This is a genomic window from Pseudomonas sp. KBN10P06128, from assembly GCF_037574945.1.
In the GTDB taxonomy this organism is placed as follows: domain Bacteria; phylum Pseudomonadota; class Gammaproteobacteria; order Pseudomonadales; family Pseudomonadaceae; genus Pseudomonas; species Pseudomonas aeruginosa.
Genome location: NZ_JBBELR010000001.1, coordinates 1,590,834 through 1,645,238, shown reverse-complemented (window position 1 = coordinate 1,645,238; position 54,405 = coordinate 1,590,834). Strand labels below are relative to the sequence as shown.

The window sequence follows — 54,405 nt, the reverse complement described above, 5'->3', positions numbered from 1 at the left end:
AGCCCGGCGATGCTCCTCGAACCCGGCCAGCGCAGCGGCAAGTTCCGCCTCGGCGGCGACCAGGTCCTGTTCGACGCCAAGGGCGAGAGCCGGATTTCCCTGGAAGACCTGGCGGTAGCCATGCTCGACGAGGCCGAGCAGCCCCGTCATCATCGCCAGCGCTTCACCGTGGCCTACTGAAAAGACCAGGCGCCCCTCTCGGGCGCCTTCGTCGTCAGCCTTCGGACTTCGCCGCCGGCGTGACGATATCGAACCAGAAGTCGAAGTCGCCGAGCATGCCGAACAGTTGCCCCAGCAACAGCGGATTGCCGGAACTCTTCAGTTTGCCCTCGAAGACCAGGCGTACCGCCGATACCTCCTTGAGCAGCAGCCGGTTGAGATCGGCGCGGTCGATGCTCACGGTCTGCCCGGCGTCCTCGCTCTGCACGCCGCGCAGGTTGTTCAGGTGCGAGTTCTTCAGTTCCAGCAGGTAGTTCTCGCCGATGTCCGGCAGGCGCAGGTTGATGCTCAGCGCCTTGCCCTCCGCAGCGCCGGCGTCCAGGCGCACGCCGAGATAGTCGAACAGCAGGCCGGTGTCCATCGCCGCCAGGGCATCGGCGCTCCCGGCCTTCATCGTCGGCTGGTCGCGCGGTACGCCGTGGCGTAGTTCGTAGGCGGCGCTGAGGTAGCTGTTGCGCCAGCCGGCGTTCTCCGCCTGGTAGCCGAGCTGCTCCAGGGCGTCGGCCTGCAGCTCGCGCGCGGCCCGGTTATCCGGCTCGGCGAAGACCAGCCTGTTGACCACCTCGACCACCCAGCGGTACTCGCCCCTGGCGTACGACGCCCGCGCTTGCTCCAGCAGGCGCTCGGCACCGCCCATGTATTCCACGTAGCGGCCCGCCGAGTCCTCCGGGCTGAGCGGGTCGAGGGTCGCCGGGTTGCCGTCGTAGTAGCCCAGGTAGCGGTTCAGCACGGCCCGTGCGTTATGGCTGACCGAGCCGTGGTAGCCGCGGTCGTACCATTCCTGGTCGAGGCTGGGCGGCAGGCGCAGGCGGTTGTGCACCTGGCCGATGGTCACGCCCTGGTTGGCCAGGTGCAGGGTCTGGTCGTGCAGGTAGCCGTACAGGTCGCGCTGCTTCTCCAGCACCTCGACGATCTCCGCGTTGCCCCAGCGCGGCCAGTTGTGCACCGCGAACATCACCTCGGCCTGCCTGCCGAAACGATGCAGCGCCTGGTTGATGTACTTGCTCCAGCCCAGCGCATCACGTACCTCGGCGCCGCGCAGGGTGTACAGGTTGTGCAGGGTACCGACCACGTTCTCGGCCATCAGCAGGGCCTTCTGCCGCGGCAGCCAGATGTTCATCTCCGCCGGCGACTCGGTGCCCGGCGTGTTCTGGAAGGTGAACGGCACGCCGTCCAGCACCAGGTCCTCGCCCTCGCCTTCGATCAGGCGGGTCGGCGCCAGCAGGCTCAGCGGTCCGCGCGCCAATCCCTTGCCGATGGCCATGTCGACCTGCCCCTGCGGCCCCTTGGGCAGTTGCGTGCCGTACTGGTAGGTGGCGCGGCGCATCATGGCGTTGCCGGCCAGGACGTTCTCCTTGATCGCCGCCTCCATGAAGCCGGCCGGAGCGATGATCTGCACCGCGCCGCTGGCGACCTGCTGCGGCTCGACCAGACCGCGCACGCCTCCAAAGTGATCGGCGTGGGCGTGGCTGTAGATCACCGTACGGATCGGCCTCTCGCCCAGCTCGCGGCTGACCAGCTCGTAGGCCGCCCTGGCGGTGGCCGGGGTGGTCAGGGTGTCGACCACGATCCAGCCGCTGTCGCCGCGGATGAAGGTGATGTTGGCCAGGTCGAAGCCGCGCACCTGGTAGATACCCTCGGCAACCTCGAACAAGCCGTACTTGAGATTGAGCAGGGCCTGGCGTTGCAGGCTGGGATTGATGCTGTCGCGAGGCTTGCCGTCGAGGAGGAAGTCGTAGCCACCGAGCTGCCAGGCGACGCTGCCGTCAGGGTTGCGGATGAGCACCCGCTCCGGGCGCCGGATCAGGCCGCGTTCGGCGCGCTCGAAGTCGGCACGGTCGGCGAACGGCAATTCCGCTTCGACCCGCCGCTGGGCCTCGACGGTGAAGGCGCTGGGCGGCTTGGACGCGGAGGGTTCGGCGGCGCCGGCGAGTAGCGGGGCGAGCGCCAGGAGTGCGAGCAGACGGCTCATCGGATGCTCCGTTTTATTGTTGTGAGGTTCGGCTGGCACTATGCCGAGCGGCACGACAATAATTCCAATGCATTCCAGGCCGATATTCGATGCGGAGTCCGCATGAGCGATCTACGCCAGTTCCGCCACTTCGTCGCCCTCGCCGAGCACGGCCACTATGCCCGCGCCGCCGAAGCGGTGAATCTCAGCCAGCCGGCGCTGTCCCGCAGCATCCAGGCGCTGGAGGGACAGTTGGGTTGCACCCTGGTGGAGCGCGGCAGCCGCGGCGTGGCCCTCACGGCCCACGGCCGGCTGGTGCTGGAACACGCTCGGCGCCTGCTGGCCGGGCATCGCGCACTGCACAACGCGGTAAGCCAACTGGGCAATCTCGACAGCGGCGAGCTACGCCTGGGCGGCGGTCCCTTCCCCGCCGCACGGCTGTTGCCCGAGGCACTGGCCGGTTTCTCCAGCGCCCACCCACGCGTGCGCGTCGCACTGCTCATCGAGGACTGGCAGACCCTGCGCCAGCGCCTGCTGGATGACGCCGTCGAACTCTTCGTCGCCGATATCCGCGAGCTGCAAGGCGATCCGCAGTTGCGCATCCACCCGCTACGCGAGCATCCCGGCGTACTCTTCTGCCGCCCCGGCCATCCGCTGCTGGGTCTGGAGCGGCCGAGCGCCGGGCAATTGGCCGATTACCCGCTGGCCGGCCCGCGTCTGCCCGCGGAAGTCCGCGGCGACCTGGCGCGCCTGCTGCAACGCGACGAACCGCTCGGCATACAGTGCGACGATGTGCTGATGCTCAAGGGCCTGGTCGGCTCCAGCGAGCTGATCAGCCTGGCGCCCTGGGACGTGGTTGCCGCCGACGTCGAGGCCGGCCGCCTGGCGCTGCTGCCCTGGCCCGCCGGCGCCGAGCCCGCCCGCGCCAAGGGCTCCGCCTACGGTCTGGTCAGCCGCGCCGGCCGCAGCCTGTCGCCGGCCGCGGCAGTGTTCGTCGAGCGGGTGCTGGAACAGGACCGGCGCTTCGCCGCCACCTGAGGCTCAGCGCCAGCGAGCGTCGTCGCGGCGCTCCTGCCAGGAACGGTTCCAGTCGCGCCCGCGGTTGTCACGGTCGCGGTCGTGATAGCGCTCGTAGCGGTAGTCGGGACGATGCCGGTGGTCGTCGCGGTCGTAGACCACGCAGGCCGACAGCGGCAGGACGAGGATCAGCAGGGAAAGCAAACGACGCATGGCGCCTCCTGTGCGGTTCCGGCCTCTCCTGCGGATGCGGGAGGATTGCCTGTTCCGGAACCTGCACATCGGACTGCGCGGCGCGCGGGCGGTGCCCGCGGCGAGAGTAAAGCCTGGGTAAATCAGCCGAGGCTACGCAGGTGCAGGACGCCGAACAGCAGCACCTGGAGGCGCTCCAGCCAAGGTGCCGGGCGCGCCTTGAGACGCCCGTTGAGCAGCAGGATCTCGGCGGCATGGACCAGCACCAGCACGCCGGACAACAGCAGGATCGGTCGATGCAACTCGCCCAGCGGGTAGGCCAGGTTGACCAGCGCGACGAGCCAGAACATCGCCAGGGCGCCCTTGGCGAACGACAGAAAATGACTCATGGGAACCTCCTCGTTTCGGTATCGGCAGAGTGTGCCGAGCAAATGCGCCAAGAGGGTCCGCACTTTCGACTGGAAAGCACGACGGCGCCCGCAGGCGCCGTCTTTGCTTGCGCACCTCAGTTGCGCCAGCGAGGCGCCCCGCCCTGCTGGCCCCGGTGCCGCGGACGATCCTGCCCACCGTGTTGCTGCCAGCGTTGCGGAGAATGCCCGCGCCATTGCGGCTGGCCACCGCGCTGCCAGTTGCCCGGATGCCGCTCGCCGCGATGGGCCGGGCGCGATTCGTGGTGGCGCTGCGGGTAGCGATATTGCTCGCGCCGGTAGTCGCGGTGGCCATCGTAGCGGCGTGGCGCCGGGTAGTAGCGTTGGTCGTAGTAGCGCGTCGAGTAGTAGCGCCGTTCGCTACGCCAGCCATCGTCGTAGACGCGATAGCGTGGCACTTCGTAGGCGTAGGGCTGGCCGCGATAGCGGCGCCAGTCGCCGTCATCGTAGTCGTAGTCATACACCGCGCAGCCACCCAGGCTGGCGAGAAGCAGAAGAAGCGGGACTCTCAGGAATGTGCGCCACATGGCAGCCTCCTGCGGCCCCGCCGCCAGCCGGACGACCGGCGACGCTACGAGGCGCGCATACGACGTGAAGACTCGGGAAAAGGGAGCGGGCTCAGCACCAGCCTTTCTTGGCCTGGCCTGGAGGACAATGGGGCGGGCCGCCGCGATGGTAGCCGTAGTAACCCTGGTCGAAGTCCAGTTCGACGCAGGCGCCCGGCCCCCCGCTGCAACCGCTCCCCAGGAAGGCCGCCGGCAGCAGCCCGATCAATCGCATGACCATCAGCATTCTCCTTCATCGCAGAACGCAGCCGAACCACGCCTGGACAAGATCCCGATGGAGCGGGAAGCCGGTTGCGGCGGTTGCAACCCGGCTGCACTAGAGACCGAAGGGAAAAACGGAAATTCCCTGAATCCGACCAACGACAGGCCCCTCCAGGGCGTGACCGCCGCCGGCGTTTCTCGGTAGAGTGCGCGGATCAAGGACTGTCGGCACCGCCGGCAAGGCTCAAGGAGCATGCATGCAACCCATCGACCGCGCCCAGGCACAGCAGCGCGCCAACGACATCCTGGTGTTCCAGCGCGAGCTGCAACGCCTCGACCAGGAGCAGGCGTTCCGCCTCGAACCGACCCAGGCCCGGCAACTCGCCGACTATCACCTGGCCCTGCTGGACAGCTACCGCGACCGTTTCGACATCGACCACGACCTGCGCAGCCAGCAACTTTCGCTGGGCATGCGGGTGGCCTCGTTCTTCGGCGCCCTGGCCTTCGCCGCCAGCGTGTTCCTGCTGTTCTATCGCTTCTGGGGCCTGTTCCCTACCGTCGCCCAGGTGGCGATCCTGGTCGGCAGCGCCTTCGTCGCGTTCTTCGCCACACTCTGGGTCCAGGCCAAGGACACCTCTGGCTACTTCAGCAAGCTGGCGGCGATGGTCGCGTTCGCCTGCTTCGTCCTCGACCTGACCATGCTCGGGCAGATATTCAACGTCACCCCCAGCGACCTGGCCCTGGTGCCCTGGGCGCTCTACGCCCTGCTCCTGGCCTACCTGTGCAACGCCCGCCTGCTGCTGGCGGCGGCGATCCTCTGCGTGATGGGTTTCATCGCCGCGCGCGTCGGCACCTGGGGCGGCGGCTACTGGCTGAGCGTAGGCGAGCGACCGGAGAACTTCTTCCCCGCCGCCGCGCTGATCTTCGCCGTGCCGCTGTGCTTCGAGCAGCGCAACTTCAGCGGCTTCGCCGTGATCTACCGGGTGTTCGCCCTGCTCGGCCTGTTCCTGCCGATGCTGGTGCTGGCCAACTGGGGCTCAGGCAGCTACCTGGCGTTACCGTCGGCGCTCATCGAGGGGCTCTACCAGGTCGCCGGCTTCGTCGCCGCCGCCCTGGTGATCTGGCTCGGCGCGCGACGCAACTGGGCCGACGTGAGCAATACCGGGATCACCTTCTTCGTCATCTTCCTCTACACCAAGTTCTTCGACTGGTGGTGGGAAGCGATGCCGAAGTACCTGTTCTTCCTGGTGCTCGGCCTCAGCGCCTTGCTGATCCTGCTGGTCCTGCGCCGCCTGCGCACGCCCCTGGGCATCGCCGCGAGGACTGACGCATGAATCGCAACCGTCGCAACGCCCTGATCGCCGGCAGCCTCCTGCTGCTGGCGGCGAACCTGGCCGCCCTCGGTGGCGTCGCCTGGAACCGGTCCGGCGAGGCCGAAAGCAAGCTGGTGCTCAGTCAGCGCGAACTCCAGCGCAACTGGTCCTACGGCTTCTGGAGCGAAGAGAACAGTGGCGTCGAACTGCGCCTGGAGCTTCGCTCGCCGAACGGCGAGCCGCCCAATGACCTCGCGCCCCCGCTGCCGCCCGAGCAGATGCGCGCCCTCGGTTTCAGCATCCCGGACGCGCTCGACGAAGAGAGCGTACGGCGCTACCGCCGCCAACAGGAAAAACAGGTGCTGCTGGTCCTGGAGCTCGACGGCCCGGCCTATCGCCGCGAAGTACGCCTGGCCGAGGAGCGCCTGGCCGAGGCCCGCGCCCGCAACAAGGCCCTGCCCAAGGACGAAATGCTGTCCAGCCAGATGGAAGCCGCTCGCCACCAACTGAAGCATGAGCAGGGAGAGGCCAGCCGACTGTTCATCGTCGACGCCGGCCTCGACCTGGCCGCCCTGCGCCAGCGCTACCCCGAGCGCCAGCGCTACGCCATCGTCAAGGGCCGGGTGCGTCCCTGGTCCGCGGTCGACGAAGGCAGGACGCTGGTCGGCGGCTACATCAGCCGTACCGACCTCGCCGCGATCAACGTGCCACGACAATGGCACGCGGTATTCGCCAAGGTCGACGGACAAAACTACCGGCTAGCGCCGCTGGAACTGCACCTCAGCTTCGGCCAGCGCCTGGAGCCCTGGATCACCAACGCCGTTCGCCGCTGAAACGCCCCGCCCGGCGCGCGATGCTTGCATCCGCGCGCCGGGCGCTGCACCCTGGGCACCCGCCAGCCATCCACCGCGCCATGAACAGCGAAATCGACCCCGGCCGCTGCCCGCTGTGCCAGCAATCCAACCGCTGCACCCTGGCCGATCCCGCTAGCGCCGCCCAGGCTTGCTGGTGCTTCACCACGGAAATCGATGCGGCCGCGCTGGAGCGGATTCCCGCCGAGCTGCGCCGCCGTGCCTGCCTCTGCCCGCGCTGCGCGCAACTATTGCCGCCCGACGCCGACGACTGATGCGCCTGGACCGCTTCCTCGCCAACCTGCCCGAACTCAGCCGCCGCGACGCCCAGATGCTGATCGCCGGTGGACGCCTGCGCGTGGACGGCCAGGTGGTGCGCGACGGCACCCACGAAGTGCGTGTCTTCAGCCGGGTGGAACTGGACGAGCAGCTGCTCCAGGCTGGCAAGCCGGCGCGCTACTACATGCTGCACAAACCGATGGGCTGCGTCAGCGCCACCCGCGACCCGCAACACCCGACCGTCCTCGATCTGTTCCCGGAAGACCAGCGCGACGACCTGCACATTGGCGGTCGTCTCGACTACAACACCACCGGCCTGATGCTGCTGACCAACGACGGCCAGTGGTCGCGCCGCCTGACCCTGCCGGGCAGCCGGCGCGACAAGGTCTACTACGTGGAAACCGAGGCGCCCATCGACCAACGCTACGTGGATGCCTTCGCCGCCGGCCTCCACTTCCGCTTCGAAGACCTGATCACCCTCCCCGCGCAGCTCGAACCGATCGGCCCACGGTGCGCCCGCCTGACCCTGCACGAAGGCCGCTATCACCAGGTCAAGCGCATGTTCGGCCACTTCGACAACAAGGTGCTGCGCCTGCACCGCGAGCGCATGGGCGATATTTGTCTCGACCCGCAGTTGCCGCCGGGTGCCTGGCGCCCCCTGAATGCTGAAGAAATCTGTTCGGTGTGAAACCCCGCCGCCCGCCGCCTGTCCACCGAAAGAGGCCGGACCGCAGGGGTTTGGCCGGCCGTCGCGAGCGACGCTAAGCTGAATGGCGTCTGTCGGAGCGACAGCCTTTCCCGCATGGAGCAAGAGAAAGCGCCGATGAAAAGATCCCTTGCCGTACTGCTGCTGGCCTTCGCCGTCGGCAGCCTCCACGCGGCGCCCGCCAGCCCAGCGAACGCGCCTTTGCCGCCGGCCGACATCAAGGCGCGGCTGAAGAGCATGAAGCCCGGCGAGTACCTCTGGTACCCGGAGGTTTCCCCGCAGGGACCGGTGACCATCGTGGTCAGCCTTACCGAACAGAAGGCCTACATCTACCGCAACGGTATCGCCATCGGGGTCAGCACCCTCAGCTCCGGCAAGAAGGGCCGGGAGACCCCGACCGGAGTGTTCTCGATCCTGCAAAAGAGCGTCGACCACAAGTCCGACCTCTACAACAGCGCGCCCATGCCCTACATGCAGCGCCTTACCTGGGACGGCATCGCCCTGCACGCCGGCAACCTGCCCGGCTATCCCGCCTCCCACGGCTGCATCCGCCTGCCCATGGCGTTCGCCAAGAAGCTCTACGGCATCACCGGATTCAGCTCCACCACGGTAATCATTTCCAACGCCAGCAGCGCGCCGAAGGAAGTCGACCACCCCGGCCTGCTGGCGCCGACGGTAGCGGACGGGCGACCGGTGACGCTGCCGGTAGAGCCCGGAGAGATCGCCTGGAACGACCCCGGCGCGGAGCGCGGTCCGTTGTCGGTGCTGATCAGCCGCGCCGACCAGCGCGCCTATGTCTACCGCGGCGGCCAGCGCATAGGCACCGCACCGGTGCAGTTGCCGGCACGCCCGCAAACCGGCATGGCAGTGTTCTCGCTGCTGGAAAAGCCGACCCTGGACGAAATCGGCGAGACCTCGCCGAACCTGCGCTGGTCGGTGGTCCAGGTGAGCAACCCGGGACAGGGCCTGACACCCTCCGAGCAACTGGGCAAGATCCGCATGGACCCGACCTTCGTCCGCGAAATGCTGAGCGCCATGGACGTCGGCAGTACCCTGGTGATCACCGACTGGGCCTCGACCCGGGACACCCACAGCGACTCCGATTTCACGGTGATCGCCACGGAAACACCGAACAATCCGACGAAATCGCTTAAAAAGTAGTCGGCAAGTTGTTCAAAAATCGAGCACAATGCCTCTCATCCGGTAAAAACCACACTGAACCGATGGGAATACTGCTCGTATGCCAACCTTCCTCCGTGCCGCCCTGCGCAGGCTGAGCCTGGCGGGCGCCACCCTTTGCGCACTGGCCAGCGGGCCGGTGTTCGCCATGCCACTTCCCTCCGCCAAGGACCTTCAGAAACTCGCTCCCCAGGCCAGCCTGCCGACCCTCGAACTGGCCCTCACCGCCTATGCCTGCGCGAGTGCGAGCCAGGGTGGCGACAACGGCCTGCTGACGGTGATCGACTACTCGCGGCCGTCGCGCGACAAGCGCCTCTGGGTATTCGACCTGAAGGCCCGCAAGCTGCTCTTCGAAGAGTGGGTGACCCACGGCAAGAACAGCGGCGATGACCTTGCCACCTCCTTCTCCAACCGGCCGAACAGCTACCAGTCGTCGATCGGGCTGTTCCAGACCGGCCAGCTCTATACCGGCAAGCACGGCCAGTCGCTGCGCCTGGTTGGCCTGGAGCCGGGTTTCAACGACAAGAGCGAAGAACGCGCCATCGTCATGCACTCCGCCGCCTACGCCGATCCCAGGGTGGTTCCCGGGCTCGGCCGCCTGGGCCGCAGCCAGGGCTGCCCTGCGGTACGCCCGGCCGTGGCCGCCCGGCTGATCAACACCCTCAAGCGCGGCAGCTACGTGTTCGCCTACTACCCACAGCCGAAGTGGCTGGAAACCTCGCGCTTCCTCGCTCCGCAGAGCTGCGCCGTGGCACGTGCGGCACGCACGCCGGAAGTCATCGCCAGCCTGCTCAAGTGAACCGCCGGGGCGGCGGCCGCGCCGCCCCTCTCCTTCCCGGCCCCCCGAAATCGCGGCATCGGCGCTTGCCCGGCGGCATTTCGTCGGATTCCTTCCCTTCTTCCCCCATCCACAAGCGAAACAGGGCTTGCAGCCCGGCACGCCGGCTGCTTAACTGACGCTCACGTTGTGACCGATCGGTCACAAACGACTTCCAAGAAAGCCCGCGTGACTGCCCGCGCTTCGGCGCCGGCCTTTCCTGCCCGGCCAATAGCTGCATCGCCAAGACCCGAAAGGGTTTCGGACGAACTCTATTTGCCTGTAAGTCGTTGAAAATTAAAAGTTTATTAAATCCATCCGAATGACATTCAACTGTCATTGGGAGGCGCTTTCATCTGCCCATGAGCATTTTGTATTCGCCGCGACAAGCAGGTCGCCGCGTTCCCATCGAACGATTCCAGGAGGAAGCGACATGAGGCCGGAAACAGCCATCATCGAGATCCACGGGCAATACAGGATTCACACCGAGTTCTACGGCAACCCCTCGGCGCAGCAGACCATCATCCTGGTCAACGGCTCGCTGTCGACCACAGCGTCCTTCGCCCAGACCGTGAAGTACCTGCAGCCGCATTACAACGTGGTGCTCTACGACCAGCCGTATGCCGGCCAGTCCAAACCCCATAACGAAAACCGCACGCCGATCAGCAAGGAATGCGAGGCCAGGATCCTGCTGGAACTGATCGAACGCTTCCGCGCCGACGTGGTGATGTCGTTCTCGTGGGGCGGCGTCGCCACCCTGCTGGCCCTGGCGCAGCGTCCCGGACGGATCCGCAGGGCGGTGGTCAACTCATTCTCGCCTCAGCTCAACCCGGCCATGCTCGACTACCTGCATCGCGGCCTCGACTACCTCGCCGCCTGCGATCGCACCCAGGTCGGCAACCTGGTCAACGAAACCATCGGCCGCTACCTGCCGCAACTGTTCAAGCGCTACAACTTCCGCCACGTCAGCAGCCTGGACGAGCACGAATACCACCAGATGCACTTCCATATCCGCGAAGTGCTGCGCCTGAACGCCGATAGCTATACCGAGAGCTTCGCCGGCATCGAGATCCCGGTGCTGTTCATGAACGGCGAGTTGGACATCTACACCACGCCCCACGAAGCCCGCCAGTTCGGCCAACTGATCCGCGGCGCGGAATTCCACACCATCCGCAATGCCGGCCACTTCATCGACGTCGAGCACAAGGCCGCCTGGCAACAGACCCAGGACGCCCTGCTGGCCTTCCTCCGCCCGCAGCGCACGCAGCCGCTCAACCCGATCTACCGCCCCCAGCCCAACGGCGCCAGCGTCCCCCTCGCCGCCCTCGCCAGCTAACCGCCACCGCCACGGGGAGCCCCGCTCCCCTGGCGGAAAAACCCAGCGAAATCAACAAAAACCCCGCCCCGGGCTTCACCTGCCGCCGCGCATCTGGTAAAAAGGCGCCCTGGCCGCAAAAGCCGTCCGAGCGGGCGTCGTATAATGGCATTACCTGAGCTTCCCAAGCTCATGACGAGGGTTCGATTCCCTTCGCCCGCTCCACTTCGACTTTCCAGGGTCTTCCGCCGAACGCCAGGGAACGTCGTAAGTCATTGTCAGGATTGAGGATTTTCACCCAATATCGATCCACTGACATCCAGCGAAATCCACTCACAGCCGGTTCCAACTGGTACGTTGAGTGGTACATTGGCAATGCGGAGGTTCCCAAAACCGTATTGTTGCTGGAGGAGCCGGGGTTCCGTCGGGAACATGGCATCCAACTCGTTTCGCAGGAGTTGGGCTCATGCTTTCAGACCTCCAGGTTCGACAGGCCAAGGTGACCGGCAAGGCGTATTCGCTTGTCGATTTCGACGGTCTCTACTTCCATATCTCAGCCACCGGCTTCAAGGCCTGGCACTTCCGCTTCACTTGGGGCGGCAAGCGCGAGCGCATGTCCTTCGGCGGCTATCCCGCGCTTTCCCTGAAAGATGCCCGTCATCTGCGCGACGAGGCCCGGGCCATGCTGGCCAAGGACATCAACCCGCATTCGGAACGCAAGCGCAAACGCCACGTGATTGTCCTGGCGGGCGAGCACACCTTCCAGGCCATCTACGACAAATGGCTGGCCCACCGCAGCCTCTCTCTGGAAAATGAGGGCCGCCAGAGCACGCCCAAACAGATCGGGCGCGTCTTCGCCAAGGATGTGTTTCCCGTATTGCGCCACCTGACCGTCTACGACGTCACTCGCGCCCACCTGCTGGACATCATCGGCAGAGTGGAAAAACGTGGCTCGCTGTCGGTCGCCGAGAAGCTGCGCACCTGGTTCAGCCAGCTATTCACCTACGCCTCGGTGGTGGTGCCCAACATGGGCGACAACCCGGCCAAGGATTTGGATGTGGTGGCGATGCCGCTGCCGCCGGTGGAGAACAACCCCTTTTTGCGCATGCCCGAACTGCCGGCCATGCTGCAGACGTTGCGCAAGTACAGCGGCCGCCTGAATACGCAACTGGGTCTACGTCTGCTGCTGCTCACGGGCGTGCGCACCGGTGAATTGCGCTACGCCACGCCCGATCAGTTCGATCTGGAGCGCGGTCTGTGGATCATCCCGGTTGTCAGGCTCAAGCAACGCAAGCAGCTCACCAAGAAGAAGCGCCAGCGTTTCGCCGACATCCCGCCGTACATCGTGCCACTGTCGTTGCAGGCACAAGAAGTCGTTCGTCATCTGCTGGGAAATCTGAAGCCAGCGCAGGTCTATCTCATCCCCGGTGATTGGTGCCTGAAAAAACCTCTCAGCGAGAACACGCTCAATGGCGCGCTCAAGCGCATGGGCTATGAAGATCAGCTCACTGGGCACGGCGTTCGCGCCACCGTATCGACCGCGCTCAATGAATTGGGCTATCCGCCCAAGTGGGTAGACGCCCAACTCTCGCATGCCGATCCGGATCGGATCAGCGCGACCTACAACCACGCCGAGTACGTCGAGCAGCGCCGCGTCATGATGCAAGACTGGGCCGACCGCCTGGACTTGTTCGAGCAGAATCAGCTCGAAGTTGCCAGCACGCACCTGACCATCACGCTGCAGGGTCTGCCCACGATTGCCGGACAGGCGGCAGCGCAGCCGCCCGCCCTGAATCCAAACGCCCCTCAGTTGATCGTTGCGCCTGCACCGGATGCGCCAGCGGTTCCAGCTTCCGTCTATCGACTTTCGGCGGTGCATCTGCCCGAGTACGCGCGACCCACGCTGTCAGAGGTGCAGCGCGAGCGCTTGCAATTGCTGGAGATGTTCGAGGCATCCCACAACCTGTCGGTGGCCGACTACGCCAAGCTGGTTGGCAAGTCCCGCCGCTGGATCACTTACGAGATTCAGGCTGGCAATCTCCTGTCGATCCATCTGGGTCACCGTGGACAGCGCGTCCCGGACTGGCAACTCGACCCCATCAAACGCAAGCTGATTCAGGCTGTCCTGAAGCTGGTGCCGCGCGGCATCGACACCTGGCACATCTATCACGCACTGCTGCGGCCATACGATGCCCTGGGCAAGTGTCCAGTCATCGAGGCAGTCGATCCGACCAACCTGCATCTTGCAGCTCGACTGGTCGCCGCACATGCCATAGAAACCGATGAGCTTGCAGAGCAATCGGAAGTATCTCCGGTGCTGGCCAGGCAGACTGTAGAGCGCCTGGTAAAAACGGCAATGTTGGTTGATACGCCCGAAGATCTGGTCGCCCGTTGAGCTGAGGCCGGACGGCAGCCCGTCCGGTCAAGGTCCAAGCAGGGAACCAATAGGTCGATCGTTGCATGACCACCCGCCAACTCGCGATTTCCAAGTATTGGCAGGCAGTGTTTAGCGTCGAATCTGCGCTTGGCAGTCACCATAGGCGACTTCTCTGTGATGCTATCTCGCTATATCAGTATCCTGATCGGATATGACGCCAGCGGATTTCCGCAGCCAATCCCAAGCCCCGATCAATAGATTCCGACCGCTCGCAGCTTTTTCAAACCGCTGCCGTATCAGACCATACCGATACGGTTTTGCGTGAACCGCCACTTCTCACGATCCTGATAGCGCAAGCGTCACTGTCGAGCCGCGACGGACGCTCGCTTTTCTTGTGCTCAATGGATTTTTGTACATCGAGCACACAACGCCTACTCGTTGCGCGAACTGATCAGAAGTAATCAAAAGCGGGCGTCATCACTCGCGTCTTGCGCGGACAACAGGCCGACCATGGGGACGGCTGCAAAAGCAGTCGGCCCTGTAGTTCTTCTCCTGGAAGGAGACGGAGCATGCACGAGAACAAAAATGATGCACCAACATCAAAGGTGTTCTACCGCCCGCTCGAAGCGTCCATCCGCTGGGCCGGACTGCTGCGATACGAGCAGGTGATTCTGGCTTCGGTCTCGTCGCCGATGAATCTGCCGCAGTCGCTGGACTGCCCACGTTTGGGCGAACTGCGGCTGTACACCGACCGCATCTATGACGGCATCCTCAACGGGGAACTGCCCTTCGGGCAGCACGGCATCACGACGCGCGACACCACGTTGATCGAATCGCCTGATCTGACGGTGCGCCATGTCGATCTGAAGTGCTGGATGCGCCAGCACTACCCCGAGCAGCGGCCCGGCTTTCTCTTCTCCCGCAGCGAGCGCATCACCCATCCCTTCATCTCTCTGGAAACAGGGCAAGCCATGCTGGTCGAACGCCAGGCTTTGAAATCCGTCCTGGAACAGACCAAACGTCAGCTTCGCGAGTTGCAGGACAAGCATGACGCGCTGCTCAAGCAGCCCACGGTGATTCCGGCATGCGCGCAGTGTCCGATCAGTGATCGAGCCGAGGCCACCTACCTGAACATCGTTGGCGGCCTGTTGGAGCTGATGCTCGGCCAGTCGCCATCGGGCACGCCGTACTCCAGCTTCAAGACGCAGGAGGCCGTGGTCAGCGCGCTGGTCGCCCATCACAGCGGCGCCATGGGCATCGCGGAGCGGACATTGAACGGTAAGTTTGCCACCGCCAGGCGCCGGCTGCGTAGCGCCTCCCGCTGAGATTTGCCAGCTTGTATGTGCAGTCGCGGAGATTGCATTTGCAATGTCTTTTCGCAGCCGTGTCTATTGAATAGAGGTCACGCCAACAAACGCCGCTGAGCGTTCAGGAGTGACTGCCATGTCGCAAACATCTGTACTGCAGCCAAACGAGCGCCGCATCCTGCGCTTGGAAGAAGTCGAAGCGAAATCAGGTTTCAAGCGCGCCCACATCTACAACCTGATGAAGAAACGCCAGTTCCCGCAGGCCCTGCGTCTGGGCGTGCGCGCCGTGGGCTGGGACTCCATCGAAATCGATCAGTGGATCGACGAGCGCGTCAACAACCGGGCCTGACCCGTTCTCCCGCGGACTTTTCATCTTGACACGGAGAACGCCATGCAGGTCGTATCCATCATTTCAACCAAAGGTGGGGTCGGCAAGACTACCACCGCTGCGAACCTCGGCGGTCTCGCTGCGGACGCCGGACTGCGCGTGCTGCTGCTCGACCTCGATGTGCAGCCCACCTTGTCCTCATACTATGAGCTGGCTCACCGCGCGCCGGGCGGTATCTATGAATTGCTGGCCTTCAACGAGCGCGACCTCGACCAGCTTGTGTCCCGCACGATCATCGCGGGCCTGGACTTGGTGCTCTCCAACGACCACCGAGGCGAACTGAACACTTTGCTGCTGCACGCGCCGGACGGGCGCTTGCGGCTGCGGCATCTGCTTCCGGCGCTCAATCCCCTCTACGACCTGGTGCTGATCGACACCCAGGGCGCGCGCTCGGTGCTGCTGGAGATGGCGGTGCTGGCCTCCGACCTCGCACTGTCACCCGTGACCCCGGAAATTCTCGCCGCCCGCGAGCTGCGGCGCGGCACCATGCAGTTGCTGGAGGACATTGCACCGTACCGGCAGCTGGGCATCGCGCCGCCGCCGCTGCATCTGCTCATCAACCGCGTCCATCCGGTGTCCGCCAACGCCCGCCTGATCCAGCAGGCGCTGCGCGATCTGTTCCAGGACCATGCTGACATCCGTGTGTTGGCTACCGACGTGCCGGCCATTGAGGCTTATCCGCGTGCTGCTACGCGCGGCCTGCCGGTGCATCGGGTCGAGTACCGCCAGCCAGTGGGCAGAGTCGCTCCCGCCGCGCTCGCCACCATGCGCGATCTTGCCGGCGAATTGCTCCCGCAGTGGCAGGATCGATTTGCCGCAGTGTCCGGCCGTCCGCCACAGCCTCTTGATACCAGGAGGCCCCATGGCCAACGCACATGAACTGGCCCGAGGTCACAGCCGGCTGCGCGCCCTGATCGAGTTCGCCGTGGGCGAAGGCTGGCACGTCAAGCGCACGGCGGGCGGTCACCTCAAGTTCACCAAGTCAGGCTGCGCCGCGATCTACACCAGTTCGACGGCCAGCGATCACCGGGCAGCCCTCAACGCCCGTGCGCAGATCCGTCGCGCCGAGCGCGAGACCCGATCCCAAGCGCAGGGGGGCGGCCATGACTGAGATCACTTCCCAGCAGATGGCCGGCAAACTGCTTGCGTCCGGGTTCGAGCGCAGCGGCCCGTCAGCAACGACCTTGAGCGACCCGATCGCCGACACGCCCATGGTCGTGACGCTCGACCAATTGCGCCCCTACGACCACGACCCGCGCAAGAAGCGCAATCCGGTGTACGAGGAAATCAAGGCATCCATCCGCGAGCGTGGTCTGGACGCGGCTCCGGCCATCACCCGGCGGCCCGGCGACGATCACTACATCATCCGTAATGGCGGCAACACGCGACTGGCAATCCTGCGCGAACTCTGGTCGGAGACCAAGGACGAACGATTTTTTCGGGTCTCATGCCTGTTCCGCCCGTGGCCCGAGCGTGGCGAGATCGTCGCGCTCACCGGGCATCTTGCGGAAAACGAACTGCGCGGTGGCCTCACCTTCATCGAGCGGGCTTTGGGCGTCGAGAAAGCGCGCGAATTCTACGAACTGGAAAGCGGCTCCACCCTGAGCCAGTCCGAGCTGGCCCGCCGCCTGGCCGCCGACGGATACCCCGTGCAGCAGTCGCACATCAGCCGGATGGCCGACGCAGTACGCTACCTGCTGCCCGCAATCCCGACCGTGCTCTACGCCGGCCTGGGGCGTCACCAGGTCGAGCGGTTGTCGGTCATGCGCAAGGCCTGCGAGCGCACCTGGGCGCATTACGCCAAAGGCCGCTCACTGGTTCAGGACTTCGACGAGTTCTTTCAGGAAGTGCTGTCGCAATTCGATGTCCAGGCCGACGAGTTCTCTGCGCAGCGCATACAGGACGAGCTGATCGGCCAGATGACCGAATTGCTGGGTGTTGATTACGACGTGCTCGCTCTGGACATGACCGAATCCGAGAGCCGCCAGCGCGCCTTGGTCAGCGAGCCGACGCCGCCCTCGACGCCGCCTGCCCTGCCAGAGCCAGAGGCCATTGCGCGCCCACCTGCCGATACTGCGCCACCTGCTGCGAGGCCGACGGCAACTCCCTCGACGGGCGAGAGCGACGCGGAAGCCAGTCATTCGGACGCGGTCAGCCCGGCGACAGATGGCGACCGGCTTCAGGAGCACATCGTCTCGCCGGCGCCGACAACGGAACGGCTTGAGTCCATCCAGCGCATGGTCGCCGACCAGTTGGGCGATGCACTGCCGCACGACTTCTCGGCGAATGTCTTGCAGTCCATCCCGGTGCAGGCTGGTGGGCTCTATCCGATCTCGGATGTCTGGTACATCGCCCCCGGCCTGGACACACCCGAGCACCTGCGCATCCACGTCGCGCAGTTTGCCCGCGAGATTGCGGGCGAGGCACACCTGGGCGAGTGCATCGATGACCGTCCAGAAGGCATCGGCTTCGCCTGCCGTGCCCATACCTCAAGCCTGGCGCCAAAGGGCCGTGCCGTCCATGCGCTGTTGGCTTGCCTGGCCGGTCAGCAGCCCGCCGACGTCGGTCTGGACAACGGGCAACTCGTCATCGACCTGCCGGCGCTGCTGCACGGCCAGGGCGACGTAACCCGACGATTGAGCGACACCGCGCTGGTCAAGCTGTTCCGCCTGCTGCGACTGGCCCGCCGCCTGCTCGATCTCGAAGCCGGCGCTGCGGACTCTGGAACCTAAGCGAGGGAGGCCAGCATGTCCACAGCACACCCGCTCAACCAGGCTGTCATCGCCCAGGCCCTCTATGACCTGCGCAATGGGCAACTGCGCCGCTGCAAACTGATGGGGTTTGGCGAGGCAGAGCTGGACGCCCTCAAGCATCCTGCGCTGATCAGCGTGCTGGCCAACGCCAACGTCTCCTGGTGCTCAGTGACGGTCAACCGCGAAGTGCTGCGGCGGCTGCTCCAGCAGGCGCAGGACGTGGAGAAGGAAATCGCCACGGTCGATCGCATGCTCAGGCTGGGCGCGAGCACGGAGATGGTCAGCAAGTTCTATGGCTTGACGCATCAGGAAGTAGCGCTTCGCCGTGAAATCCTCGGTCTGCCCAAGCGCAAGGGCCGGCACCCCGTGCTGGACGAGGAGCAGGACACGGAGCTGTGGCGGCAATGGAAGGCCGTGACCAACAGCAGAACCGTCGATCTCGAAGATGACACTTCCATCCTCGATGCCGCCATGGACTTGGCCGAAGGAATGTCGCTGCCTCTGTCGGTGGTCTGGGCCTCGATCAAGAGCTGGGTCGATCAGGGATTGGCGTGAGTCATGGCCGTGGACGACACCGCACCACGAGCCCTACGCCAAGGCCCCATCGCACTGGCAGAACTGTTCGATGCTGCGCTGAAAGACCTTGCGCCCAAGCCCGCCCCCAGCGCACCTGCGTCTACACCTGCACAGTCGCCCACGCCCACCTCCGGCGATGCTTTCCTGTTCAGTGGCAACCGGCACGAGACGGTGCCACGCAAGTTGTTCCTCGACCGCCGCCTGACGCCGCTGGAACGAAACGCCTGGCAAGTGTTCCGACTGATGCTCAACGACGATGGCGTGACCGCATTTCCCACCTACGAGCAGTTGCGCCCCTGGCTAGCGTCCATGCCCTGCGCAGGCCAGGCCTCGCATGAAACCGTGGCACGGGCGCTGACACTGATGCGCCTGACCCGCTGGCTGAGCCTGGTTCGGCGACGGCGCGACCCCAAGACCGGCCGCATCCTCGGCAATCTGTACGTGCTGCACGACGAACCCCTGACACCGTTCGAGGCCATGCAGCTCGACCCGGACTACCTGCAACTCGTCAGCCAGGCGCTCGGCCATTCTGCCAAGGCCGTGCAGATCGTGGGCCTGCACACGCTCAAGGAAATCGGCGAAGACCCATTACTGGCCGGACGCACCCTCCCGTCACGGTTGCAGGTGATGGCCGAACGTCTCGCCAACCAGAACCCCACGGCCTGCGAAAGTTATCCACAGGAAGACGCCATTCACGATTCCGAAGAAGGGGCTCCGAGCCTTCTTCGGAATCGTGAACGACCCGCTACGGATTCCGAAGCAGGGCTGAAACCCGCGCCAGACGTCTCTCTTCGGAATCCGAAGCAGGCCCGTACAGTACGTAGTAGTTGTATTAATGAAATACGTACTACTGCGCAGGCGCGCGCGCTGGGCGATCTGCAATGGCCCAAGCGCTTTGCACAACTGAAGGCGGAACAGCAGGCGGGTGCCAAGGTGGCATTGCAGCAAGTTGATCCCTCGCTGAGGCAGGACGTGCTGGACGAATGGGCCGCGCGTTGTAGCAACCCCGGCATCCGCAATCCCGCAGGGTATCTGTTCGGCATCATCCAGCGGGCCATCCACGGTGAGTTCAATGCCTGGGCAAAGAAAGACCCGCCACCGGCACCCACTCAACCAAACGAACGGCCACCACCCGCACCGCCGACCCAAACGCAGGGTAAGCCGGTGCCACCAGAAGTCGCCAGGCAGCACATCGAGCGGCTGCGAAATCTGCTCGCCAGCAAGTGAGCAGGCCGGCAAGGCGGTGAAGTGGACGCCCATGGATGCCAGTAGAGCTATCCCCTGGGGATAGTTCCACCGTTGGGGCGGATGCCGTGCAGTCGCAGGCCTCGCCTCGAACATCTGCCGCAGCATCGGCCTTGTCCGTCCTGATCCTGACGTGCAGCGTTCGCTGGCGCTCCTTGGAGCTATCCCCTGGGGATAGCTCGCGCCGCAGGCGGCCACCACGCGCTGAACCGGGGTCTGGCAGGTTTCGGTTTGTTGACTGACGGCCTTCCGCTTCCTGCCGAAGCTGACCGCTCCTTTCCCCACAACGAGCGGACACCATGGCAACCAATGAATCTCTGCAACTGAATCTCGGCTCCCTGCGCAGCGCGATGTCGCTGACGCTTCACACCCACCACGCTTCGCGCATCTGGCATGGCCGTGCCGCCGCCGAGGGGCGACCGGGCATCGTCGGCCTGAACGGCTACATCGCCCAAATGAACAAGATGCGGCGCGGTTCGGAGCAGGACGACCCGTACTCGGATTGGTGGATGCTGCGCATCGAGGTCAAGCTCGACCAGACCAAGACCACGCTGCAAGCGCTGCGCGAGCAGGTGGATCAGGCGCTGGCAAGCGTACCGCCGGCACTCAGCCTGGGCGAGAACCTCAACGTGCAACCCGTCAAGTTGCCGCTGTTCGTCAATGCGCAGCTCGGCTTTGCCGCCGTCTATCTGCTGGCCGACTACGACGACATCGCCCGCAAACTGATCCTCGCCCATCACACGGCGCTCATCGACCGCAGCACCTTGGAGCGCTGGCTCAACGAGGGCGCCCATGCACTGCGCAGCCTGTTCTCGCTGGCCCAGCAATACCGCTATTCGGGCTGTACGCGCGACGACTTCGTGTCAAAGAACGCCGCAGCACGGGCGGCGCTGGAGAAATTCGGCGAACTGCCGCAGGACGTGCTGGAAGGCACGCACCGCTCGAAGTTCGCGCCGCCCATCGTGCGCCGTGGCCTGCAACAGCGTGTCGAGAGTCCTGCTGCAGCGCCTGCCCCCAACGACGAGGCCGCCACCGGCGCGGTGCCCGAGGTCGGCGTCGGCGAGATCAAGGGCGAGCAGGCATGAGCGATCCGAACCGCGAACCCCGCTACTTCCAGGGCCTGCAACAGGCTGCCTTCGTGAAGCTGGAACACGCGGCCTCTCTAAAAGGCCTTTTAAAGCCTTTTAAGGGTAAGGGGGATCTTGAGGCCTGGGCCAGCCAGTGCTTCGCCATGCGCGACGAGTTGATTGGCTTGGCTCAGCGGCAGGTGCTGCAACAGGCAGTCGGGCATCCCTTCCACCTGCTGCCCGTGGAGTTGGCCCAACAAACCACTGGCGCAGGAACGGCGTTTTTGCGCTGGCGCAAGCACGACCGCTCAGCCATGGGCGTAGCCCTGTGGCAGGAATTGATGGCGAGCACCGGCACGCCGGTCAACTTACTGGCCGAGCTGCACGCGATCGAGCTTCAGCGCATCACGCTGAACATGCAGATCAGCCTGTTGCACACCCTGGGCAGGCAGGCCCAGGAATGCGCCAGCAAGGCGGCTGTGGCGGAAGACGCCTACCTGCGCCGGCTCAAGTCCATCCCACCTGGAATGCGTGATCGGTGATGGCACCGGACACCCCAGCACACACCCGACGCCGACGCGGCACGGGTATTTCAACCACCATGGAGATTGCAACATGAGCACGCACTTTTGGGGCGAAGGCAACATTGGCTCCCCGCCCGAATACCGGGAGTTCCCCAACGGCAACGACGAGCCGCGGCGCTTGCTGCGGCTGAACGTGTATTTCGACAACCCCGTTCCCACCAAAGGCGGCGACTTCGAGGATCGCGGCGGCTTCTGGGCGCCCGTGGAAATCTGGCACCGCGACGCCGCGCACTGGAAAAGCCTCTACCAGAAAGGCATGCGCATCCTGGTCGTCGGCCGCATGGAGCGCGAGCCCTGGACGGACAACGAAGATCAGCCGCGCGAAACCTGGCAGATCAACGCGCGCAGCGTCGGCATCCTGCCGTTTCGCATCGAGTCCGTGACCCTCAGCCCGAAGCCGCAGGATGCGGAGGCAAAGCCCCAGGCCGCCCAGGAACCGGCTGCGCCAAAAGAGCCGCGGCGTAGGAAGTGACCCGGCATGGGTCGGCCACTGTTCGCCGCTCCATGCACCCGCGAGCTATCCCCAGGGGATAGCTCCATCTACGTCCACCGGATTCCACGTGCTCCCGAAAATCGCGGCTCCCGGCCCGCACACCCCGGCTGCATACCATCTCCGCCCCAGCCATTCCATCCCGTGAAAGTGGTCGCCACCGCTTGCGACTTGTTTGCTGTTGCCCCTGGTGGGGACCGGCATCCTCGATTCCAGCAACTCAATGAACCACGGAAATCGGATGGACGGATATGCGGCTGTTCTTGTGCGAGAAGCCCTCCCAGGGCAAGGATATTGGTCGGATTCTCGGCGCGACACAGCGCGGTGAAGGCTGCCTCAACGGCTCCGGCGTCACGATTACCTGGTGCATCGGCCATCTCGTAGAAGCGGCAGCACCCGAGGTCTATGACGCGGCGCTCAAGCGCTGGTCGCTGGAGCAGTTGCCCATCATTCCCCAGCAGTGGCGGGTCGAGGTCAAACCCAAGACCGCCACGCAATTCAAGGTCGTCAAGGCGCTTCTGGCGAAGGCGACCCATCTCGTCATCGCCACCGATGCCGACCGCGAGGGCGAGCTGATCGCCCGCGAGATCATCGACCTGTGCGGCTACCGTGGCCCCATCGAGCGCTTGTGGCTGTCGGCGCTCAACGATGCGTCGATCCGCACTGCGCTCGGCAAGCTGCGACCATCATCCGATACGCTGCCGATGTACTACTCGGCGCTGGCGCGTTCGCGGGCAGACTGGCTCGTCGGCATGAACCTCAGCCGTCTGTTCACGCTGCTCGGGCGGCAGGCGGGCTACGACGGCGTGCTGTCGGTCGGACGTGTCCAGACCCCGACCCTGAAGCTGGTCGTTGATCGCGACCGCGAAATCGCGGCTTTCAAGTCGGCGCCGTTCTGGGCCATCGACGTGTCTTTGTCCACAGAGGGTCAGGCTTTCTCCGCGCAGTGGGTTGCGCCCGACGGCTGCACCGACGACGCCGGTCGTTGCCTGCAACAGCCGGTCGCCCAGCAGGCGGCGCAGCAGATTCGCGCTGCGGGCAGCGCCCAGGTGGTGTCGGTCGAGACCGAGCGCGTGCGCGAAGGCCCGCCCCTGCTGTTCGACCTGGGGACGCTTCAGGAGGTCTGTTCCAGGCAGCTCGGGCTGGACGTACAGGAGACATTGCAGATAGCCCAGGCCCTGTACGAGACGCACAAGGCCACAACCTACCCGCGCTCGGACTCCGGCTACCTGCCCGAAAGCATGTTCGCCGAGGTGCCCACCGTCCTGGACAGCCTGCTCAAGACCGACCCGTCGCTGCGCCCGATCATGGGTCAGCTCGACCGCACCCAGCGTTCGCGTGCATGGAACGACGGCAAGGTCACAGCGCACCACGGCATCATCCCGACGCTCGAACCGGCGAATCTTTCCGTCATGAGCGAGAAGGAACGGGCCGTGTACCGGCTAATCCGGGCGCATTACCTGGCCCAGTTCCTCCCTCACCACGAGTTCGACCGCACCGTGGCCGAGCTTTCCTGCGGCCAGCAGAAGCTGGTGGCTACGGGCAAGCAGGTCGTCGTCAAGGGCTGGCGCCTGGTGCTGGACGAGCCCGAACGTGAAGGCAGCGCTGATGAGGACGCCGACGCCTCTGCACGCAGCCAGGTGCTACCCGCGTTGCGCGAAGCGATGGCATGTCAGATCGCTGGGGCCGACATCAAGGCACTCAAAACGATGCCACCCAAGCCCTATACGCAGGGCGAACTGGTCAAGGCGATGAAGGGTGTTGCGCGTTTCGTGACCGACCCGCGCCTGAAGCAGAAGCTGAAGGACACGACGGGCATCGGCACCGAGGCGACGCGGGCCAACATCATCAGCGGGTTGATCACTCGCGGCTACATCGTGAAAAAGGGACGCTCCATCCGTGCATCGGATGCGGCGTTCACGCTGATCGATGCCGTGCCTGCGGCGATTGCTGACCCCGGCACCACCGCCGTGTGGGAACAGGCACTCGACATGATCGAGGCTGGTCAGCTCACGCTGGACGTGTTCATTGGCAAGCAGGCCGCCTGGATTTCGCAGTTGATCGCGCAGTACGGCAGCATGTCCCTGTCCATCAAGCTTGCCCATGGACCAGCATGCCCGCAGTGCGGCGCATCGACGCGCCAACGCACCGGCAAGAGCGGTCCATTCTGGTCGTGCAGTCGCTACCCCGACTGCAAAGGCACGCTGCCGGTCGAATCTGGTCCGCCCAAGCGTGGCGCTTCGCGCTCGCGTAGCAGCGGCCGCAAAGGCGCCTAACCGACTCCGTTTCCCGTGGGCCGCACCCTGTTTCAAAGGCGTGGCCCGTGTCCCGCACGCCCCTGCGGGTCGCCCAGCGCGCAACGCCTTCTTGTCCGTGTGCGCGTCCCGTCGAGCCGTCCCCGGCTGCGGGACCTGAAGGTAGTTTTTCCGCGAACCGCCTCCCGCGTGTTCTGCTGGTCTGTGTTTCTCCCGCCCACTGCGAAGTGGTCCCCCGATGGCTTGCCTGGCAGCGCGAGCCACCCGGAGACCCTTTGTGGTCAGCGGTATTCAGTGCCGGTGCCCACCGGCGCAAAAACGGGCTCCCTTTGTGCGCGGATGTGCGCCAGACGATGCCGGCCCCAGCCACGACATGGGCCGGGTGTGATTGCTGATGAGCAGACGGTTCGAGCGACGACCGGGCCTGCAACAGCCCACGGGTGGTTATTTCCTCCCGAGCCGAAGGTCAGCGAGCCTTCGGCTCCTTTGTCTCGTCGATCAACGTTCCGACCCAAGGGCCGGCCACAGCAACAGGAAACCGACGCATGCAACAACCGGAGAAAGTACGAGCCGCGTTCGAGCGCGACCTTGGCAACAAGGTGCTGTTCATCAAGGACGGCAAGCTGCTGTTTATCGATGGCATCAACCTCAAGGCCATCGCCGACCGTAAGGCGTATTTCGCTTCGCTGCGTGCGCGGCAAACGCAACCCATTGTGGTCCTGGCCGAACTGGGACAGGACGAGGCATTCGCCCTGTGGAAGCAGTATGTCCTGGGCGACAAGACCGAGTGAGCCAACGCACCCACGCCCCCCCTGACAGCCCGCACTCGATGCGGGTTTTCTGTCTCCGCGCCATCAATCCGGGCTGGGCCGATTGCCGTTTTCCAACTGACGCAGCGAGGCTCCCGGACGAAGCTGCCCGCATGTTCGCTGATTCGTCAGCACATGCCAGCAGCCATGGGTTCCAGGCTGCCGTGGGTTCTTCCCGCGTAACCCGCCAGTCCGTATCGCATCAAGTCTGCGGACGCGCGTCCCCGTGACGCCGATGCTTTTTATCCACCACGTGCGGGAGCTGCCATCCCGTGAGGGACAAGGCCTCGCTTTTCCAAGGAGCCTACCCATGTCCCACAAAGCCTCTTTCGGCCAGTTGGCCTTGACCTATTGCGGCAAGTTCCTGCCGCTCGAAGTCCTGCAAAGCGCCGCCGGCCACTACATCGGCACGCGCGATACCGAAGGTCCCGTTTCGCGGGAATCGCACGAGTACTTCCGCAGCCATGCGGCGGCTCAACGTGCCCTCGAAAGAGGCGGCTGGTCCCAGCTCGCCATTCCCTGATCCAACTGGAGGAATCACGCCATGAATCAACTGCTGCCGCAGGAAGTCGTCGATCAGATCATGCGGGAAGAGCAGCATTTCGCTGCCGCGCCCCAAGCCTTCTTCGAGGCATGGAAGCGTGGTGCCGAGATCGCTGGCCCCGAATGGTTCGGCGACGGCACCCGTGAAGGTCTGAACCAGGCCAAGAGCAAGTGGGATCTGCGTCCCAACATGCTGCTGCTCAATGATGCCCTCGGCGTCCTGAGCAGCGGCGAACGCATGTTCCTGTCCGCCATGGTCAGCTTCTACAACGCGCGCGAGGGCGGTGCCATGCTCAAGCGCTGCCACTTCGACGGGCTGTCGGACTTCGACGGCCTCGATCTGCAACGCCGCAAGGTCATCGCCGACTTGATGGTGAACTACAGCGGCTGGTGAGCCCGTTTCGGGCACACCCCCGTCTTTTCGTTCCCCACGAGGGACATGCGTCCACACGGCCATGTCCCTCGATTTCCTTTCCGTAGCCCAGCGTAAAGCGGCTGAATCAAAGCCAACGATCAGCGCCGACTGACGCATTTTCCCTTTTCAACCCACTGGGTCCAATTCCCGGTGGCGGGAATTGGCTCCATTATTCAATCTGGAGCGTTCCCATGTCTCAGAATCCCAATCCCTTTGTTCGCGGCTACTGGAACTTGAAAATCGTCCGCACGCTGTCCATCAGCTACGAGGACGGAAGCCCGCATGTCTGGCGAAATATCCACCCGAGCCAGCAACATCTTTCCGACCAGGAACTGATTTCATCTTCCTGCATCGTCACCAGCGATTTCGCGGTGGTCACGAACGGCTCTGAACCTATAAGCGCCGAGGTGCTGGCCGAATGCGATGCCGATGAGGGCGTTAACGGCGAAGGCGTGATCGGTGCCGTGGTCTATGCCATTCATGGCGAGGACTTCGACGATCGCCTGATCCACGTCGGTGACAGCTATTCGGTCGAGGCCGCGCGGGAAATCGTGCAGCGCCTGAGTTTCGAGACCGGCTACTACAGCCGCTGCTGGGAAATCAGCAGCGCGCACATCAGCCAGGAAACCGGCCAGTACCTCGCCAATCTGGCGGACCTCGCCACGCCGGAGGCCTTTTTGTTCATCGCCTTTCGGGTTCCGTACAGCCCGGCGATCGGCGTCAAGCTGATCTCAACGCCCTGGACGGACCAGAACCTGGAGCACGCCGATGGCATCACCGCCGAGCAGCTTCGGCAGGAGCACCGCAGCAAGGGCATGCCAGACGACCTGGCGAACATCCTGGAACTGGCTGGCCAGGCCGATGTGCGCATCCTCATCCTCGACGCCGACGCGCCCGTGTTGCCGGGCTTGCCGCTGGCCGAGTCCTAGCAAACACACCACGAGCCCACCTTCCTCTTTGCCCTCCATGCCAGCCCGTCTCCTTTCTAGGAGCCGGGCTGGTCCAATTTCATAGGAGCACTTTATGTTCCCCGACCTCATCTCGCCCGCACGCGACTTCGAGCATCAGCTTGGAGCCTGCGTCAACGCCATGGGCCAGGACGACGCCATCGGCCAGATCCTGGTATTCGAGCGCTTGAGTGGCACGCTGCACATGCGCCATATCGCCAGCGCCGATCTGGCCGACACCGACATTGACGACTACGAAATGGTCGTTTTCGACGGTGGCAACACCGGCGGCGACACGTGGAAGCACGTGTTCTTTCCACGTCAGCGCGAACACTACTTCGTGTACCAAGCCTGACCACCCAGCCCCTTTCGAGGGGCCTTTTCTTGTCCCGGCGCAGGAAAGCGGGTGCGGCGCGGTGCGGTTTGCTGAGCGCAGGCCGCTCACTCAAGGGCCATCCTTACCCCATGTTCGTCGGCGTTGCCGACACATGCCCAGGCAGCCAAGACCTTCAAGGCTGCAAGCGCGGGAAACCGTGCTGGTTGTTTCTTCCTACGGACGCATCGCGCCCATTCACCCACAAGGGACCTCTCCCTTGCGGGCGGGAATCCCTTGTTCTTCCTCAAGGAGATTCACATGGATCGCTCTCTCATCAAGACCCTGATGCCTTCGCTGGTCGCAGGCCATGTGCCGCGCAACGTGCGATCGTTCAAGTACCGCGTGTTCGATGATCAACCACAGTCCTCGACACTGGGCTTCGTCATTGATCCCCAGCCCTTCGACGGCAAGGTGGTAGCAGCCAGCAAAGACGCCATCGTCGTCAAGCTCAAGCCCAGCGAGTTCGCGGTACTCGATCCCAACCTGGTGACCACCGTTCCCAGCGAGGGCACCAAGGTGCATGTCCAACCCTATGCCCGTCGCCGTTTCGACGGCCTGCGTGCGGACACGCCAGAAGAGCGCACCGAGATGATGTCCGACGGCACTCCCTACACCGTCAAGACACACATCCTCGGCTCCGCGCCGGCCAAGCTGCCCATTCCCGAGCCGCAGTGCATGGAACTGGGTCAGCTCATCGAGCAGTTGGAGGAAATGCCGGCGCCCGACAGGTTCCGGCGCATCACCCACATGCTGGTCGATGCGGGCGCCCACGACTTCACCTGGGTCGATCCGAAGCCGTCCAGGATCATCGAAACGCCCCCGGCGATCAGTTTCACGGTTTCGACCGCGAAGTTCGCCGGCCAGGTGACGATCCTCTACCAGCGCGGCAGCGATACCTATGCGGTGGAGCTGCGCCGCGACGGCGAGTTGGTCGATCGGCACGACGAGGTGTACTTCGACATGCTCGGCGAAGTGCTGGAGCGGCTCATCGACGACGGACGCTGGCGTCTGATCGATGTGAGCGTGATCGGCGCGGAGACGTCCCGACGGCGCCGCGCTGTACCTGCGTGACACCACGAAAAAAACCAGGCGACATGCCCCCACAGGCTCTCCCTCCATTCGGAAGGAGGGCCTTTTTTCTGCCTGGGAGATTCATCAAAGGGAATCGCCCGGATGCCGATTGATGGCTGCCTCGCGCGCGAGGCGAGGCCATGCTGAGCCCATGCCTGCTGACGTTGTCAGCGACATGCCAGGCAACCATCGGTCTTCGAGGTTGCGGCGCAGCTCCCACTGCGTGACCGAGCCAGCTCGCACCGCATCCATCCGCGAGCGGCCACCAGTCTCTGGTGGTGGATGCTTTCGCCTTATCAACCCATCGCGGGGTTACGCACCTTTCCCCGCAGCGTGGGACTGGCGTGTCTCCGCTTCATCCCTATGGAGATTCACCATGAGCACCACGTCCAACGAGAAATCGTATTTCGACCTCCACACCTCGGGCATCGGTTACATCCAGCGTGTCCGTGAAGTGCCTGTTCGGGGCGGCCGCCGTGCGCAGCCTTTTCTGGCATGCACCATCGCCGCGCTGGTCGGTTCCGCAAAGGACCCCAGCTATCGCTATTTCGATGTCAAGGTCTCGGGTGCCGAGGCCAAGAAGCTGGTCGAGCGCTGCATCGGCGTTGACGATCCCAAGCAGCGCCCGCTGGTGCGCTTTCGCCTCGGCGACCTGTGGGGCGATGCGTACATCCGCGACAAGGGCGAGCAGAAAGGCCAAGCCGCCGCGTCCCTCAAGGCGCGACTGCTCAAGGCCGAGCCACTTGACCGAGCCGAACTGGCTTCGATCAGGCATCACGAGCTGATCACCCGCGGCATCGGCTACCTCAGCCGTCCGAAGGACGTCACGCCCAAAGATGGCGACCCGTTCCTCTCTTGCACCGTCGCCGCGCTGGCCGGGCCTGTCGATGAACCGGAGTATCGGTACTTCGACACCATCGTTACCACCCCTGAAGCCGAGCATCTGGTTCGCCGGTGCGTGCAGGCCATCGAAGGGGACTGCAAGGTGCTGATCGCCTTCCGTCTCAACGACATGAAGATCGATCCGTACATCCGCACCAAGGGTGAACGCGCTGGGGAACCGGCCGCAAGCCTGGAATCGACGCTGATCCACATCGGCCTGATCAAGATCGACGGCACCAAGGTCTATCCGACGAGCCCCGCGCAAGCCGAGACGCCGCCAGCCCAGGACGCATCCGCGTCCGAAGCCGAGGACGCCGGCCCCGCTGCCGATCAGCCTGCCGAGCCCGCCGAGCGCGAGCCCGAAGGTGAAGTCGAGAAGCAGGAGCCGGCATTGGCTGATTCGTTCTGATCGGCAAGGCCCTCGCGGGCCTTGTCGTTTTCCCAATCGCTAAGGAGAACCATCATGGCAGCCACATCGGCATCCGATAAATCGGTTTCGCCCATTGTCGTCCCCGGCCAACTCACGCTGCGCACCATTCGCGGCAAGAACGGCCCCTTCACCGTCGGTCGCCTCGCCACGCACCTCGGTACGTTCGAGGTCAAGGACCCGGAGCTGGAGCAATACCCCGAAGGCAAGTACGACGGGGAGTTCATCATCAGGTACATCTTCCCGAAGTCCTACCCGGTCGGTGGTGGCATGCGTTTCGAAATCCGCGCCAGTCTGGACGGAATGACGCTCTACGACATCGACAAACTGAGCCGTGACGAGGCACGCAGCTTCGCCACTCAGGACCTCGATCCACTTGATGAAGAGCTGGGCGAACAGCCTGCGGTAACGCCGGCCAAACCAGCCAAACCAGCCAAAACGTCCAGGCCCGCCAAGCCCGCACCTGTGCAGGCATCCGCAGACCCGCTGGTCGATACCACCCCCTTTGGTGTGGATGCGCCGACGCCCGCTACGGCGACTGCCTCCGGCAGTACCGAAGAGGGCGATGCCGCGCTGTTCGGCCTGCTGTGGCCGCTGGATGAGTCCGTGAAACTGGATTCGACCATCGACCGCCGCACCCTGCGCGCGCAGATCGCTCGCTTGAGCGAACTGGGTTATGCGCTGGACTTCAAGACGCAAGAGTGGAGCCGCCAGGCCGAACTGCAACCCGCGTAGTACGGAACGCTGCATCTGCGGTGTTCCTCACCCACCCGCCGGGGGCCTTCCCCTCGGGGGAAGCCTCCGGCTTCATTTCTCCCGGAGGCCTCTCATGGGCTGGTATTTCTCCCCCCAATCGCGGTCTGAACTGATCGCGGAACTGATCACACCGCAAGAGACCGAGCGCACCAGCGTGAAGGTCATCGCCCACGCACTGCGTGGCAACGTCCTCTGGTCTGTTACGCAAGTGACGGCCAAAGCCGACGGCGTACATCGTGATCTCGCGCCAGGTCAGTCCCTGCGCTATATCCGCTGCGATCTGCTGCAACGCAGCGGCGGCCAGTGGGGCTACAAGCCGCTGGACGAATCCATGCACCCGTACTACTACTCGTGCCCGCTGTCCTATCTGGATCTCGCACCGGAGCAATCCGCCGACTGGCGTGCAGGCGTTCGCGCCTACCACGCGCAGAGGCGCATACCCAAAGCAGCCCCGGCTACGACGCTGACGGCCTGAGCCAGGGCGTTTGCCCTACCACCCCAAGGGGCAGCACTTGCCCCAGCGGCGCTGCTGTTCCCGCTTATCCGAGGACACCACTATGCCCGCAAACCCTTCTTCCACCACGCTGTATCGCATCGACGAATGCCCGGACGTGATGGCCGACGCTTGCGTCGGCGATGACCAGGGCAATCTGATCTTCCTGTCGATCTGGGCGCGGGACACCGCCGTCCAGCAGTTCCTTGCTCGCCTGACCCTCGGGCGTGACGAGCAAGGCCTGGAGCAGTTCCACGTCATCACCGACCAGGGCGGCAGCGTCCCGGTGTTCGTCGGCAACGTCGATCGCCTGGAAAAGCGCATGACCCGCGCCTACCGGCGAACGCTGTTCGGTTCGCTGTCCAACGTGTGGCTGTTCGATCGGCGCTGCGTCAAGCCCGACAAGGCCAACGCCAGCGCACTGGCATTGCTGCCCCGCGATAGCGACCACCGGCTTGACCGCCTGTGGACGTTGGTGCAGGACACCTGCCCACTGCCATTGCTCGACCACTGGCGCGAAACCGTGCTGGAACTGCTGCAAAGCCGCGAGATGCTGACCCGCCTGCCGTTCGCCCTCGGGCCTTTGGTGGGCCATCGGCTCGCCATCGACGTGCCGGCGCTGACCCAGGCGCTCGGCTCGCTGATCCGCAGTGACGTGCTCACCGCCTATCCCTATCCGGCCAAGATTTGGACGCCGGAAACGGTAGCGGCTTGACCCACCTGCGCAGGCACGCCAAGGCGTGCCTGCGCCAATCATCCCCGCCAACCAGGAGACTTCCATGGCTCTCATGTTCCCGCGGCTCGCCCGCAATTTCGTGAAAAACGGGTACTTCCCGACCGACGAACCCACGCTCGAAAGAGCGCTCAACGCATTGATGCCCAGTAACTCTGAATCCAATGGGCCGATGTGCATCCTCGATCCCTGCGCCGGCGAAGGCGTGGCAATCGCTGAAGCGGCTCATGCCCTGGGGCGCGAGCATGCCAAGGCGTTCGCCGTCGAGTTCGACGCAGAGCGGGCGCGCCATGCCCGTGGTCTGGTCGATCACTGTCTGCACGCGGACCTGATGGACACGATGATCTCCAAGCAGTCCTTCGGTCTGCTCTGGCTCAATCCGCCGTATGGCGACCTGTCCAAGGACGTCAACGGCAACATTGGCTATCAAGGTCAGGGCCGAGCCCGCCTCGAAAAGCTGTTCTACCAGCGCACGCTGCCCCTGTTGCAGTACGGCGGCGTGCTGGTCTTCATCGTCCCCGGCTACGTGCTCGATGCCGAGCTGGTCGGCTGGCTGACACGCCACTACACCGACCTGCGGATCTATCGAGCGGTGGAAACGCAGTTTAAGCAGGTGGTGATCTTCGGGCGACGGGTGCGTCAGCGTGAGCAGACACCCGATGCCGTCAAGGCCGTGCGCAGTCTGTTGCTGCAGATTGGGCTTGGCGAAATCGAAGCCGAGGAGCTGCCGAGCGAATGGCCGTTCCTGCCGTACATCGTCCCCGCCAGCCCGGCGGAGCCGGGGCATTTCTTCCGCGTGACGATGGAGCCGGAGCAGTTCGCCGATGAGGTTGGCAGACTGCAAGGCCTCTGGCCGTCGCGGGATACGCAGTTGGGGGCCGCGCAGCAGACGCTACGTCCACCGGCGCGGGCCTTGTCCCACTGGCATCTCGCCCTGGCTCTGGCCGCAGGCGCGATCTCGGGAGTCGTGCAATCCAAGACGGGGCGCGTGCTCGTCGTCAAAGGTGACACCCACAAGGACAAGACGCTCCAGCGGGAATTCACCGAGCGCGAAGACGGCTCGATCGCCGAGACGCGCATCCTCACCGACAAGTTTGTTCCCGTCATCCGCGCGTGGGACATGACGCCTGATTCCCCGACACGGGGCGAGGTGTTGACCATTCGCTGATTGTTTTTCACCGCCGACGGTTCGCCGTCGATTTTTCCACCTACCGGGGTCCAGTCGCCCCGATGGGGTGCCGTGGCCCCTCCATATCCAGGAGCCTTCCATGGCAGCCCAAGCACTTTCCATCAGCCAAACACCGAGCCTGCGCTTCTCGCCAGGCCAGGTGGTCATGACCTGCGGCGTCGATGACCTGGTCCGACAGGGCCGGCTCAACCCGACTCCCTACCTGCGTCGCCACCTCGGCGGCGATTGGGGCGACCTCGACGACAGCGACAGGCGGCAGAACGATGCCGCGCTGAAGTCCGGCGAGGATCGTCTGTTTTCTTCTTACGAGGTCACACCCGGCCTGAAGATTTGGATCATCACCGAATGGGATCGCAGCGTCACCACGCTGTTGCTGCCCAACGAGTACTGACCGCGAGTTGTCACCGCAGGCCAAGGAGTGCCTGTACTGTCCAACCACCGACGGTTCGCCGTCTCTCTTCCCACCACGGGGCATGTCATCGCCCCGCTGGGGTGGTGCATGCCCCATTCTTTTTATGGAGCATCACCATGCCCGTTGATCTCGACACCACCGCCAGCAATGCAGCGCCCGTACCGGGCGAACTGCTCGAAGCGGAATCATCCCCTCTGACCCTGAGCCTTCAGGATTTTGTCGGCGAGTTCGGCGACGAACTGCTTGATTCTCTCAACCGCGCCAACCCGCCGGTCTATACCGGCCAAGCGCAAGCACAGCGGCAACTCGTCGTTGCCAGCCTCAAGCGCAAGCTGTTCCAGGCCCAGGCCGACGTTGTCCATGCTGCCGCCGAGCTGCTGGTCGATCAAGGCGAACGCGCTGCGATCGTCAATGGCGAAATGGGCTGCGGCAAAACGACCGTCGGCATCGCCACGGCCGCGGTGCTCAACGCCGAAGGCTACCGCCGCACGCTGGTACTTTCGCCTCCCCACCTGGTCTACAAGTGGCGGCGCGAGATCCAGGAGACGGTGGCCGGCGCCAAGGTCTGGGTGCTCAATGGCCCGGATACGCTGGTCAAGCTCATCAAGCTGCGCGAGCAGTTGGGTGTGCAGCCCACGGGCCAGGAGTTTTTCGTCCTGGGGCGCGTGCGGATGCGGATGGGGTTCCACTGGAAGCCGGTCTTCACCCAGCGGCGCACCCGCCACGGCGACGTGGCAGCATGCCCGAACTGCGGCACGGTCATTACGGACCTCGACGGCGAACCGGTCAACCCGATCTCGCTCGAAGCCGAGGAGTCCCGCAGGAAGTGCAGCCACTGCGCCGCGCCCCTGTGGACGCTGATCCGCCCGCGTAGTCTGTCCGGCAGTGACCAGTCCTCTGTCGTCCTCAAAGCCTTGAAGCGCATCCCGACCATCGGGGAAGTCACCGCGCAGAAGTTGATGCAGAAGTTTGGTGACGGCTTCCTGGCCTCGATGCTGGGTGACAACATCCACGAGTTCATCAACCTGATGGACGGCAATGGCGAGCTGGTGTTTTCCGACCGTCAGGCCACGCGCATGGAACGTGCGATGGCCAACATGGAGTTTGGCTTTGGCGAGGGCGGCTACCAACCGTCCGAGTTCATCAAACGCTACCTGCCGCAAGGCACGTTCGACCTGCTCATCGCCGACGAGGCGCACGAGTACAAGAACGGTGGCAGTGCCCAGGGCCAGGCCATGGGCGTGCTGGCGGCGAAGGCTCGCAAGACCTTGCTGCTGACCGGCACGCTGATGGGCGGCTACGGCGATGATCTGTTCTACCTGCTGTTCCGGGCACTGCCAGGGCGGATGATCGAAGACGGCTACCGCCCGACCACGAGCGGCAGCATGACCTCGGCTGCGATGGCGTTCATGCGCGATCACGGCGTCCTCAAGGACATCTACTCCGAGAGCGCCGGCACGGCGCACAAGACGGCCAAGGGCACCAAGGTATCGGTGCGCACGGTCAAGGCTCCCGGCTTCGGCCCGAAAGGGGTCTTGCGTTGCATCCTGCCGTTCACCATATTTCTCAAGCTCAAGGACATCGGTGGCAACGTCCTGCCACCGTATGACGAGGAGTTTCGTGAAGTCCAGATGGACGTGGCGCAAGCTGCGGCCTACCGCGATTTGGCGGGTCGGCTGACCGCAGAGCTGAAACAGGCTCTGGCGCGACGCGATACGACCTTGCTGGGGGTGGTGCTCAACGTGCTGCTGGCCTGGCCGGATTGCTGCTTCCGGTCGGAGACCGTGGTGCATCCACGCACGCGCAACACCTTGGCGTTTGTCCCGGCTCAGTTCAATGAGTTCGAGATCAGCCCCAAGGAGCGTGAGCTGATCGAGATCTGCAGGCAGGAGAAGACACAGGGCCGCAAGGTTCTGGCCTACACGGTCTATACCGGCACGCGCGATACCACGTCGCGCCTGAAGGGGCTGCTGGAGCAGGAAGGCTTCAAGGTGGCGGTGCTGCGCGCAAGCGTGGATGCCAGCCGCAGAGAAGACTGGATCGCCGAGCAACTGGACCGTGGCATCGACGTGCTCGTCACCAATCCCGAGCTGGTCAAGACGGGGCTGGACCTGCTGGAGTTCCCGACGATTGTGTTCATGCAAAGTGGCTACAACGTGTACTCGCTCCAACAGGCAGCACGCCGCTCCTGGCGCATCGGGCAGAAGCAACCCGTGCGCGTGATCTACCTCGGCTATGCCGGTTCCTCGCAGATGACCTGCCTGGAACTGATGGCCAAGAAGATCATGGTCTCGCAGTCCACCTCGGGCGATGTGCCCGAATCGGGGCTGGATGTCCTGAACCAGGACGGTGATTCCGTCGAAGTGGCGCTGGCCCGGCAATTGGTCACCGCCTGATTTCCACGCCACAAGCCGGCCTAGCGCCGCCGGCTTTCTGTTCTTCCCACCTTGCAGCCCCGTCCGCGTTCTTCGTGGGCGGGGCTGCGTTTTTCTCTCATTCCAAAGTGTTCCCGTGAAGGCCGAGCGCTTGCCCAAGGCAGCAAACCGGGCACCACCCAGTTCGCATTCCTGGCTGACCGCACGGCATCGCGCCGCCAATGTATCGGCATCGCAACAGAAGAGCCGATGCCATGCCCGCCATCCATGTATCCCGGCGTCTGGTCGGCGCTGGTCTCCTGGCCGCTGCCCTGGCCAGCGGCTGCGCCACCACGACCGCGCCACTGGCACCAGACGCCATAGAGGAAATCGCCTCCGTTCCCCAACCCGAGGCACCCGAGTTCATTCCCGTCGTGCGCTATGGCCGCTACACGCTGGTTGAGCTGGCACCCTCGGCAGCGCAGCGTGACTTGCTGTTGCAGACCATCGATGTGTCCATGCCGGAGGATGCCCGTGCCACGGTGGGCGATGGCCTGCGGCATGTGCTCAAACGCAGTGGTTACCAGCTTTGCGAGATGGCCCACGCCGTGACCGAGTTGTATGCGCTGCCGCTGCCGGCGGCGCACCTGCATCTTGGCCCCATGACCTTGCGCGATGCGCTGCTTACCCTGGCTGGCCCGGCCTGGGAACTGCACGCGAATGACCGGGCACGGCAGATTTGCTTTGAGCAGGCTGGAGGCAGTGCGACCGCCGAGCACGAACACGAACCGCCTGCTGCCGAGGCGGTGCAGACGTTTCTGCTGATGCCTTCGGTTTCGGGAGGCCAGCCATGAATGCCGCGCAGTCTCCCCGTCGCCCGATCACCGCCATGATGTTGCAGAGCCTGATGTGGCTCTGGCTGATCGGCCTCAGCGTTTTCGTCGCTCTCGGCTACCAGGCGGTGAACGAGCAGGTCGACCAGGAGCTGCTTAATTCCCGCCTGCAACGTCTCGAAGCGCAGGCGGTAGGTCTGGCCGAGGCCATTGAGGCCATCCAGCAGCGTCCAACCGTCGCAACGGCGGCAGACCTTAAAGACACCCGCGAACTCCTGGAAGCACGCGCTGCCCAGGTCGAGACAACGCTGAGCGGCTATGCCGCTGCTGACGACCTTCAGGCGCTGCGCACGGAGGTCGAGCAAATCAAGACGCGCCAGACCGTTGCGCGCACCGCAGCACCCGCTCAGCCGCGCACACCGCGCAGGCCTAACGCCAAGCCGGAACCGCTGCCACTGCCGTTCCGCATCGTCGGCGCCGAACTTCGCGCCGGCCAGCGCAGCCTGTCCGTCGCGCCGAGCAGCGGGGACTTCACGCCCGACCAGCTTGAGGTACTGCTGCCCGGCGATTCGCTCGGCCCATGGCGCTTTCAGGCGGTCGAGGGCAACTCCGCCGTGTTTCAGGCCGGCGACCAGACCCGTCGCGTGGCGATCCCTTGAGCTGAGGACATGACATGAAGCCTGCCATTATCCTTTCCGCGCTTCTGCTGGTGTCTGCCCAGTTGTCCGCTTGGGCGCAGCAACCGACCACGGCCCCCGCCGGCAATGCCCAGAGCCAGGAGCGTCCGCTGGTCACTCGCGCCTTGGACGACCGGGTGGCAAGCGACTGGGGCTTGCAACCGCAGGAGTGGGCGCGCTATCGCGAACTGATGGATGGGCCGCTGGGTATCTACTCACCCAACCTGGACCCGCTGTCCGCCCTGGGCATCGAGGCGCGCACCGACGAGGAACGGCTCCGCTACGCAGAGCTGCAGGTACAGATCGAGGCACGCCGTGTCGAGAAGCTGCTCGCCTACCAGCGTGCCTACGACGAGGCCTGGCAGCGCCTGAATCCCGGCATGCAGCGGGTGAACCTGCCTGACGACAAGCCCGACACCGGCACAAGCGCCAATCCCTTGCGCGGTTCAGGCCGCACGGCAGTGTTCATCAAGGACGGCTGCGCGGCCTGCGGGCAGCTCGTGCAGCGCCTGCAATCCTCTGGTACCGAGTTCGACCTGTACATGGTCGGCAGCCGCCAGGACGACACACGTATCCGCGACTGGGCCAAGCGGGCGAACGTCGATCCGGCGCGCGTGCGCAGCGGTGGCATCACGCTCAACCATGATGGCGGGCGGTGGCTGTCGCTGAGCTTGCCCGGAGACCTTCCTGCGGTCGTGCGCGAGGTGAACGGTCAATGGCAGCGCCAGCCATAGTGGCCACCTCCGTTTCGCAGTGCTTGCGCGCACTGGTGATCGCGGCGGGCCTGTGCGCCTGCGCCGCCCATGCCCAGGAGCTTCCGCCACCGGCTTACCAGCTTGCCGCACAGCGCGCAGGCATCCCCTCGACGGTGCTCTACGCCGTAGCCTTGCAAGAGAGCGGCATCCGACGCAATGGACGCATCGTCCCGTGGCCGTGGTCGCTCAACGTCGCTGGCCAGTCGCGTCGTTACGCAACACGCGCCGACGCCTGCGCCGGTTTGCAGCAGGCGATGCGCGCCACGCCGCACACGCGCATCGACGCGGGCCTTGGCCAGATCAACCTCGGCTACCACCAACAGCGCTACGCCAGCGCGTGCGACCTGCTCGACCCGTACCGCAATCTTTCCATCGCCGCTGAAATCCTGAAAGAGCAGCACACCACTGGCGAGGACTGGTTGCTGGCAATCGGTCGCTACCACCGTCCTGCGGGCGGAGAACCTGCCGCCCGTTACAGGCGGAGCGTGTCGCGCCACCTTGCCCGTGTGCAGGGCACGCACCCAACCACCGCGGCCCTCGCTGCGCGCCAGGAGACATCCCCATGACGAACCTCCCTCTGAGCAACTTCACGCTGAAGGGTCTGCTCGTGCTGCTGGCGGCTCTGCCGCTGGCCTCGCGTGCCGGCGAGCCGCTGATCGTGGTCGAAGACCGTGGCGGCGCGTCGGCGCTGCCGTACTACGAGGCTCTGAACCTTCAGCCGCGCGCCGATGCGCCGGCCCGACCGCCCATCCCAATGCTCCCGGTGCCCGCCACGCCCATGGACGAGGCCGCGATGTTGCCGGTGCGCAGTGCCAAGCTCACACCTGGCACCGTCGCGCGGCGGGTGATAGAGGCGCCGGGCCTGCGGCCCTTTGTGGTCATCGGCGACGACGAGGCGTCCCGCGCCTGGCTTCGTCGTCAGGCGGCCTCGCTGCGCCAGCGCGGCGCGGTGGGCCTGGTGGTTAACGTCGAGACCGTGCAGGGCCTGGCACGGCTGCGCGCCCTGGTGCCGGGCGTAGCCCTCGCGCCTGTGGCCGGTGACGACCTGGCCGAGCGCCTGGCTCTGCGACATTACCCGGTGCTGATCACAGCCACCGGCATCGAGCAATGAAGCCATGTCGGGGAAACAGCCGGTCGAGGTTTTGCTGCGCCCAGCGGTGGAGTTCTATACCGTCGCGGCGTGTGCAGGCGCCGCGTTTCTGTCCCTGGTGGCCCCGTGGTCGCTCGCGCTGAGTCCGGCCATGGGCGTCGGCAGTGCGCTGGCGTTCTGCGCCTACGGTGCCATCCGCTACCGCGATGCCCGCGTCATCCTGCGCTACCGGCGCAACATTCGCCGCTTGCCGCGCTACGTGATGACCAGCAAGGACGTACCGGTCAGCCAGCAGCGTCTGTTCGTGGGGCGCGGGTTTCTGTGGGAGCAGAAACACACCCATCGGCTCATGCAGACGTACCGACCGGAATTTCGCCGCTACGTCGAGTTGACGCCGGCCTACCGGCTGGCGCGCAGGCTGGAGGAACGGCTGGAGTTCGCGCCGTTCCCGCTGTCTCGGCTGCCCGCGCTCACGGGCTGGGATGTGTCTTTCAACCCGGTGCGCCCGCTGCCGCCTGTGGGCGGCCTGCCGCGCCTGCACGGCATCGAACCCGATGAGGTGGACGTCAGCCTGCCGCTGGGTGAGCGCGTCGGGCATTCGCTGGTGCTGGGCACCACGCGCGTGGGCAAGACGCGGTTGGCCGAGTTGTTTGTGACCCAGGACATTCGGCGCAAGAACGCCGACGGCGAGCACGAGGTCGTCATCGTCATAGACCCCAAGGGCGATGCCGATCTTTTGAAGCGGGTGTACGTCGAGGCCAAACGCGCGGGTCGTGAGGGTGAGTTCTATGTCTTCCATTTGGGCTGGCCCGACATTTCCGCGCGCTACAACGCTGTGGGCCGCTTTGGGCGCATCAGCGAGGTGGCCACCCGTGTTGCAGGGCAGCTCTCCGGGGAAGGCAACAGCGCGGCATTTCGCGAGTTTGCGTGGCGCTTCGTCAATATCATCGCCCGCGCCCTGGTGGAACTGGGCCAGCGCCCGGACTACATGCTGATCCAGCGCCACGTCATCAACATCGACGCGCTGTTCATCGAGTACGCCCAGCACTACTTCGCCAAGACCGAGCCCAAGGCCTGGGAGGTGATCGTCCAGATCGAGGCCAAGCTCAACGAGAAGAACATCCCGCGCAACATGATTGGGCGCGAGAAGCGCGTGGTGGCGCTGGAGCAGTACCTCTCCCAGGCCCGTAACTATGACCCGGTGCTCGACGGCCTGCGCTCGGCGGTTCGCTACGACAAGACGTATTTCGACAAGATCGTCGCATCGCTGCTGCCGCTGCTGGAGAAACTCACCAGCGGGAAGATTTCCCAGCTTCTGGCGCCGAACTATTCCGACCTGGCCGACCCCCGCCCGATCTTCGATTGGATGCAGGTCATCCGAAAGCGCGCCGTCGTCTATGTGGGCCTGGACGCGCTATCCGATGCCGAGGTCGCCGCAGCGGTCGGCAACTCGATGTTCAGCGATCTCGTTTCGGTGGCAGGCCATATCTACAAGCACGGGATCGATGACGGCCTGCCGGGCGCATCGGCTGGCACGCGCGTGCCGATCAACGTCCACGCGGATGAATTCAATGAACTCATGGGTGACGAGTTCGTGCCGCTGATCAACAAAGGCGGCGGCGCCGGTCTGCAAGTCACCGCGTACACCCAGACCCTTTCGGACATCGAGGCTCGCATCGGCAACCGCGCGAAGGCCGGTCAGGTGATCGGCAACTTCAACAACCTGTTCATGCTGCGCGTGCGCGAGACGGCCACCGCTGAACTGCTGACCCGGCAATTGCCGAAGGTCGAGGTCTATACGACCACCATCGTCTCCGGCGCGACCGACAGCTCCGACATCCGCGGGGCGACGGATTTCACCAGCAACACGCAGGACCGCATCAGCATGTCCAGCGTGCCGATGATCGAGCCGTCGCACGTCGTCGCCTTACCCAAGGGTCAGTGTTTCGCGTTGTTGCAGGGCGGCCAGCTTTGGAAGGTTCGCATGCCGCTGCCGGCACCGGACCCCGATGAGGTCATGCCGCAGGATCTGCAACAACTCGCGGGCTACATGCGCCAGAGCTACAGTGAGGCCACGCAGTGGTGGGAGTTCACCAGTTCCCCGGTCTTGCAGGACACGGCCTTGCCCGATGACCTGCTCGATGAGGTGGCCACCGCCGACGCTCCTGCCTCCGGCACGGGCGATATGGCCAGAGACGAGGCCGCACCATGAGCGATGCCGCCGGCACCACACGAAGGGAGCAAGGCCGCCGCCAGGGTCTGGTCATCGGCACGATCACGCTGCCTTTTCGGCTGCTTGGGGTACTGATCGGCTCGCTGCTGTTCTCCATCGTCATGGAGTGCGTGGGCATGCACTTGTTCTGGAAGGATCAAAGCTGGCGGCACTCCCAGCAGATGCTGCAGTACGAGCTGGGGCACCTGTCTAGCCATTTCACGCGCAGCGTGATCGTGCAGGAGCCGGGGCGCACAGCGCACGAGTTGGTAGATACCGGCTACGAATGGGTGTTCGTGCGTTCGGGGCTGCTGGAGCGCATGAGCCAGACCGCCGAGCGCGCCCGTGCGTCGAGCCAGGGCCAGACGCGCAACTTCCGCTATTTCATCAGCCAAGTCTATGTTTGGACCGAGAGCTACCTGATTGCGGCAGCGTTCACGACGCTGACCTTTCTCGTGCGTCTGTTGGTCCTGGTGCTCACCCTGCCACTGATCTTCACGGCGGCATTCGTAGGTCTGATCGATGGCCTGGTGCGCCGTGACGTGCGGCGCTTCGGCGCGGGCCGGGAATCCGGCTTCATCTACCACCGCGCAAAGGCGAGCCTGATGCCGCTGGCCGTGCTGCCTTGGGTGACGTACCTGGCGCTGCCGGTATCGGTGCATCCGCTGCTGATCCTGCTGCCGAGCACCGCCTTGCTTGGACTGGGTATATCCCTGACTGCGGGGAGCTTCAAAAAGTACCTCTAGCTATATTGTGCTGAACGCCCCGTCATCATCTGGACCACCATAACGCTGTAGTCGCACTGCGCACTCAATCAATACGATCCGTGCGAGGTAGGCTGCATACTGCCGCTCTGCCGCGAATGATTCCAGTCTGTCGTAGTGCGTGCCATGCAGTATCTGCGATCGACCATGGTCATAGATGTCCTTGACCAATTGCTTCAGCGTGCGAGGACGGTTGCCTCGTATTACCTGCGTGTCGTCACTCGTTCCGGTCAGATGCACGACCATTTTACAGATACCGCCGTTCCTGCCGCCGCAGCTCAGTACATCCAGGCAGGTTCCGAGCTTCGCCAACGCTATAGCATCGCTTAACTCACGGTTTCCTTCGCCGAACCAATCCAGCGCAGTAGCCCATCGATTGGCAAGCTTGGGATGCGGGTGACTCGATGGATCAAGCAGCCCATCAAGGATCGCCGCGAATGCCGGAAGAATAGATGTCATGTCATCCAACGCTTGCCTTACTCGTTCAGGAGGTTGCGAAGGAATCCGCTTCCCGAGCGAGCTTCCAGGCAACCACAGAAACCCTTTGGTTTCGACCAGGCGATCGCTACCCGCAGGCGGTAGGCGCTCGTCTTGAAGCGCCTGTTGCAGGAAGCACTCGGGGGCTCCAAAGCCCAGAGAGATAGCGTCAAGCGCTGTCTTGCCAACCAATCTCGCCAGCTTGCGTGAGAATTCACGCTCATAGCCACGGACTGTTACCTTGACCAAGGCTGGACATCCGACTATCGCACTGTAGACGGCGTTGGCCAGCCCTTCGATGGAGGAGCCATCATTGGCCTTCTGCAAGGCATCCTTGAGAATTTCCTTCCAGCGGTGGTTCGCCTCTGGTTGGTTCAGATAGTGATCCTTTCCCTGCTGAGGGAAATCTACAGAATCTATCCAGTCCGACCTATTCAAGAATGTCACCGGGCCGAGGGAGAACGGAGACTTCCTCTCCATGCCCAGGGTCCAGGCAGGGAAATAGTGCGTGTGTTCGTTGGTGATGCTTGCGAGTCGTTCCTCGATAAGCAATTTCAGTTTGGGAAGCAGCCCGCCCTGATCGCATTCATCAAACCCCGAAAGCTCACCCGAGGCGTGCATATCGGCAACGGCTTGGCGGGCAATTTTCTGAAAGGCCTCGGGTTCGATCTTCACTGAGTTCAGAGTCCGATTCTGATGGAGGGTGCTGGAGAACTGCCCAAGCGCCTCTCTTGCCTTCTTGGTGAAGTACCGCTGCATACCGTTCTCAGCGGTGATGAAATCAGGAATGCCGGCCTCTTCGGACCATGGAGTGGCCCCCTTGTGCACGCGATCTAACTCATCCACCAGAGCTTTCAGCTCGGTCTTTAGCCCCATAAATTCCTCCTCGATCTACTTCTGACCGCAGGATAGCCCAGGCTGACACCAACAGCCTCGGCATCCATCAATCCGGTCATCCGCGGGTTCCTATTGTTTGCGGCCTAAAGCAGCCCTGATCTCCACGATCGAGCCATTGCTGATCACACAGGAATGGCGCGATGGTGGCTTCAACCTGGCTGCGTGCCGCGCATCGCGGCGTGCCCACTTTTCTCGTGACGGCCCTCCTGCTGGGCCAGTCCCCGATGGCGTTGGCCGAGCCCCCCGCGCAGCGTCAGGAATTGGTCGCGGCGCTGCGCCAGCTCGACGCGCTGGAGCGCACCGTCGCCGACAGCGCCGCGCATGCTCCCGTCCAGCCGGGCGAGCGCTACCACTTCGATTACCCGCGGCTGCTGGCTGACCTAGCGCGCGTGCGCGCCGGCATCCAGGCGCACCTCTCTCCTTCGCGTGCTCAGCCGCGCGACCCCGCCGAGCTGGCCGGCGACTACCGCACCGAGCGGGCCGTCGAGCCATCGCCGACGACCGCGGAGGCCAAGCCATGAACGGCGCCCAAGTCTCGGCATTTCAAGCCAACAGCGGCATCGCGCCTTCCGCGATGGCGACCGTCCTGGTCGGCGTCGTGTTCGCGGTCCTGCTCGTCTGGGGCGTCTGGGCCATCCGAACGGCTTACGTAGGGTGGTCCGAGAGCCGCCTCAACCAGCGCCAGTTCCTCGGCGTCTGCATCCGCTTCGTCGCGATGTACCTCGTCCTGAGTTTCTTCCTCCTCTCCTGACCTGAAAGGCCTGACCATGCAAAACCGCATCCTCACTTCCCGTTTTGTCCAGCGCACCACCGTGGCTCTGGGCGCCGCCGCGCTGCCGGCGCTGTCGTTCGCGCAAGGCCTGCCGCAGTTGGAGAACCCGACCCGGGGCGCCGGCAGCGGCATCATGGAGACGATCAGGAACTACGGCTACGACATCATCATGCTCGTGGCCCTGCTGGTTGTGGCGTCGATGTTCATTGGCGTGTGCTACCACGCCTACGGCACCTACGCGGAAATCCACACTGGTCGCAAAACCTGGGGCCAATTCGGCCTCACGGTCGCCATCGGCGCGGTGCTGCTCGTGATCGGCATTTGGCTGCTCACCGAAGCCACCGGCATCCTGTAAGGCGAGGCCGGTATGTCCGAGCAGCAGCACGTCCGTGCTGACGGGACGGTCACGTTCCTTCCGCACCGGCTCAACCGCCATCCCGTTGTCGTGCGCGGCCTCACCGCCGACGAGCTGTGGATCTGCTGCGGCCTGTCCGGTGCCGCCGGCCTGCTGGTCGGTGCGCCGCTGTCCTGGGTGTTCCGCACGATCGCGCTCGCGCCCACGTTCGTCGTGCTGGGCGTGGCCTTCGGCGTGTTCATCGGGGGCGGCATCCTGCGTCGCCTCAAGCGTGGGCGTCCCGACACCTGGCTGTATCGGCAACTCCAGTGGCGCATCGCCACGCGCTATCCGCTGGTGGCGGGCTGGGTGGGCGGCCATGTGCTGATCTCACGCTCCGGCTTCTGGACCACCCGAAGGTCTGCTGCAAGGGGGGCACGATGAGCCGCTTCAAGAACGAGATCACCCATCTGCAGGCGCACATCAAGACGCTTCGCCTGGGTGCTGGCGCGCTGGTCATCGTCGCCCTGGTGATGGGCGGCGGCTGGTGGAGCGCTCCGCGCGACCTGACCATCCACGTCCCGCCTGATCTGCGCTCCGGCAGTACCCGCAAGTGGTGGGAAGTGCCGCCCGAATCGGTCTATGCGTTCACGTTCTACGTGTTTCAGACCCTCCACCGTTGGCCCACGAATGGCGAAGAGGACTACGCACGCAACCTTCACACACTCTCGCCGTATCTCACGCCGTCCTGCCAGGCTTTCCTGCGAGCCGACTACGACTACCGCCGCAGCACGGGTGAGTTGCGCCAGCGCGTGCGCGGCATCTACGAAATCCCGGGCCGTGGCTACGGCGACGACCCTACGACGCGCGTGCGCGTGGTCTCCGACCGCGACTGGGTGGTGACACTGGACATCAGCGCCGACGAGTACTACGGCGCGGAACAGGTCAAGCGCGCCCTGGTGCGCTACCCCATCAAGGTCACGCGCGTGGACATCGATCCCGCCCGCAACCCGTTCGGCCTGGTACTCGACTGCTACGAAGGGGCGCCGCAGCGCATCGGCGCCCCGGAGCCGACGCGCCCGGCGCCCGGTGGTTTGGCTCCGCAAGCGCCCCAAGGAGAAACCCCATGAAGCATCCTGTACTCGCACTGCTGGGGCTGCTGGTCGTAGTCGCAGCACCTGTCGCCCATGCGGTGGAGATCCTGCGCTGGGAACGTCTGCCGCTGGCCGTGCCGTTGCGTGTCGGCCAGGAGCGCATCGTGTTCATCGACAGGAACGTCCGCGTGGGCGTGCCTGCCGGCGTGGGCGAACGTCTGCGCGTGCAGAGCGCGGGCGGTGCGGTGTACCTGCGCGCCAGTGCGCCGATCGAACCAACACGGCTGCAACTGCAGGACGCCGACACGGGCGCATTGATCCTGCTGGACATCGCCGCCGAGCCGGCCAAGGACGGCGAAGCCGAGCTGGAGCCGGTGCGCATCGTCGAGGGCAACAGCACCCCGGCGCGCTATGGCGATCAGCCGGAGGGTGCCGACGCGCCCCCGGCGCACACCCAGAATCAGGCAGGCGCGCGGACGGCGCGGCGCGAAACCCCGGTCTCGGTCGCGCTGACGCGCTTCGCCGCGCAGAACCTCTATGCGCCGCTGCGTACGGTCGAGGCGCTGCCGGGTGTCATGCGGGTCAATCTGCGCCGCGACATGGACCTGACCACGCTGATGCCGACGCTGCCGGTGCGCGCGGTCGCGCTCGCGTCGTGGCGGCTGGAAGACCAGTGGGTCACCGCCGTGCGTCTCACCAACGGCAGCAGCGGCTGGATCACCCTCGACCCGCGTGTGCTGCAAGGCGATTTCCTCACGGCCAGCTTCCAGCACGAGGCGCTGGGTCCACGCGGAACGCCCGAGGACACCACCGTTCTGTACCTGGTGACGCGCGGGCGTGGCCTCGCGCAGTCGCTGCTGCCCGCTATCCACCGCTTCGACCCGGCTGCGCATCTGCCGCAGCCGCAAATCGAGACACGGGACAACGAGGCCGCGGATGGCAAGGAGACTCGCCATGCGCAGTAACGGACTCCTGAAGTGGCTGATGATCCCCGTGGCCCTGTTGGTGCTGTTCGTCGCCATCCGGCTGTTCTCCGGTGGGAGCACGTCGACACAGCCCGCAGCCGATGCCGGCGCCCAGCTCACGCCCGAGGAGATGAAGGCGCTGGGCATCGAGGGCGATACCCCCCGCGATACCGTGGCGACCCTGGTGGCGCAGGTGAAGCAATTGCGCACCGAGCTTCAGACCACGCTCTTGGACAACAAGTCTCAGCGCGAAGAGAACCAGCGCCTGCGCCAGCGCGAGAACGCCATCGACCAGCGCATCAATTCGGCGCTGGAGACCGAGCGCTCCAACCTGCGCCGCGACCAGCAGCAGGCAGCCAGCGAGCGCCAGCAGACCGAGGGACTGCTCGCCGACCTGCAGCGGCGCCTGGAAGGCATCGGCGGGCGCGGCGGCGGCCACGCCGATCTACCCGTGGGCCTGGGGCTGCGTAACGGCGACGAGGCAGGCATGGAAGGCGGCGTGCGCTGGGTCGAGCCGGACGACGCGAAGCCCACTGATGGGCGTAACGGCAGTCGTGGCACGGGTGGCGGCATGAGCTTTCCGACGAGCTTCGGCCCCGCGCAGAGCACGCTGGAAACCACGGCACAAACCGTGGCGAACGCGGGCGCCCGCGCCGCAGGCGTCAAGAGCGCCAAGCCGGTCTATACGGTGCCGACCAACTCGACGCTGATGGGATCGGTGGCAATGACGGCGCTGATCGGCCGCGTGCCGATCGACGGTACGGTCAACGATCCGTATCCGTTCAAAGTCCTGGTCGGTCCCGACAACCTCACGGCAAACGGAATTGACATTCCCGACGTGGCGGGCGCCGTGTTTTCCGGCACGGCCTCGGGTGACTGGACGCTCTCTTGCGTGCGCGGCCAGGTGCGCAGCATCACCTTTGTGTTCCATGACGGGACCATTCGGACGATTCCCGAAGACCGCGAGGGCAACCAGCAGAACAACCAGCAGCGCGACGGCCTGGGCTGGATCAGCGACCCCTATGGCATTCCCTGCGTCAGCGGAGAGCGGCGCAGCAACGCCCAGCAGTACCTCGGCTCACAGGCGCTGATCACCGCGGCGGGTGCCGGCGTCGCCTCGCTCATCGACAGCGACAGCGGTCAGATGTCCTACGTGGGCGCCGATGGCTCCATCGGAAGCGTCGGCATCTCGGGCAACGAAGCCGTGGGCCGCATCCTGGCCGGCGGCGTTCGGGACATGGCCGATTGGGTGAACAAGTTGTACGGCCAGGCCTTCGCCGCCGTCTATGTCCAACCCGGCGCAAAGGTCGCCGTCCACCTCGAAAAGCCGCTCGCCATCGATTTCGATCCCGAAGGTCGCAAGGTCGATCACCGTGCAGGAGAAAGCCATGCTCTCGAACTTGAATAAGGGCCTGGCGCTGGCCCTTGCCGTCGCGGTGCTCGGCGGCTGCGCCACCAGCAAGGAAAAGCTGCTGCCCCACGGCGACAGCACGATGATGGACATCTGGCAGCAGAACGCCGGTGACGGCGGCGGTGGCGCCGGCCAGGTGGCACGCAGGCAATTGCTCGACGCGCGCCAGAGCCTGCGCCGGCCGCTGACCGAGATGGATGTACAGGCCGCGCCCGCCGAGCAGATGCGCTACACGCGCACAGCGCGCAACGAGGTCTATCGCCAGTTCCAGCGCCTGCCGAATCCCGACCTGGTGATGTACGTGTACCCGCACCTGGCAGGCACGGACCCGGTGCCCGTGCCGGGCTATACGACGGTTTTTCCCTTGTACCAGCGCGTGCAGTACGCCATGCCCGGCGAGCGCGTGGAGGACTACTGATGCGCTGGAAACTCCCCTGGCCGAAGCTGACTGCATCCGACGCAGACGATGACGAGCAGCCGGACGGCTGGCAGCGCCACGTCGAGGCCCTGCGTCAGGCCGGCATCCCCGAACCCGGCACGGCGGTCCATGGCCACAGGCCGGCGACCGTGGCCGACGAGCAGGCGCTGTACGACGTTGCGCCGTCGTTCGCGGAATTCCTGCCCTGGGTGGAGTTCCTGCCCCAGTCGAAGTCGATGCTGCTGGAAGACGGGCAATCGGTCGCGGCGTTCTACGAGCTGGTGCCGCTGGGCACCGAGGGCCGGGAACCCGGCTGGCTCGCGCATGCCCGCGACGCCTTGGAGAACGCGCTCCAGGACTCGTTCGATGAACTGGACGAGAACCCCTGGGTACTCCAGCTCTACGCCCAGGACGAACCCAGCTTCGACCAGTACATGCAGACCCTGCGCGACTACGTGCAGCCGCGCGCCCGCAATACGGCTTTCACCGAGTTCTACCTTCGCTTCTTCGGACACCACCTGCGCGCGGTAGCGAAGCCCGGCGGGCTGTTCGAGGACACGGTGGTCACACGGCTGCGCTGGCGCGGCCAGACGCGGCGCGTGCGCATGGTCGTCTATCGCCGGGCCACCGGGCAGGCGAACCGCCGCGGCCAGACGCCCGAGCAGATGCTGAACATCGTCTGCGATCGCTTGTGTGGCGGGCTGGCGAACGCCGGCATCCAGGCCCGGCGCATGGCCGCGGCCGACGTCCATGACTGGCTGCTGCGGTGGTTCAACCCGCGTCCCACGCTGCTCGGCCCTGGGATCGAGGACCGCGAACGCTTCTATGCGCTGGCACGCTACCCCGACGAGACAGAAGACGGCGAGATCGAGCTGGCGAGCGGGCGGGATTTCAGCCAGCGGCTTTTCTTCAGCCAGCCACGCTCGGACGCGGATCACGGCACCTGGCACTTCGACGGCATGCCGCATCGTGTGCTGGTCACTGACCGGCTGCGCATGCCGCCCGGCACGGGGCATTTGACTGGCGAAACCCGCAAAGGCGATGCGATCAATACGCTGTTCGATCAGATGCCCGAGGACACGACGATGTGTCTGACCATGGTGGCGACACCCCAGGACATCCTCGAATCGCACCTGAACCACCTGGCGAAGAAGGCAGTCGGCGAAACACTGGCATCGGAGCAGACGCTCAAGGATGTGCAGGAGGCCCGCTCGCTGATCGGCAGCGCGCACAAGCTGTACCGGGGAACACTGGCGTTCTATTTGCGCGGCCGGGATGAAGCCGAACTGGACCGGCGCGGCCTTGATCTGGCGAACGTGATGCTTAACGCCGGTTTGCAGCCCGTGCGCGAGGACGATGAAGTCGCGCCTTTGAACAGTTATCTGCGCTGGCTGCCGTGCTGCTACAACCCGAGCCAGGATCGACGGAACTGGTTCACCCAACTGATGTTCGCCCAGCACGTGGCGAACCTCTCACCGGCCTGGGGCCGCAGCCAGGGCACGGGCCATCCGGGCAATACGTTCTTCAATCGAGGCGGCGGGCCGATCACCTTTGACCCGCTCAACCGCCTGGATCGGCAGATGAACGCGCACCTGTTCCTGTTCGGCCCCACCGGCTCCGGCAAAAGCGCAACGCTCAACAACCTCTTGAACCAGGTCACGGCCATCTACCGGCCGCGCCTCTTCATCGTGGAAGCCGGCAACAGCTTCGGCTTGTTCAGCGATTTCGCCAAGCGCCTGGGCCTGACTGTGAACCGGGTCAAGCTGGCCCCCGGCTCGGGCATCAGCCTGGCGCCGTTCGCCGACGCGCGTCGGCTGATCGAAACGCCGAGCGACGTGCAGACGCTGGATGCCGATGTGCTGGACGAGGACATGCCACCCGATGCATCGGCCATGGAAGCGGACGAGCAGCGCGACGTACTCGGCGAGTTGGAAATCACCGCACGGCTGATGATCACCGGCGGCGAGGATAAAGAAGAGGCCCGGATGACGCGGGCCGATCGCTCGCTCATCCGCCAGTGCATCCTCGACGCCGCCGAGCATTGCGTGGCCGAGAAGCGCACGGTGCTCACGCGCGACGTGCGCAACGCGCTGCGCGAGCGCGGCCAGGACCCAACGCTGCCAGAGATGCGGCGCGTGCGGCTGCTGGAGATGGCAGATGCCATGGACATGTTCTGTCAAGGCACGGACGGCGAAATGTTCGACCGCGACGGTTCGCCGTGGCCCGAAGCCGACATCACCCTGGTCGATCTGGCGACCTATGCCCGCGAGGGCTACAACGCGCAGCTCTCCATTGCCTACATCAGCCTGATCAGCACGGTGAACAACATTGCCGAGCGCGATCAGTACCTGGGCCGCCCGATCATCAACGTCACCGACGAAGGACACATCATCACCAAGAACCCGCTGCTCGCCCCCTACGTGGTGAAGATCACCAAGATGTGGCGCAAGCTGGGGGCCTGGTTCTGGCTCGCCACACAAAACATCGACGACTTGCCGCGCGCTGCAGAGCCCATGCTCAACATGATCGAGTGGTGGATCTGCCTGTCGATGCCGCCCGATGAGGTGGAGAAGATCGCGCGGTTCCGCGAACTCTCGCCTGCGCAGAAGGCGCTGATGCTTTCCGCGCGCAAGGAAGCAGGGAAGTTCACCGAGGGCGTCATCCTCTCCAAGAGCCTTGAAGTGCTGTTTCGGGCCGTGCCACCGAGCCTCTATCTCGCGCTCGCGCAGACCGAACCCGAGGAAAAAGCCGAGCGTTACCAGCTCATGCAGCAACACGGCATCAGTGAACTCGACGCGGCCTTCAAGGTGGCCGAGAAGATCGACCAGGCGCGTGGCATCGAGTCGCCAGCCTTGGGCCTGCCGCAATAGCAGCCGGAGAATGCCGTGAAACCGAAACGTCCTTCCATTCCTATGCCGGTACAGGCGCTCCGCCATCGGCGCTGGCCCTGGTTCGTGGCGATTGGACTGATCACACTGCTGTTGATCTGGCTCGTGTCCCGCGCACCCAGTGAACCCGCGTTGCAGGCTCCCGCGCAGGTCAGCACCGCGCAGGTGGCCGGGCCTCCCTGGCAGATGGGCAACGCGCAGGGCCGTTTCACGCTGACGCTCTATGCCGACCTCGAATGTCCGTTCTGCCGAGCGTACTTCCCGCAGCTCAAGCGCTGGGTGGGTGCCAACGCGGACGTAGCTCTGCAATGGCACCACCAGCCGCTGGCCGCGCACGAACCGGCCGCCTCCGCCGAGGCACGCCTGGCCGAGTGCGCCGCCGAAAGTGGCGGGCATGCTGCGTTCTGGCAGGCCATTGAATGGATCTATGCGCACACACGTAGCGACGGCTTGGGCTTGCCCGAGGGTCTGCGCTATCCCGGCCTCAACCCAGCCGTCGAGCAGTGTTTGGCCAGCGAGCGACCGGATAGGGTGATTCGCGCTCAGGCCGAGGAAGCCACCAAGGGCGGCGTGACCGCGACGCCTTCGATTCGTCTGCAGGATCGCCAAACCGATCAGGCAGTCGTGTTGCAGGGGCCGATCGAAGGCGATGCACTGCTGTCGGCCATGGACATGCTGGTGGCTGAGGATGCCGCCGCTCCACCGACCACCGAAATGCCTGCCGACGTTGTCGGCGACATGCCCAGGTAGCCTGCGGTCTTTGAGGCTACGGCGCAGCACGCTGCGCTGACCGTCACCCGTTCGCCTCGCATCCTGGGCGCGAACGATCACCGCAGCAGCGGTGATGGATGCACCTTGTTCCGTTGTTCCATTCCCTGGAGGGCCTGCCCTCCAGGGGCATGTGCGCTCTCCGATTTCCCTGCCTGGAGGTTCGCCATGTCTGTCGTCATCAATGACTCCTGCCTGGAGTCGCTTTCCGATATTTCTATTCAGAACGAGGACTGGATCGTTCAGCAAGCCATCGTGTTGCTGGAGCGGCGGGTTTTCAAAGCAGGGCCACGTCTTGAGCGGCCCGCAGCGGTCAGGGACTACCTTCGTTTGAAGCTGGTCGCCGAGCCCAACGAAATATTCGTCGTCGTGTTCATGAACAGCATGCACGCCGTGCTGGCCGTGGAGCCGATGTTCCATGGAACGATCAATGCGACCTCGGTTTATCCACGTGTCGTGCTGCAGCGAGCGTTGCAACTGAACGCCGCTGCGGTCATCTTCGCGCATCAGCACCCCTCGGGCACCACCGAGCCATCCAATGCGGATCGGTTGCTGACCGAGCAGTTGAAGACGGCCTTGGCGCTTATCGACGTGCGGGTACTCGACCATTTCGTGATTGGTCAAGGCGCACCGTACTCGTTCGCCGAGTCTGGTCTTTTGTAATCACAGCGGAGGCTTCGGCCTCCGCTTTTTCCATGCGACAGCACCGAAAAGGTATGCGGGGTGCCCGCGATGCGCATTGTTTGTTGGGGCGGCAGCGGGTTCGCGTTCGACTATGGCTCTGATCAACTTCCAGGGCACGCGACATGCCAGCATCTTTATTCCGCTTCGCATCCGGCTGGCGAACCCTTGGCCTGGCCGTTGCACTGCCGGCATCCTTGGCCGTTTTCAGCCCAGCCACCTTCGCCGCCGATGTGGTGGTCGTCACCGACAGCCGCCACCCGGTCAAGACTATGGGTGGAGAGCGGCTGATCGAGCTGGATGAAGGCCAGCGCATCGAAGCCGAGCTTTCCGCACAGCTGCCCGCCGATCCCGAGCAGGCCACGGCCATCGTCAAGCGCCGCCTGAACAACGGCGGTGCCGGCCTCCAGCGCCGCATCGCTTCCGCATACCAGGGCGTCGCCGACGCCTGGAGCCTGGGCGTCACCAGCATTCCGGCAGTCGTGGTGGATCAGCGTTACGTGGTCTATGGCGAGCCGGACGTGGCCCGTGCCGTCGCGCGCGTTGCGCAACACCGGAGGCCGCAGCCATGACCCGCCCCTTCGAGCGGATGCGCCTCCTGCGTGCTGGCGTGGCCTCAGTGCTGCTGCTCAGCGCCACGGGCAGCTACGCCCTCAACACCGCAACCATCGTTGGCTCAGTGGCATCGCCAGACTGCCTCGAATACCGCGTCGTCGGCATCTGCTACTGGCTCTACTGCACCTGGACGGGCTGCACGGTGCGCACGTCCATCAAAGTTCGCCACTACATCCCGGATGCGGTCGTCTCCAGCTACAGCAACACCGGCGAGAACCCCTGGGTCGAAGTTCGTCCGATGAGCACGCCCAACCCTTCGGCCCAGGCCGGCGGAGACGGCACCACCAACGAAGACCACGAGAACAATCTCGCCAAGTTCAAGAACGCGGACGTCATCGGCCACCCCGGCGTCGAGGTGTTCAACCAGTTCGTCTCATCGTCGGGCTACTTCTGCGAGGGTGCGGGTACGGCGTTCATGCCATACCTGCTCAGCACCCTGGACACGCTGGCCTGGCGCTACAACGTGCCCGAGATGGCCTACCCGGAGGCGCTGATTCCGGGCAGGCGCGAGGTCGGCGCGCGCACCACGCTGAACCTGTGGGGCAACGTGTATCCGCGCGGCGGCTTCCTGCACCAGGCCGACGACCACAAGGCTGGCGCCGTGGTGGCCCAGCGCGCCGGCGATGTCGTCACGCGCCGCGGGCAGATCCACGTCTACCAGCCGCTGCTCGCGAACTCGCGGCCCGGCTACTGGCCTGCCGGCGCGCTGATGGAAGGCGATGCCTCGACCGGCAAGTGGCAGGAACTCACGCCCGTCCTGTCCTCGTCCTGCACGGTCTTCCCGCGCAGCGGCTTCCTGACCCAGGCCCAGCAAGGCGACTACGCCTGGGCGCTGTGGCGGCCTTATTCGTGCTGCGAACGCCGGGGCCAGGTGTTCCTCGGCAGCGTCGATTTCCAATGAGGGTACGGCGATGAAGCGTCCTGAACTGATGAACCTCTCCACCAAGGCATGCCGCCTGCTGCGCCCCACAGTGCTGGCCGGCGCGCTCGCCCTGGGCTGCGGCCTCGCGTGGGCGCAGGCTGGCTTCCAGACCAGCGGCCCCGTCATCGGCGATGAAGTCATGTACTCGATCGGCGGCGGCAGCGCGGTATCCATGGGCCGCGCCGCCGGCATGCGCTCGATCGGGGTCGGCGTGGGCTGGAACAGCAATCTCATCTGCGGCGACATGAGCATCCAGACCACGCTGCGCAACCAGCTCAACGGCATCACGAACGGCTTCCAGCAGATCATGAGCAACGTGATCCAGAGCGCCACGAGCGCCGTGGCATCC

The 54,405-nt window shown here is 64.8% G+C and carries 61 protein-coding genes and 1 tRNA gene (2 of these 62 running past the window's edge); 56 read left to right on the top strand and 6 right to left on the bottom strand.

All coding sequences use genetic code 11. From position 1 onward, the window contains the following. Positions 1–180 carry the final stretch of an NAD(P)-dependent oxidoreductase gene (locus VQ065_RS07635; RefSeq protein WP_003085485.1) on the top strand. It extends 462 nt beyond the left edge of the window, so the window shows 180 of its 642 coding nt (coding positions 463–642); its start codon lies off the left edge, out of view; its stop codon occupies positions 178–180. 34 nt (positions 181–214) lie between these two features. Here the strand turns inward: VQ065_RS07635 and VQ065_RS07630 are convergent, their stop codons facing one another. Continuing rightward, positions 215–2,191 carry an alkyl/aryl-sulfatase gene (locus tag VQ065_RS07630; RefSeq protein ID WP_003085484.1) on the bottom strand — a complete coding sequence of 659 codons (1,977 nt, stop codon included), beginning with the start codon at positions 2,189–2,191 and terminating at the stop codon, positions 215–217. Between the two features lie 102 nt (positions 2,192–2,293). Here VQ065_RS07630 and VQ065_RS07625 point away from each other — a divergent pair, with 102 nt between their 5' ends. After that, complete coding sequence (locus VQ065_RS07625; RefSeq protein WP_022579822.1) at positions 2,294–3,208, top strand: LysR family transcriptional regulator; 915 nt, start codon at positions 2,294–2,296, stop codon at positions 3,206–3,208. A 3-nt stretch (positions 3,209–3,211) separates the two neighbouring features. Here VQ065_RS07625 and VQ065_RS07620 read toward each other — a convergent pair whose 3' ends face one another. The 4 genes from VQ065_RS07620 to VQ065_RS07605 form a co-directional block, all read right to left on the bottom strand. Beyond that, positions 3,212–3,400, bottom strand: a complete 189-nt coding sequence (locus tag VQ065_RS07620; RefSeq protein WP_003085482.1) for a hypothetical protein — start codon at positions 3,398–3,400, stop codon at positions 3,212–3,214. Positions 3,401–3,522: 122 nt separating this feature from the next. Further along, a complete protein-coding gene (locus VQ065_RS07615) occupies positions 3,523–3,768 on the bottom strand; it encodes a DUF1145 domain-containing protein (protein WP_003085479.1) in 246 nt (81 codons plus the stop codon). 116 nt (positions 3,769–3,884) lie between these two features. Beyond that, positions 3,885–4,334: a hypothetical protein gene (locus VQ065_RS07610; RefSeq protein ID WP_003085474.1), complete on the bottom strand. Its 450-nt coding sequence runs from the start codon at positions 4,332–4,334 to the stop codon at positions 3,885–3,887. Positions 4,335–4,425: 91 nt separating this feature from the next. Further along, the gene (locus VQ065_RS07605; protein ID WP_009878032.1) at positions 4,426–4,599 is read right to left on the bottom strand and encodes a hypothetical protein; all 174 of its coding nucleotides are present in this window, start codon (positions 4,597–4,599) and stop codon (positions 4,426–4,428) included. A gap of 232 nt (positions 4,600–4,831) precedes the next feature. On the opposite strand from VQ065_RS07605, the gene VQ065_RS07600 reads away from it, so the two are divergent. From VQ065_RS07600 to VQ065_RS07405, 40 genes are all read left to right on the top strand, one after another. Then, positions 4,832–5,908 (top strand): DUF2157 domain-containing protein, encoded by a 1,077-nt coding sequence (locus VQ065_RS07600; RefSeq protein ID WP_003085464.1) that lies wholly within the window; start codon positions 4,832–4,834, stop codon positions 5,906–5,908. Further along, entirely contained in the window at positions 5,905–6,720 is an 816-nt protein-coding gene (locus tag VQ065_RS07595) for a DUF4824 family protein (protein WP_003085462.1), read from the top strand. The genes VQ065_RS07600 and VQ065_RS07595 overlap by 4 nt, the downstream gene beginning before the upstream one ends. Before the next feature lie 80 nt (positions 6,721–6,800). Continuing rightward, positions 6,801–7,013 carry a cysteine-rich CWC family protein gene (locus tag VQ065_RS07590; protein ID WP_003085460.1) on the top strand — a complete coding sequence of 71 codons (213 nt, stop codon included), beginning with the start codon at positions 6,801–6,803 and terminating at the stop codon, positions 7,011–7,013. After that, positions 7,013–7,705: a pseudouridine synthase gene (locus VQ065_RS07585; RefSeq protein ID WP_003085458.1), complete on the top strand. Its 693-nt coding sequence runs from the start codon at positions 7,013–7,015 to the stop codon at positions 7,703–7,705. Before VQ065_RS07590 ends, VQ065_RS07585 begins: the two co-directional genes overlap by 1 nt. 135 nt (positions 7,706–7,840) lie before the next feature. Beyond that, on the top strand, positions 7,841–8,884 hold the full coding sequence (locus VQ065_RS07580; RefSeq protein ID WP_003134392.1) for a L,D-transpeptidase: 1,044 nt from the start codon (positions 7,841–7,843) through the stop codon (positions 8,882–8,884). A gap of 79 nt (positions 8,885–8,963) precedes the next feature. Further along, a complete protein-coding gene (locus VQ065_RS07575) occupies positions 8,964–9,701 on the top strand; it encodes a murein L,D-transpeptidase catalytic domain family protein (protein ID WP_003085453.1) in 738 nt (245 codons plus the stop codon). 451 nt (positions 9,702–10,152) lie between these two features. Then, positions 10,153–11,055, top strand: a complete 903-nt coding sequence (gene phaG / locus VQ065_RS07570; protein ID WP_003085447.1) for a (R)-3-hydroxydecanoyl-ACP:CoA transacylase — start codon at positions 10,153–10,155, stop codon at positions 11,053–11,055. A gap of 130 nt (positions 11,056–11,185) precedes the next feature. Next, a tRNA-Gly gene (locus VQ065_RS07565) sits at positions 11,186–11,259 on the top strand. A gap of 241 nt (positions 11,260–11,500) precedes the next feature. Next, on the top strand, positions 11,501–13,429 hold the full coding sequence (locus VQ065_RS07560; RefSeq protein WP_003158602.1) for a tyrosine-type recombinase/integrase: 1,929 nt from the start codon (positions 11,501–11,503) through the stop codon (positions 13,427–13,429). Between the two features lie 551 nt (positions 13,430–13,980). Further along, the gene (locus tag VQ065_RS07555; RefSeq protein ID WP_003158603.1) at positions 13,981–14,736 is read left to right on the top strand and encodes a hypothetical protein; all 756 of its coding nucleotides are present in this window, start codon (positions 13,981–13,983) and stop codon (positions 14,734–14,736) included. A 118-nt stretch (positions 14,737–14,854) separates the two neighbouring features. Next, positions 14,855–15,067, top strand: a complete 213-nt coding sequence (locus VQ065_RS07550) for an AlpA family transcriptional regulator (RefSeq protein ID WP_003158604.1) — start codon at positions 14,855–14,857, stop codon at positions 15,065–15,067. A 42-nt stretch (positions 15,068–15,109) separates the two neighbouring features. Beyond that, positions 15,110–15,985, top strand: coding sequence for a ParA family protein (locus VQ065_RS07545; RefSeq protein ID WP_003158605.1), 876 nt, complete (start codon positions 15,110–15,112; stop codon positions 15,983–15,985). Continuing rightward, positions 15,969–16,217 carry a hypothetical protein gene (locus VQ065_RS07540; RefSeq protein WP_003158606.1) on the top strand — a complete coding sequence of 83 codons (249 nt, stop codon included), beginning with the start codon at positions 15,969–15,971 and terminating at the stop codon, positions 16,215–16,217. The genes VQ065_RS07545 and VQ065_RS07540 overlap by 17 nt, the downstream gene beginning before the upstream one ends. After that, positions 16,210–17,838 carry a ParB family protein gene (locus VQ065_RS07535; protein WP_003158607.1) on the top strand — a complete coding sequence of 543 codons (1,629 nt, stop codon included), beginning with the start codon at positions 16,210–16,212 and terminating at the stop codon, positions 17,836–17,838. Before VQ065_RS07540 ends, VQ065_RS07535 begins: the two co-directional genes overlap by 8 nt. A gap of 15 nt (positions 17,839–17,853) precedes the next feature. After that, complete coding sequence (locus tag VQ065_RS07530) at positions 17,854–18,414, top strand: DUF2857 domain-containing protein (RefSeq protein ID WP_003158608.1); 561 nt, start codon at positions 17,854–17,856, stop codon at positions 18,412–18,414. Positions 18,415–18,417: 3 nt separating this feature from the next. Then, positions 18,418–19,662 carry an STY4528 family pathogenicity island replication protein gene (locus tag VQ065_RS07525; RefSeq protein WP_003158609.1) on the top strand — a complete coding sequence of 415 codons (1,245 nt, stop codon included), beginning with the start codon at positions 18,418–18,420 and terminating at the stop codon, positions 19,660–19,662. 317 nt (positions 19,663–19,979) lie between these two features. Further along, positions 19,980–20,765, top strand: coding sequence for a PFL_4669 family integrating conjugative element protein (locus VQ065_RS07520; RefSeq protein ID WP_003158610.1), 786 nt, complete (start codon positions 19,980–19,982; stop codon positions 20,763–20,765). Next, entirely contained in the window at positions 20,762–21,289 is a 528-nt protein-coding gene (locus VQ065_RS07515; RefSeq protein ID WP_003158611.1) for a DUF3158 family protein, read from the top strand. The genes VQ065_RS07520 and VQ065_RS07515 overlap by 4 nt, the downstream gene beginning before the upstream one ends. 73 nt (positions 21,290–21,362) lie before the next feature. Continuing rightward, positions 21,363–21,803: a single-stranded DNA-binding protein gene (locus VQ065_RS07510; protein WP_003158612.1), complete on the top strand. Its 441-nt coding sequence runs from the start codon at positions 21,363–21,365 to the stop codon at positions 21,801–21,803. A 269-nt stretch (positions 21,804–22,072) separates the two neighbouring features. After that, a complete protein-coding gene (locus VQ065_RS07505; RefSeq protein WP_003158613.1) occupies positions 22,073–24,097 on the top strand; it encodes a DNA topoisomerase III in 2,025 nt (674 codons plus the stop codon). Positions 24,098–24,621: 524 nt separating this feature from the next. Then, a complete protein-coding gene (locus VQ065_RS07500) occupies positions 24,622–24,867 on the top strand; it encodes a hypothetical protein (RefSeq protein WP_003158614.1) in 246 nt (81 codons plus the stop codon). A 328-nt stretch (positions 24,868–25,195) separates the two neighbouring features. Then, positions 25,196–25,408 (top strand): hypothetical protein, encoded by a 213-nt coding sequence (locus VQ065_RS07495; protein WP_003158617.1) that lies wholly within the window; start codon positions 25,196–25,198, stop codon positions 25,406–25,408. 21 nt (positions 25,409–25,429) lie between these two features. Continuing rightward, a complete protein-coding gene (locus VQ065_RS07490) occupies positions 25,430–25,822 on the top strand; it encodes a hypothetical protein (protein WP_003158618.1) in 393 nt (130 codons plus the stop codon). A gap of 212 nt (positions 25,823–26,034) precedes the next feature. Further along, complete coding sequence (locus VQ065_RS07485; protein WP_003158619.1) at positions 26,035–26,772, top strand: DUF5983 family protein; 738 nt, start codon at positions 26,035–26,037, stop codon at positions 26,770–26,772. A 94-nt stretch (positions 26,773–26,866) separates the two neighbouring features. Then, positions 26,867–27,145, top strand: coding sequence for a hypothetical protein (locus VQ065_RS07480; protein WP_003158620.1), 279 nt, complete (start codon positions 26,867–26,869; stop codon positions 27,143–27,145). A 279-nt stretch (positions 27,146–27,424) separates the two neighbouring features. Next, entirely contained in the window at positions 27,425–28,237 is an 813-nt protein-coding gene (locus VQ065_RS07475; RefSeq protein WP_003158621.1) for a hypothetical protein, read from the top strand. A 376-nt stretch (positions 28,238–28,613) separates the two neighbouring features. Next, a complete protein-coding gene (locus tag VQ065_RS07470) occupies positions 28,614–29,528 on the top strand; it encodes a DUF3577 domain-containing protein (RefSeq protein WP_003158622.1) in 915 nt (304 codons plus the stop codon). Positions 29,529–29,582: 54 nt separating this feature from the next. Continuing rightward, positions 29,583–30,281: a DUF3275 family protein gene (locus VQ065_RS07465; RefSeq protein ID WP_003158623.1), complete on the top strand. Its 699-nt coding sequence runs from the start codon at positions 29,583–29,585 to the stop codon at positions 30,279–30,281. Positions 30,282–30,375: 94 nt separating this feature from the next. Beyond that, entirely contained in the window at positions 30,376–30,777 is a 402-nt protein-coding gene (locus VQ065_RS07460) for a hypothetical protein (RefSeq protein WP_003158624.1), read from the top strand. Between the two features lie 82 nt (positions 30,778–30,859). Continuing rightward, positions 30,860–31,510, top strand: a complete 651-nt coding sequence (locus tag VQ065_RS07455) for a hypothetical protein (RefSeq protein WP_003158625.1) — start codon at positions 30,860–30,862, stop codon at positions 31,508–31,510. Between the two features lie 64 nt (positions 31,511–31,574). After that, the gene (locus tag VQ065_RS07450) at positions 31,575–32,696 is read left to right on the top strand and encodes a DUF6094 domain-containing protein (protein ID WP_003158626.1); all 1,122 of its coding nucleotides are present in this window, start codon (positions 31,575–31,577) and stop codon (positions 32,694–32,696) included. A gap of 166 nt (positions 32,697–32,862) precedes the next feature. Next, positions 32,863–33,108: a plasmid related protein gene (locus tag VQ065_RS07445; protein WP_425311439.1), complete on the top strand. Its 246-nt coding sequence runs from the start codon at positions 32,863–32,865 to the stop codon at positions 33,106–33,108. Between the two features lie 137 nt (positions 33,109–33,245). Then, positions 33,246–35,525: a helicase-related protein gene (locus VQ065_RS07440; protein WP_003158628.1), complete on the top strand. Its 2,280-nt coding sequence runs from the start codon at positions 33,246–33,248 to the stop codon at positions 35,523–35,525. 233 nt (positions 35,526–35,758) lie between these two features. After that, on the top strand, positions 35,759–36,337 hold the full coding sequence (pilL2, locus tag VQ065_RS07435; RefSeq protein WP_115747644.1) for a PFGI-1 class ICE element type IV pilus protein PilL2: 579 nt from the start codon (positions 35,759–35,761) through the stop codon (positions 36,335–36,337). Continuing rightward, positions 36,334–36,975, top strand: a complete 642-nt coding sequence (locus VQ065_RS07430; RefSeq protein ID WP_003158630.1) for a hypothetical protein — start codon at positions 36,334–36,336, stop codon at positions 36,973–36,975. The genes pilL2 and VQ065_RS07430 overlap by 4 nt, the downstream gene beginning before the upstream one ends. A gap of 14 nt (positions 36,976–36,989) precedes the next feature. Continuing rightward, positions 36,990–37,727, top strand: coding sequence for a TIGR03759 family integrating conjugative element protein (locus tag VQ065_RS07425; protein WP_003158631.1), 738 nt, complete (start codon positions 36,990–36,992; stop codon positions 37,725–37,727). Continuing rightward, on the top strand, positions 37,709–38,314 hold the full coding sequence (locus VQ065_RS07420; protein ID WP_003158632.1) for a transglycosylase SLT domain-containing protein: 606 nt from the start codon (positions 37,709–37,711) through the stop codon (positions 38,312–38,314). The genes VQ065_RS07425 and VQ065_RS07420 overlap by 19 nt, the downstream gene beginning before the upstream one ends. After that, positions 38,311–38,859 carry an integrating conjugative element protein gene (locus VQ065_RS07415; protein WP_003158633.1) on the top strand — a complete coding sequence of 183 codons (549 nt, stop codon included), beginning with the start codon at positions 38,311–38,313 and terminating at the stop codon, positions 38,857–38,859. The genes VQ065_RS07420 and VQ065_RS07415 overlap by 4 nt, the downstream gene beginning before the upstream one ends. A gap of 4 nt (positions 38,860–38,863) precedes the next feature. Next, on the top strand, positions 38,864–41,050 hold the full coding sequence (gene traD, locus VQ065_RS07410; RefSeq protein ID WP_003158634.1) for a type IV conjugative transfer system coupling protein TraD: 2,187 nt from the start codon (positions 38,864–38,866) through the stop codon (positions 41,048–41,050). Beyond that, complete coding sequence (locus VQ065_RS07405) at positions 41,047–41,796, top strand: TIGR03747 family integrating conjugative element membrane protein (RefSeq protein ID WP_003158635.1); 750 nt, start codon at positions 41,047–41,049, stop codon at positions 41,794–41,796. Before traD ends, VQ065_RS07405 begins: the two co-directional genes overlap by 4 nt. Here VQ065_RS07405 and VQ065_RS07400 read toward each other — a convergent pair whose 3' ends face one another. Beyond that, positions 41,797–43,167 carry a hypothetical protein gene (locus VQ065_RS07400; RefSeq protein WP_003158636.1) on the bottom strand — a complete coding sequence of 457 codons (1,371 nt, stop codon included), beginning with the start codon at positions 43,165–43,167 and terminating at the stop codon, positions 41,797–41,799. A 161-nt stretch (positions 43,168–43,328) separates the two neighbouring features. Between VQ065_RS07400 and VQ065_RS07395 the strand changes: the two genes are divergently transcribed. The 14 genes from VQ065_RS07395 to VQ065_RS07330 all read left to right on the top strand — a co-directional run. After that, complete coding sequence (locus tag VQ065_RS07395) at positions 43,329–43,709, top strand: integrative conjugative element protein, RAQPRD family (RefSeq protein ID WP_003158637.1); 381 nt, start codon at positions 43,329–43,331, stop codon at positions 43,707–43,709. Beyond that, the gene (locus VQ065_RS07390) at positions 43,706–43,939 is read left to right on the top strand and encodes a TIGR03758 family integrating conjugative element protein (RefSeq protein WP_003050225.1); all 234 of its coding nucleotides are present in this window, start codon (positions 43,706–43,708) and stop codon (positions 43,937–43,939) included. The genes VQ065_RS07395 and VQ065_RS07390 overlap by 4 nt, the downstream gene beginning before the upstream one ends. Positions 43,940–43,955: 16 nt before the next feature. Next, positions 43,956–44,315: a TIGR03745 family integrating conjugative element membrane protein gene (locus tag VQ065_RS07385; RefSeq protein ID WP_003158638.1), complete on the top strand. Its 360-nt coding sequence runs from the start codon at positions 43,956–43,958 to the stop codon at positions 44,313–44,315. Positions 44,316–44,327: 12 nt separating this feature from the next. Continuing rightward, the gene (locus VQ065_RS07380) at positions 44,328–44,738 is read left to right on the top strand and encodes a TIGR03750 family conjugal transfer protein (protein ID WP_003158639.1); all 411 of its coding nucleotides are present in this window, start codon (positions 44,328–44,330) and stop codon (positions 44,736–44,738) included. Next, positions 44,735–45,424: a PFL_4703 family integrating conjugative element protein gene (locus tag VQ065_RS07375; protein WP_003158640.1), complete on the top strand. Its 690-nt coding sequence runs from the start codon at positions 44,735–44,737 to the stop codon at positions 45,422–45,424. Before VQ065_RS07380 ends, VQ065_RS07375 begins: the two co-directional genes overlap by 4 nt. After that, a complete protein-coding gene (locus VQ065_RS07370) occupies positions 45,421–46,353 on the top strand; it encodes a TIGR03749 family integrating conjugative element protein (RefSeq protein WP_003158641.1) in 933 nt (310 codons plus the stop codon). The genes VQ065_RS07375 and VQ065_RS07370 overlap by 4 nt, the downstream gene beginning before the upstream one ends. Further along, a complete protein-coding gene (locus VQ065_RS07365) occupies positions 46,343–47,761 on the top strand; it encodes a TIGR03752 family integrating conjugative element protein (RefSeq protein WP_003158643.1) in 1,419 nt (472 codons plus the stop codon). The genes VQ065_RS07370 and VQ065_RS07365 overlap by 11 nt, the downstream gene beginning before the upstream one ends. Beyond that, entirely contained in the window at positions 47,742–48,182 is a 441-nt protein-coding gene (locus VQ065_RS07360) for a TIGR03751 family conjugal transfer lipoprotein (RefSeq protein WP_003158644.1), read from the top strand. Before VQ065_RS07365 ends, VQ065_RS07360 begins: the two co-directional genes overlap by 20 nt. Beyond that, positions 48,182–51,052 (top strand): conjugative transfer ATPase, encoded by a 2,871-nt coding sequence (locus VQ065_RS07355; RefSeq protein WP_003158645.1) that lies wholly within the window; start codon positions 48,182–48,184, stop codon positions 51,050–51,052. Before VQ065_RS07360 ends, VQ065_RS07355 begins: the two co-directional genes overlap by 1 nt. A 15-nt stretch (positions 51,053–51,067) precedes the next feature. Beyond that, positions 51,068–51,820, top strand: a complete 753-nt coding sequence (locus tag VQ065_RS07350) for a DsbA family protein (protein ID WP_031299380.1) — start codon at positions 51,068–51,070, stop codon at positions 51,818–51,820. 186 nt (positions 51,821–52,006) lie between these two features. Further along, positions 52,007–52,501, top strand: a complete 495-nt coding sequence (radC, locus tag VQ065_RS07345) for a RadC family protein (RefSeq protein ID WP_003158647.1) — start codon at positions 52,007–52,009, stop codon at positions 52,499–52,501. A gap of 143 nt (positions 52,502–52,644) precedes the next feature. Then, positions 52,645–53,091 (top strand): TIGR03757 family integrating conjugative element protein, encoded by a 447-nt coding sequence (locus VQ065_RS07340; RefSeq protein ID WP_003158648.1) that lies wholly within the window; start codon positions 52,645–52,647, stop codon positions 53,089–53,091. Beyond that, a complete protein-coding gene (locus VQ065_RS07335; RefSeq protein WP_003158649.1) occupies positions 53,088–54,035 on the top strand; it encodes a TIGR03756 family integrating conjugative element protein in 948 nt (315 codons plus the stop codon). The genes VQ065_RS07340 and VQ065_RS07335 overlap by 4 nt, the downstream gene beginning before the upstream one ends. Positions 54,036–54,045: 10 nt before the next feature. Then, positions 54,046–54,405 carry the 5' portion of an integrating conjugative element protein gene (locus tag VQ065_RS07330; RefSeq protein ID WP_003158650.1) on the top strand. The gene runs 1,035 nt beyond the window's last position, so 360 of the gene's 1,395 nt are visible here — the first part of the coding sequence; the start codon lies at positions 54,046–54,048; its stop codon lies off the right edge, out of view.

What these genes read in the sequence shown, in the direction of transcription:
- VQ065_RS07505 (WP_003158613.1), top strand. Translation starts at nt 22,073, where the DNA reads ATGCGGCTGTTCTTGTGCGAGAAGCCCTCCCAGGGCAAGGATATTGGT.
- VQ065_RS07625 (WP_022579822.1), top strand. Translation starts at nt 2,294, where the DNA reads ATGAGCGATCTACGCCAGTTCCGCCACTTCGTCGCCCTCGCCGAGCAC.
- VQ065_RS07370 (WP_003158641.1), top strand. Translation starts at nt 45,421, where the DNA reads ATGAAGCATCCTGTACTCGCACTGCTGGGGCTGCTGGTCGTAGTCGCA.
- VQ065_RS07460 (WP_003158624.1), top strand. Translation starts at nt 30,376, where the DNA reads ATGGGCTGGTATTTCTCCCCCCAATCGCGGTCTGAACTGATCGCGGAA.
- VQ065_RS07445 (WP_425311439.1), top strand. Translation starts at nt 32,863, where the DNA reads ATGACCTGCGGCGTCGATGACCTGGTCCGACAGGGCCGGCTCAACCCG.
- VQ065_RS07610 (WP_003085474.1), bottom strand. Translation starts at nt 4,334, where the DNA reads ATGTGGCGCACATTCCTGAGAGTCCCGCTTCTTCTGCTTCTCGCCAGC.
- phaG (WP_003085447.1), top strand. Translation starts at nt 10,153, where the DNA reads ATGAGGCCGGAAACAGCCATCATCGAGATCCACGGGCAATACAGGATT.
- VQ065_RS07420 (WP_003158632.1), top strand. Translation starts at nt 37,709, where the DNA reads ATGGCAGCGCCAGCCATAGTGGCCACCTCCGTTTCGCAGTGCTTGCGC.
- VQ065_RS07355 (WP_003158645.1), top strand. Translation starts at nt 48,182, where the DNA reads ATGCGCTGGAAACTCCCCTGGCCGAAGCTGACTGCATCCGACGCAGAC.
- VQ065_RS07600 (WP_003085464.1), top strand. Translation starts at nt 4,832, where the DNA reads ATGCAACCCATCGACCGCGCCCAGGCACAGCAGCGCGCCAACGACATC.
- VQ065_RS07425 (WP_003158631.1), top strand. Translation starts at nt 36,990, where the DNA reads ATGAAGCCTGCCATTATCCTTTCCGCGCTTCTGCTGGTGTCTGCCCAG.
- VQ065_RS07335 (WP_003158649.1), top strand. Translation starts at nt 53,088, where the DNA reads ATGACCCGCCCCTTCGAGCGGATGCGCCTCCTGCGTGCTGGCGTGGCC.
- VQ065_RS07590 (WP_003085460.1), top strand. Translation starts at nt 6,801, where the DNA reads ATGAACAGCGAAATCGACCCCGGCCGCTGCCCGCTGTGCCAGCAATCC.
- VQ065_RS07575 (WP_003085453.1), top strand. Translation starts at nt 8,964, where the DNA reads ATGCCAACCTTCCTCCGTGCCGCCCTGCGCAGGCTGAGCCTGGCGGGC.
- VQ065_RS07595 (WP_003085462.1), top strand. Translation starts at nt 5,905, where the DNA reads ATGAATCGCAACCGTCGCAACGCCCTGATCGCCGGCAGCCTCCTGCTG.
- VQ065_RS07365 (WP_003158643.1), top strand. Translation starts at nt 46,343, where the DNA reads ATGCGCAGTAACGGACTCCTGAAGTGGCTGATGATCCCCGTGGCCCTG.
- VQ065_RS07385 (WP_003158638.1), top strand. Translation starts at nt 43,956, where the DNA reads ATGCAAAACCGCATCCTCACTTCCCGTTTTGTCCAGCGCACCACCGTG.
- VQ065_RS07620 (WP_003085482.1), bottom strand. Translation starts at nt 3,400, where the DNA reads ATGCGTCGTTTGCTTTCCCTGCTGATCCTCGTCCTGCCGCTGTCGGCC.
- radC (WP_003158647.1), top strand. Translation starts at nt 52,007, where the DNA reads ATGTCTGTCGTCATCAATGACTCCTGCCTGGAGTCGCTTTCCGATATT.
- VQ065_RS07520 (WP_003158610.1), top strand. Translation starts at nt 19,980, where the DNA reads ATGGCAACCAATGAATCTCTGCAACTGAATCTCGGCTCCCTGCGCAGC.
- VQ065_RS07475 (WP_003158621.1), top strand. Translation starts at nt 27,425, where the DNA reads ATGGATCGCTCTCTCATCAAGACCCTGATGCCTTCGCTGGTCGCAGGC.
- VQ065_RS07630 (WP_003085484.1), bottom strand. Translation starts at nt 2,191, where the DNA reads ATGAGCCGTCTGCTCGCACTCCTGGCGCTCGCCCCGCTACTCGCCGGC.
- VQ065_RS07555 (WP_003158603.1), top strand. Translation starts at nt 13,981, where the DNA reads ATGCACGAGAACAAAAATGATGCACCAACATCAAAGGTGTTCTACCGC.
- VQ065_RS07430 (WP_003158630.1), top strand. Translation starts at nt 36,334, where the DNA reads ATGAATGCCGCGCAGTCTCCCCGTCGCCCGATCACCGCCATGATGTTG.
- VQ065_RS07400 (WP_003158636.1), bottom strand. Translation starts at nt 43,167, where the DNA reads ATGGGGCTAAAGACCGAGCTGAAAGCTCTGGTGGATGAGTTAGATCGC.
- VQ065_RS07485 (WP_003158619.1), top strand. Translation starts at nt 26,035, where the DNA reads ATGTCTCAGAATCCCAATCCCTTTGTTCGCGGCTACTGGAACTTGAAA.
- pilL2 (WP_115747644.1), top strand. Translation starts at nt 35,759, where the DNA reads ATGCCCGCCATCCATGTATCCCGGCGTCTGGTCGGCGCTGGTCTCCTG.
- VQ065_RS07395 (WP_003158637.1), top strand. Translation starts at nt 43,329, where the DNA reads ATGGTGGCTTCAACCTGGCTGCGTGCCGCGCATCGCGGCGTGCCCACT.
- VQ065_RS07415 (WP_003158633.1), top strand. Translation starts at nt 38,311, where the DNA reads ATGACGAACCTCCCTCTGAGCAACTTCACGCTGAAGGGTCTGCTCGTG.
- VQ065_RS07450 (WP_003158626.1), top strand. Translation starts at nt 31,575, where the DNA reads ATGGCTCTCATGTTCCCGCGGCTCGCCCGCAATTTCGTGAAAAACGGG.
- VQ065_RS07455 (WP_003158625.1), top strand. Translation starts at nt 30,860, where the DNA reads ATGCCCGCAAACCCTTCTTCCACCACGCTGTATCGCATCGACGAATGC.
- VQ065_RS07405 (WP_003158635.1), top strand. Translation starts at nt 41,047, where the DNA reads ATGAGCGATGCCGCCGGCACCACACGAAGGGAGCAAGGCCGCCGCCAG.
- VQ065_RS07480 (WP_003158620.1), top strand. Translation starts at nt 26,867, where the DNA reads ATGTTCCCCGACCTCATCTCGCCCGCACGCGACTTCGAGCATCAGCTT.
- traD (WP_003158634.1), top strand. Translation starts at nt 38,864, where the DNA reads ATGTCGGGGAAACAGCCGGTCGAGGTTTTGCTGCGCCCAGCGGTGGAG.
- VQ065_RS07515 (WP_003158611.1), top strand. Translation starts at nt 20,762, where the DNA reads ATGAGCGATCCGAACCGCGAACCCCGCTACTTCCAGGGCCTGCAACAG.
- VQ065_RS07360 (WP_003158644.1), top strand. Translation starts at nt 47,742, where the DNA reads ATGCTCTCGAACTTGAATAAGGGCCTGGCGCTGGCCCTTGCCGTCGCG.
- VQ065_RS07490 (WP_003158618.1), top strand. Translation starts at nt 25,430, where the DNA reads ATGAATCAACTGCTGCCGCAGGAAGTCGTCGATCAGATCATGCGGGAA.
- VQ065_RS07500 (WP_003158614.1), top strand. Translation starts at nt 24,622, where the DNA reads ATGCAACAACCGGAGAAAGTACGAGCCGCGTTCGAGCGCGACCTTGGC.
- VQ065_RS07535 (WP_003158607.1), top strand. Translation starts at nt 16,210, where the DNA reads ATGACTGAGATCACTTCCCAGCAGATGGCCGGCAAACTGCTTGCGTCC.
- VQ065_RS07380 (WP_003158639.1), top strand. Translation starts at nt 44,328, where the DNA reads ATGTCCGAGCAGCAGCACGTCCGTGCTGACGGGACGGTCACGTTCCTT.
- VQ065_RS07615 (WP_003085479.1), bottom strand. Translation starts at nt 3,768, where the DNA reads ATGAGTCATTTTCTGTCGTTCGCCAAGGGCGCCCTGGCGATGTTCTGG.
- VQ065_RS07495 (WP_003158617.1), top strand. Translation starts at nt 25,196, where the DNA reads ATGTCCCACAAAGCCTCTTTCGGCCAGTTGGCCTTGACCTATTGCGGC.
- VQ065_RS07585 (WP_003085458.1), top strand. Translation starts at nt 7,013, where the DNA reads ATGCGCCTGGACCGCTTCCTCGCCAACCTGCCCGAACTCAGCCGCCGC.
- VQ065_RS07580 (WP_003134392.1), top strand. Translation starts at nt 7,841, where the DNA reads ATGAAAAGATCCCTTGCCGTACTGCTGCTGGCCTTCGCCGTCGGCAGC.
- VQ065_RS07390 (WP_003050225.1), top strand. Translation starts at nt 43,706, where the DNA reads ATGAACGGCGCCCAAGTCTCGGCATTTCAAGCCAACAGCGGCATCGCG.
- VQ065_RS07605 (WP_009878032.1), bottom strand. Translation starts at nt 4,599, where the DNA reads ATGCTGATGGTCATGCGATTGATCGGGCTGCTGCCGGCGGCCTTCCTG.
- VQ065_RS07550 (WP_003158604.1), top strand. Translation starts at nt 14,855, where the DNA reads ATGTCGCAAACATCTGTACTGCAGCCAAACGAGCGCCGCATCCTGCGC.
- VQ065_RS07470 (WP_003158622.1), top strand. Translation starts at nt 28,614, where the DNA reads ATGAGCACCACGTCCAACGAGAAATCGTATTTCGACCTCCACACCTCG.
- VQ065_RS07525 (WP_003158609.1), top strand. Translation starts at nt 18,418, where the DNA reads ATGGCCGTGGACGACACCGCACCACGAGCCCTACGCCAAGGCCCCATC.
- VQ065_RS07510 (WP_003158612.1), top strand. Translation starts at nt 21,363, where the DNA reads ATGAGCACGCACTTTTGGGGCGAAGGCAACATTGGCTCCCCGCCCGAA.
- VQ065_RS07540 (WP_003158606.1), top strand. Translation starts at nt 15,969, where the DNA reads ATGGCCAACGCACATGAACTGGCCCGAGGTCACAGCCGGCTGCGCGCC.
- VQ065_RS07560 (WP_003158602.1), top strand. Translation starts at nt 11,501, where the DNA reads ATGCTTTCAGACCTCCAGGTTCGACAGGCCAAGGTGACCGGCAAGGCG.
- VQ065_RS07530 (WP_003158608.1), top strand. Translation starts at nt 17,854, where the DNA reads ATGTCCACAGCACACCCGCTCAACCAGGCTGTCATCGCCCAGGCCCTC.
- VQ065_RS07340 (WP_003158648.1), top strand. Translation starts at nt 52,645, where the DNA reads ATGCCAGCATCTTTATTCCGCTTCGCATCCGGCTGGCGAACCCTTGGC.
- VQ065_RS07465 (WP_003158623.1), top strand. Translation starts at nt 29,583, where the DNA reads ATGGCAGCCACATCGGCATCCGATAAATCGGTTTCGCCCATTGTCGTC.
- VQ065_RS07440 (WP_003158628.1), top strand. Translation starts at nt 33,246, where the DNA reads ATGCCCGTTGATCTCGACACCACCGCCAGCAATGCAGCGCCCGTACCG.
- VQ065_RS07375 (WP_003158640.1), top strand. Translation starts at nt 44,735, where the DNA reads ATGAGCCGCTTCAAGAACGAGATCACCCATCTGCAGGCGCACATCAAG.
- VQ065_RS07545 (WP_003158605.1), top strand. Translation starts at nt 15,110, where the DNA reads ATGCAGGTCGTATCCATCATTTCAACCAAAGGTGGGGTCGGCAAGACT.